The sequence below is a fragment of the Thalassospira permensis NBRC 106175 genome (assembly GCF_000714555.1).
Classification (GTDB): domain Bacteria; phylum Pseudomonadota; class Alphaproteobacteria; order Rhodospirillales; family Thalassospiraceae; genus Thalassospira; species Thalassospira xiamenensis.
Window position 1 is genome coordinate 1 of record NZ_AUNC01000056.1, and the last position, 57,671, is coordinate 57,671.

Consider the following 57,671-nt stretch of genomic DNA (forward strand, 5'->3'; position numbering starts at 1 on the left):
GAAGAGCGCGGTGATGCGCCGCCTAAGCTTTTCTAAGGTATTCCCTGAATGTGAAGGCAAAAAAATGCTGCCGGTTTGATTTCGGGGGGCCGACAGCAAGTTGGTGCTATCGCTTCGTCGGAAGTGAACGATATTAAGCCATCAACTGCGCCATCAGGCGGTTGTCGAACGGTGTTGGGCCGTTGCTGGTCGTGGTGGCTGCGTCGTTGCTTGTGCTGCTGACCGACGCGGTTCCGTTGGCCGGGGAGGCGGCCATTATTTCGGCAAGGCTGACAATACCGTCTTCGTTGGTATCAAGCGGATCGTAACTTTCGGTATCGGATGTTGCGGCACTGTCACCGTCCGATGAACTGCCCGTGCTCTCGTCCGCAGTTGCCGTGGTCGTAGTGGCACCGGGTGGTGGTGCCATGCTTGTCAGGTAATCGTCTTCGGAAATGCTTTCAGCATCACTTCCCGCCATCATCGACCACAGGTTTTCGGCCATTTCATCGCTGACATCATCGGGTTTTCCTGCCAGGAACTCATCCTTGGTCAGGGAGCCGTCATCATCGGTATCAAGGTCGTCGAACAGTTGCTGCGCATCGAAACCGCCATCGGTGGCCGATGTGTCGGTGCTTTCCTGCATTTCGAGCAGCATGGCTTTGATCTGATCGGAAAGCTGGTCAACGCTGCCCTGTCCGTTGGCAGCAATTTCCGAAACCGCGTCGACCGCCTGTGTCGAGGCCGTGCTTTGCGCACTGGCGAGCGCAAATCCGCCAATGCCTTCTACGCCGCTACTGCTTTCGGTAGACTGGCTGCTACCGGTCGACTGTGTTTGGCTAAATATTTGCGCAAGACTGGCACTGAGACTGTTGATGCCGCTCATCAGGGGCTCCTTGCGTGGTGATTGTCGTTATGACTGTTCACGCGAGGCGCAGGAAAAACTGGCGCAGAAAAGCAGGCGGAAAAATATTTTCAGGGAAAAAATTGGTCGACGTTCCTGATTTGTTGCACAATAAGCAACCCGATATCGCCACTTGATTGAATGCCAATACTGGCCCCGTTTGCAGAGCATGTTATATATCCCGACATGATGGATGATCCCTTTGAAATCGATGAATTCGCCGCAAGCCCGGAAATGCGCCTTCAGGACGCACCCGCACCGGATTACCTTGCCAATCTGAATGCCGAGCAACGCGAAGCAGTCGAAGCGCTTGATGGCCCGTTGCTGGTGCTGGCAGGTGCCGGGACGGGGAAAACGCGCGTTCTGACGACCCGCCTTGCCCATCTGCTGGAAACCAAGGGACAGACGGAGCGCCTGCATCCGCAGCAAATCCTTGCCGTTACCTTTACCAATCGTGCGGCCAAGGAAATGCAGGAACGTGTTGCCCATGCGCTGGGCCGTCCGGTTGAAGGATGGTGGCTGGGGACTTTCCACTCGCTGGCCGCCCGCCTGTTGCGCCGTCATGCCGAACTGGTCGGGTTGCAATCAAACTTCACGATCCTTGATAGCGACGATCAGGTCCGCCTGCTCAAGCAGATCATGGATGCCGAACAGATCGATCAGAAAAAATGGCCGGCCAAGCAGTTGATGGGTATCATCCAGCGCTGGAAGGACAAGGGGCTTTCACCCGAACGGGTCAATGAAAGTGTCGAGTTCGCCAATGGCGGGGCCAAATACCTTTATAAGATCTATCAGGAACGCCTTGCGGTTCTGAATGCGGCCGATTTCGGCGATCTTTTGCTGCATTGCCTGACCCTGTTTCAGAAACATCCGGAAATCCTGCGCCGTTATCAGGAAACCTTCCGCTATGTCCTGGTCGATGAATATCAGGATACCAACGTGGCGCAATATCTTTGGCTGCGTGCGCTGGCGATGGTTCATCGCAATATATGCTGTGTCGGCGATGATGATCAGGCGATCTATAGCTGGCGCGGGGCCGAGGTCGGCAACATTCTGCGTTTCGAGTCCGATTTCCCTGGCGCCAAGGTCGTCCGGCTGGAACAGAATTATCGTTCCACGCCCCATATTCTGGCGGCGGCGTCCAAGCTGATCACCTTTAACGATGGGCGTCTGGGCAAGGAGCTTTGGACCGAACTTGATACCGGCGAAAAGGTCTTTGTCAAAGGTGTCTGGGATGGCGAGGCCGAGGCGCGGCTGGTTGGCGAGGATATCGAAGCCCTGCAAAGCTGTGGCATCGGTGCATCCCAGATGGCGATCCTTGTTCGCGCCGGGTTCCAGACCCGCGAGTTCGAGGAACGGCTGATTACATTGGGCATCCCGTACCGGGTTGTCGGCGGACCGCGTTTCTATGAACGTCAGGAAATCCGCGATGCGCTGGCTTATATCCGCATGGTCGCCCAACCCGATGACAGCCTTGCGTTTGAACGCATCGTCAATGTGCCCAAGCGCGGGGTGGGGAAGGCCACCTTGCAAACCCTGCATCAATATTCGCGTGATCAGGCCGTGTCGCTTCCGGCGGCGGCCCTTGATCTGATCGGGACCGAGGAACTCAAACCCAAAATGCGTCAGGCGATTGGCGGATTGCTGGGCGATTTCAAACGCTGGCGCGAGATGCTTGAAACCACGTCGCATGTGGCGGTGCTTGAAACGGTGCTGGATGAAAGCGGCTATACCGATATGTGGCGGACGTCGAAGGAAATCGATGCGCCCGGCCGTCTGGAGAACCTCAAAGAACTGGTATCCGCAATTGGCGAGTTTGAAAACCTGACCAGCTTCCTTGAGCATGTGTCGCTGGTGATGGAAAACGAACAGAATGCCGATCAGGAAAAAGTCACCATCATGACCCTGCATGCGGCCAAGGGGTTGGAATTTGACTATGTCTTCCTGCCCGGCTGGGAAGAAGGCGTTTTCCCCCATCAGCGCGCCATGGATGAAAGCGGCGTCAAGGGCCTTGAGGAAGAACGCCGTCTGGCCTATGTCGGCATCACGCGTGCGCGCAAACGCGCCACCGTTTCCTATGCCGCCAACCGGCGGATTTATAACCAGTGGCAATCGGCCCTGCCGTCACGCTTTGTCGATGAATTGCCTGACGAGCATGTCGAACGCATCAGCGATACCGGCCTTGGCAATCATCGCGGCAATGTATCGCCGGGTGCATGGGGGGCCGATGACTGGATGAAAATGCCAAGCTGGGCGGATAACAAACCGGCGGAAAGCTATAATCCCTATGGCGGTACCGGCGAACGCCGGTTTGCCAGCGCGGGATGGCAGGACCGGGTGCGCAAAAACGTGATTGATGTAAAGCCGGACGGTGAAACCAGCTACACCACCAGTTCGAAATCATCGAAATACAAGGTTGGTGATGCGGTACGTCATCGCAAATTCGGCCCCGGCACCGTCAAGGCGGTCGATGGCAACAAGCTTGAAATTCATTTCGAAGGTGTCGGCACAAAGAAAGTGGTCGACAGTTTCATCCTGCCGGGTTAAGCCGCCCGGACATTATTTCTGGTGCGGTCAAATGGCCGCCGCAATCTTGCGAGAAGCGATATGACCGAAACCGTTCGTTGCTATAATTTCACCTTCGAGGTCGATGGCAAATATGTCGCCGCCTTTGCCGAGGCGTTGTATGAGCATTGCGATGCCCTGTCGCATTTCGAACGGCCGGGCGATCCGACCGCGCCCTGGAAGGTCGAGGGTTTTTCGGGCGATCATCTTGACAAGACTGCGGTTGAAACCGCCGTATCATTGATGGCATCGGCCGTTGGTGTTGACGTGCCGGTCGTCGAATTTGGCACCTACGAACCCAAAGACTGGGTCAGTGACAATCTGCGCAGCTTCAAGCCGATTTCGGTCGGCCGGTTCTATGTCCATGGCTCGCACTGGGAAGACGGCGTGCCGGTGGCCAAAACCGGTTTGCAGGTCGATGCCGGTCTGGCATTCGGATCTGGTGAACATCAAACGACCAAGGGCTGCCTTGCGGCAATCGATTGGATCGCCAAACATTCACATCGTCACAATGCGCTTGATATGGGCTGCGGGTCCGGCATTCTGGGCATGGCATGTGCCAAAACATGGCGCTGCCCGGTGATGATGGCCGACATTGACCCCGCATCGGTGCGCGTTGCCCGTGAAAATGCCCGGATCAACAAGATCACCGATCTGGTCACCGCAATTCATTCCAACGGCTTTAGCGACGTTCGCATTCGCAATGCCGGTTATTACGACATTGTCTGCGCCAATATCCTTGCCCGTCCGTTGCGTCATATGGCGCGCGACCTGCGCGGGACGCTGGCCGATGGTGGTTATGTGGTTCTGTCGGGGCTTCTGTCCCATCAGGAACAGTTTGTTCTGTCGGCCTACCGCGATGTCGGCCTGTCATTGGTCAAACGTTTCCCGGTCGAAGAATGGACGACGCTGGTGGTTGGCTAAGCCAGATTTACCGTCCGCCCGATATATCGATTAGCGCACCAGTGACATAGGACGCGTCATCTGACAGTAGCCAATAAATCAGATTGGCGACTTCGTTTGCCTTGCCCGCACGCCCAAGCGGGCAGTTGGGGCCAAGTTCGGCAACCCGTTCCGGGCGGCCTACACTGCCATGAATGTCGGTATCTATAATGCCCGGTCGCACCGCATTGACCCGAATGCCTTTGGGACCAAGTTCCTTCGAAAGGCCAATGGTCAGGGTGTCAATCGCACCTTTGGACCCGGCATAATCGACATATTCGCCCGGTGATCCGAGTTTGGAGGCCATCGACGATACATTGACGATTGAACCGCCCCTGTTTGACATAGCACGTGCGGCCTCGCGGGCAACGATATAGGCCCCCAGAACATTGGTATCAAACACCGATTTCATCCGTTCGATGCTCATATCCGCCAGATCGCTTTTGGGGGCAACGATCCCTGCATTATTGACAACCGCATCAATTGTGCCGAAGCGGTCAAGCGTTGCCTGAAACAGGTCAACAACGTCCTGTTCATATTTCACGTCGCATTTCAGGGCGAAAACATTGCCGGTTCGTCCTGCCCGTTCACACAGCGCGCAGGTTTCATCGGCACTTTCCCTGTTGCCGACATAGCTGATGGCGACGTTCCAGTCGTTTTGCGCGCACAGAATGGCGGTGGCACGGCCAATCCCGCGGGAGCCGCCGGTGATCAGGACGGTTTTTGTCATGGATGTTTCCCCGAAAATCAATGTCGGGCGACACTATGGCGCGGGTTTTATGCCGGGGTCAAAAAGAAACGGCCCTGCTGTGGAGTAGCAGGGCCGTCTCAGAGGGAAAGACAAAAAAAAGACCTCAAGGATCGCGAACCTTCGATCCTGCGTGGCGTCCTATGGCATCAAAGACCTAGGCGGGCGGGATTGATCCCTATTCCCTGCCCATTGCTGCTACCGAAAGGGTCTGACCCCGATGGTGGCTTTCAGCGTCGTCTGACAGATTGGCGGGGCCTGTATCAAGGCCGAGCGCGGCTCTTTCCGCAAGGGTGAGGCGCTCAAGACCGTCATAGGCCGTCTGACGACGACGCGATTGAACAACGTTTTGGGCAGTAATTGGAAAACGGATCACCGTTTTGGTCTCCTGCAAATTGACGTCCCGACGGGTCATCTTTTTGTCACCGGGATGTCATAGTTTAAACTTTCCTTAATTTGCATTGCGAAGCTTGCAGGGCTTTCATACCCATGATGCATGTGGTGGTATAGGACCAGAACAGGTGTAGTTTATTGCGGACCTGATCTGACGCGCAGGAAGGCGTTTTATGGCATTCCATCTTGCAAGTGATCAGCGAAAACCCTTAGATAGCTTTGGTCGGATGCTGCCCCACGCATAGAAACGAGGATTTTGATGACCCTTCCCGGCGATACCCAACTTGCTGCCATGCTTGAACGTGACGGCGTTAACAAGGACGTTACTGCCATTGTCGATCTGATTGACGGTGTGATTGCCAGTGCCAATGGCGATACGCGAACCGATTGGCTTGATCTGGTCGGTGGCAAGCTTGGCGATGATCTGAAATCGGCCCTGTTGGCATTGCGTGATGAACGTAAATCCGAATTTCTGTATGCCAAGGATGGCTATGATGCCGCTGGTCGGGTTGATGCCCTTCGCAAATATCTTGCGGCCAAGGGTGTCGATGGCTTCGTCGTGCCGCGATCAGATGAACATCAGGGTGAATATGTCCCGGCCTGTGCCGAACGTCTGGCGTGGCTGACCGGCTTTACCGGGTCTGCCGGGGCTGCGGTGGTGCTGGCAGACAAGGCTGCCGTGTTTGTCGATGGCCGATACACCATTCAGGTCCGCCAGCAGGTCAACCGTGACATTTACGAATACCGCCATCTGGTCGACGAGCCGGTTGTCGGCTGGATCCACGACAATCTGAAATCGGGCCAGAAACTGGCCTACGATCCGCATCTGCATACTGTCCAGCAGGCCGAGCATCTGCGTGGTGCGTGCAAGGATGTCGGTGCCGAACTGGTCGCAATCGGACCCAATCCGATTGATGTTTTGTGGCATAAACAGCCCGCCATGCCGATAGCGCCCGTGCGCCCGCATCTTCTGGAACATGCCGGTAAATCAAACGCGGAAAAACGCAAACAGATTGCCGAAATGCTCGAAAAGCTGGAATGCGACAGTGCGGTGATTTCCGCGCCTGACAGCATCGCGTGGCTTTTGAATATCCGGGGGGGCGATGTACCCCATATTCCGCTGCCGTTGGGATATGCCATCATTCATGGCGATGCATCGGTTGATCTGTTTATGGATGAACGCAAGTTTGCGGCTGAAACCGTCAAATGGCTTGAAAACGATGCGACCCTCCGCCAACCCGGCGAACTCGAAGAAGCCCTTGGCGCGTTGGGCAATCAGTCGGTCCGTCTGGACGAGGCAACCGCGTCCGACTGGCTGCGCATGAAGCTTGCCGATGCCGGGGCAACCATGCGGATCGGCCGTGATCCGGTGGCATTGCCCAAGGCCTGCAAGAACGAGGTCGAGCTTGAAGGATCGCGCAAGGCGCACAAACGCGACGGCGAAAAGATCATTCGTTATTTCGCGTGGCTCGACGAAGCTGCTGCCGATGGCAGCATTGATGAACGCATGGCTGCGGACAAACTTCTCGCACTGCGTGCCGAAGATCCGTTATTCCGCGATACCAGTTTCGAAACCATCCCGGGCAGCGGCCCGAACGGTGCGCTTTGCCATTATCGCAACACGCCCGAAACCAATCGCAAACTTTCGCCGGGCGAAATTTTCCTGATCGATAGTGGCGGGCAGTATCTGGACGGGACCACCGATATCACCCGTACAACCGTGATCGGGCAGCCGACCCAGGAACATCGGGATCGTTTCACCCGTGTGCTGAAGGGGCATATCGCACTTGCGCGCGCGATTTTCCCGGTCGGCACCACCGGCCAGCAGTTGGATACCCTTGCCCGTGCGCCGCTTTGGGAAGCCGGGCTTGATTTCGACCACGGTACCGGGCATGGCGTTGGCAGTTACCTTGGTGTTCACGAAGGTCCGCAGCGGATTTCCAAAGCCCCGAACAAGATCGCGCTTAAACCGGGTATGATCCTGTCGAACGAGCCGGGTTTCTATAAGGAAGGCGAATACGGCATTCGGATTGAAAACCTGATTGCGGTGATCGAGATTGATGGTCCGGTCGGGGCGGATCGCCCGATGCTGGGCTTTGAAACGCTGACCTTCTCGCCGATTGAACGCAAACTGATTGATCCGGAACTGATGACCAAGGACGAATTGCAGTGGCTGAACGATTACCACGCGCAGGTCTATGCGATGTATGCCGACGATCTTGACGAAGATCTTCTTGAATGGCTGCAAAAGGCAACGGCACCGATCAAGAAACGTGCGGCGTAAGTTCCCCCTATCAAGTCAAGGCATATCACAAAACCGTCCCGACATATCGGGGCGGTTTTTTCGTTTTAACACGCCTGACAGCGTGGTCTTTTTGCCTTATGAATAAAACATTGGATCGATTCAATTGTGGGCATGGCCCCAAAGAAAATAATCAGGAGGAAGACATGGCGTCAGTGGAAGAAGGCTGGAATGCCAATCCCGCGCGATACGACAATGCAACCTATAACCGTTCGGGCAAAAGCGGCCTGATGCTGCCGCAGATCACGCTTGGCCTTTGGCAGAATTTTGGTGGTGTTGACGTTTTTGAAACGCAGCGTGCCATGATCCGGCGTGCCTTTGATCGCGGTGTCATCCATTTCGATCTTGCAAACAACTATGGCCCGCCCCCCGGATCGGCCGAAGAAAATTTTGGCAAGGTGCTGGCAAAGGATCTGAAATCCCATCGCGACGAACTGGTGATTTCGACCAAGGCGGGTTACCGCATGTGGCCGGGGCCGTACGGCGAATGGGGTTCGCGCAAATATCTGATTTCAAGTCTGGATCAAAGCCTGTCGCGCATGGGTCTTGATTACGTGGATATTTTCTATTCGCACCGTGTTGATCCGAACACGCCGCTTGCCGAAACCATGGGCGCACTCGATCAGATCGTGCGTTCGGGCAAGGCGCTTTATGTCGGCATTTCGTCCTATTCCGCCGAAATGGCCCGCAAGGCGCAGGCGATCCTTACTGATCTGGGCACGCCCTGCGTCATTCATCAGCCATCCTATTCGATGCTGAACCGCTGGGTCGAAACCGAAGGTCTGCTTGATACCCTGTCCGAACTTGGCATTGGCTGCATTGCATTCTCGCCGCTTGCGCAAGGGCTTCTGACCAACAAATACCTGAATGGTGTGCCGGAAAATTCCCGTGCAGCCCTTGAAGGATCGTTCCAGCCCGGCATGCTGTCCGAAGACAACCTGAACCGTGTGCGCGCCCTGAACGAAATCGCCAAACGCCGCGGCCAGACATTGGCACAGATGGCGATTGCATGGGTGCTACGTCGCCCGGAAATCACATCGGCCCTGATTGGGGCGCGTCATGTCGAACAGCTTGATAACAGCCTTGATGCCCTGAACAATCTTGAATTCAGTGCCGAGGAACTGGCTGAGATCGATAAATATGCGACCGATGGCGGCCTGAACCTGTGGCAGAAATCATCTAATTCCGAAGCCCCGGTCTGATCGGTCCAAAGTCTTTCCATCAAACCCCGGTACGTTTGTCGTGCCGGGGTTTTCTTTTCAGTTATCAGCCATCGGCATGGTGCCGGCCAGATCGCGCAGGGTATCAAGCACGGCCTTGGCCCCGGTACTTAGCGGGCGATCCTGAAGCCACGACAACATCACCTTGCGCGATAGCTGCGGGTTGACGATCCGCCGTGCCTTAAGCCGACCGGTCGAAAGTTCCATCACAAGCGAGCTTCGTGGCAAAACCGTATGGCCCAGATCGCGATGCACCAGATCGACCAGAACCCGCAACGCATCGGCTTCGACCACCGGGGTCAGGGGACGACCGGCACGGAATGCTGCTTCCTGCATCTTGGCGCGCAACCCGTGTTTTGGCGTTGGCATGATAAGCGGTAGGGCCAATACATCTTCATAGGCAATTTCGGTTTCGCCTTCGCCAACGCGCGACGGATGGGAAATCAGAAACAGGTCTTCACGCCACAATGGTTCGGCATGCAGGCTTCGCGAAATCATGCCGTCATGCAGGATGCCGATATCAAGACGACCCGATAGCAATCCTTCCTGCACGTCACCTGTCAGATCCTCGGCAATCGAGATATTCAGATCTGGATAGCGTTCACGCAATGCTTCGACCAGTGCGCCGGTAATGACGATCCCCGCACTGGGCGGCACACCGACATGAACATGACCGGTCACCTTGCTGCGTCGCGCCGAAAGATCGGCCTCCAGCCTTGCGAGATCACCCAGAATAACCCGTGCCCGTTCCGCCAGCATCTGACCGGCTTCGGTCAGTTTGACCCCACGTCCGGTCCGTTCCAGCAGGCGGGTATCAAGTGCCTCTTCCAGAAGGTTAAGCTGTCGGCTCAGGGCTGGTTGCGACAGGTTCAGCCGGTCGGCCGCACGCGACAGGCTGCCAAGTTCGGCAATGTGAACAAAACTTCGAAGCTGTTTGATGTCCATTTATCTGCAATCCAAAACACATATGAACCGGCTGATATGTCGTTAGATATAGCAAATCCTGATATCTGATAACATTTAATTCGAATTGAATAATGGCTAGGCGCGGCAGATAGTTAAGGCCAAGAGAGACCGGAGACAATAATGACAAAACCATCCGCGCCATTTGCGGCCAACACCACGGCAAAGCCGTCGGGGTCGGCGCTGACCCTTGTATTGCTATCCACCGTGGCATTCGCAATGAAGGGGCTTTTGGCGAAATACGTTTATGCCACAGGCATGACGGTTGATGGTTTGTTGCTGCTGCGCTTTTTGATCGCGATGCCGTTTTTCTGGATCGGTGTTTATCTGTTTGGCAAACACCGGCCGGGCGAACGCACGATGAAGCCGGTCGATATCCTTTGGGGTGCGCTTTATGGCGGGCTGTTCTTTGCTGCTGCACTGTTTGATTTTACCGCCGTGTCGGTGATTGATGTCACCGTCTCGCGGATCGTGCTTTTTACATTCCCGGCCATCGTTCTGATCCTTGAATGCCTGCATAAGTGGCGGCTTCCTCCCTTGCGCCAGTTTGTCTGCTTTGTCGTCACTTATATCGGGTTGGTACTGGTTCTCGCCCCCAACGGGATCGGTGCTGTTTCAGATCAGCTTTGGCTGGGGGCTTCTTTGGCGTTTGCCTCGGCCCTGACTTATGCCTGTTACCTTTATTTCGGGCAGCGGATGATTTCGGTCATTGGATCAATGCATTTTGCCGCCATGGTCAATACCATGGCAGGTGTATCAATGATCATCTATGAACTGATCGTCACCAAGCCGCTGAATCTGAATGTCGATGGGGTTTTGTGGACCGCGGGTATTTCGATCTTCTGCACCGTGATCCCGTTCTTTCTGCTGTTTGAAGGTATTCGGCGGATCGGGGCGACACAGGCAGCACTGATTTCGCTTTCGGGCCCTGCCATGACATTCTTTGCTGCCTGGCTACTACTGGGCGAAGTTCTGACCACGGCACAAGCCCTTGGCTTTGCTATCGTCATTGTTGGTGTGGCATCGATCAAGAATGGTGTGACACTGGCCGGTCTTGGTCGGTTACTGGCCCGTCCGTTCTTTTCGGCAACCGGTCGTGGTTCGGGGGATGCCAACGCGACAGACACAGACGGCGAACCGGCAGCTGGTGCGCCGGGCAAAGGCGCGTGACAGTGGCCTTTATTCGTCACGTTGCCAGCGGCGGACTTCGGTTTGATGTTCCGGCAACCTTTCTCCGCGTCGCCACAGCAGCGGGTCGATGAACTGTCCGGCCCATGCCCCTGAACGGCTCTGGCGTGCGCTGTTTTCAGCCGTAGCATAAGATGGCATTTCGTCGGTCCGTGCCACGGCCATGCCGCGTGCAATCATGCTTTGGCCGATATCAATCCCGTTGGCATTGCGACAGATCGCCATGTTGCGATGGTACCGGTTCTTGCCCTGCACCTTGCAGGTGATTGGCCCGGCTGCAATCAAATTGGTAACGACCTGCCATGCATCTGCACCGCATGCCGTGGTTTGACCATTCACGATGCATCGCTGAAACCGTTCAAGCGCGTCCGCCCCCCAAAGATCAACGCGTTTGAAACCAAACTCCAGCGTGTCGCCGTCAACCGCACGCGCCTTGCCAACCAGTTCACCGAAATCGGGGTCGGCTAGTGCCGGACTCGCGACGAACAAGGCCGTAACCGTTCCCAGAACAAGCATGGTTTTGAAGAAATGCATCGGGCTCATGGTTTATCTGACTGTGTGATCGGCCAAGTATCTATGGTGTCCTGTCTGTCGGCATAAATCAAAGAAAGTGTTGGTTCAGGCGGCAGTTGAGTACGAACCTTAAGTGACTGATCGTCAATTCGAAGTCATGTGCCCAGTCAACCATTACTTGACATGGACACATTAGATTCCGTAGAGATATGTACTATATTAAAGTATAGAATAACTCTTGACCCGTGCCTAGCACGATCCAATTCACAGACCGGGACGCTAAAGGAAGTCGCGATCAACAGCGACACATACAATGAAGTTGCATCGTTAGGGGTCCTTGGATGAATAGAACAGTCCCGAAAGAGTTGCTCGCCAGTATTCAGAAATCCGGCCTTCATAAACCTGACCATTGCGCGTTCGTTCTTGATTTTACAAGTGTGCCGACAACACGAAGCCGGACGGTTTTTTGTTCTTTTGTCCGCTACTTTCAATATGGCTGTCTGCAAAACCTGACGCCGCGCATTTTATCAGACCACACATTCGTCCTGACGATGCCCAACGACCAGCGCAGCCGAATGGAAGAACTGGTCGAAAATGTAAGAACATTTTTGCTGGCACGCCGATATGGCGGCCTTGACTGCAAGGTCTTCGATCTTAGTGAGGAAGCATCTGCTTTTGCGCTCTGCTGTGTCGGTCATATGCGGGCCATCACACGCGAAAATGCCGAAGACTTCCTTGATTTCTATCTGGCACCGCCAAAAAACGTTACCCAGCTTGGGCAACTTGTCGAAATCGAGCGGATCATTGGCCAGGCCGACATCTCGATGCATATTCGCAGCCAACTGATCTGGGAATTGCTGCCGGAAAGCACGCCTGCGCTTGCCGGTGAGGAGTTCTGGGTTTCTATTGCCGCGATGGAAGAAATCTCGGGCAAGGAAATCCTCAACGATGAATGGATGTTCGCGCGTTTTACAGAGCTTCTGGATAACCGGGTTCTATCCTACGTCACCAAGGAAAACTATACGGGTGATGTCGCGCGGTTTCTGAACCTGAATCCTGTGGCTGTTGTCAGCGCCAATTTTCAGCGAATGATCAAAACCATTCCATCCCGTCAGCTTCGCAAGTTAACGGTGGAAATCCCGTTGCTGATGTGGCGAAACAATCCCAAAGTCCGTCAGGGAATTCTGTCACGTTTTCAAAGGCATGGCATTCGACTGGCCTTTGATCGTGTTCCGCTGTCGCGGTTGACACAGCTTCTGGCCAAGGAAACTGAAATCGCCGACTTCATCAAACTGCATGTGGCGGATTGCGAACCCGATGAAATCAGGCAGACACTCGACCAATGTTCGCCCGATCTGATCAATAAAATAGTTTTCTGCCGCTGTGAGACAGTGGCGCAGATCGAAGCCGGTGTGCAGGCAGGCGTTTCATACTTTCAAGGGTATGGATTGGCAGGTTTTCTTGATGCGCCCGTTGAAATTGAACGGGTACTGGGCAAAGCCACAGCGAAAGATCTGCCCCGTGCGCGTCTGGCCCCGGGGCGTACGCGCGCCTAATAAAGATCGCTGTATCGGATCTCGTCAAGCTGGGCAAAAACGATTTTCCATGTCTCGTCCTGTTTGAGCAGGGCAAAGGCATAATCACAATCAAAGATCAGATTGTTTTCCGAATTGCCGAACCGGAACGACACGATCGCGCGCGATCCGCCGGGCAGGGCGGAATGCTGTTCGACCAGCATCGATTTCGCCATCGCCAGATCGGCATTTTTCAATTCATCAAAAAACGACTGATTGTATGTATGCAGATCCTCCACCGAGCCGATGGCATGAACCCCCATCAGGTCATTGATCAGGCACGGGAAGTGATAAAACGCATCAAGGGCATCTGCTTCGAATTTAAGATGTGCATCGGCATAGCGGCGAAAAAAGCTGCCAAGGTCTTCCATAGGATACGTTTTCCTTCCGCTTTGCCCGCGCTGATCAATCGGCGATCAGATCAAGCCATTCTTGTTCATCCAGAACATTAACACCTAATTCTTCTGCTTTCTTTAATTTGGAGCCCGCACCCGGTCCTGCAACCAGAAAATCGGTTTTTGCCGATACCGAACCGGCTACTTTCGCACCAAGGCTTTCGGCTTTGACCTTTGCCTCGTTACGCGAAAACAGTTCCAGCTTGCCGGTAAAGACAACCGTTTTGCCGCTGACGGGGCTGTCGGTAACCTGCGGGGCTTCGACATCTTCGATGGTCAGAACGGCCTGAAGGTCATCAAGAACATCGCGGTTATGTTCTTCGGCCATGAATTCAATCAGGTCATGGGCCACACTGGGGCCGATCTGATCGATATTGATCAGATCGCGTAACGCGTCACTATCGGGCGTTCCGGCATCATTCATCGCTGCGCGCCATTCCGTGATCGATCCGTAATGCCGCGCCAGAAGCTTTGCAGTCGCCTGACCGATCTGGCGGATACCAAGGGCATAGATAAACCTGTCCAGCGGCACGGTGCGCCGTTCATTGATGCTGGCAAACAGCTTTTCGGCCGATTTATCGCCCCAGCCTTCAAGCTTTCGAAGGGCGTCCCCGTGCTTTTCCTCGATCCGGAAAATATCGGCAGGTGATTTGACCCAGCCGAGGTCAAAGAACGCCTCGATATGCTTTCCGCCCATGCCTTCGATATCGAACGCATTGCGCGACACAAAATGTTTCAGTCGTTCAACCGCCTGTGCCGGACAGATCAGCCCGCCGCTGCATCGTGTGACAGCTTCGCCTTCTTCGCGCATGGCGTGGCTGCCGCATTTCGGGCAGGTTTCCGGGAAGTCATAGGGCACGGCGTCATCGGGCCGTTCATCAGTAATGACCTCGACCACCTGCGGGATCACATCACCAGCCCGCTGAATGACGACAAGGTCATTGACCCTTACGCCGAGCCGTTCGATTTCGTCGCGGTTATGAAGGGTCGCGTTCGAGACCACAACGCCGCCAACCGTGACGGGTTCAAGCCGCGCAACCGGGGTCAGTGCGCCAGTGCGCCCAACCTGGATATCAATCGCCTTAACGCGGGTGCGGGCCTGTTCGGCCGGGAATTTATGGGCAATTGCCCAGCGCGGTGACCGGCTGACAAAGCCAAGCCGCAACTGCAATTCGAAGTCGTTGACCTTATAGACAATGCCGTCAATATCGTAATCAAGTTCGGCCCGTTGATTGCCGAGTTCCTCGTAAAACGCCATGATCTCGTCGGTATTGTGCAAAAGCGTCGTGTGGGGATTGGTGACAAAGCCCCAACCCTTGATCTTGCTGATGAAATCCCAATGCGTCTGCGCAAGACTTTCGGACAGTTCGCCAAAGCTGTAGGCAAAGAAACGCAGCGGGCGTTTGGCACTGATGGTCGGGTCAAGCTGGCGAAGCGACCCGGCGGCGGCATTGCGCGGATTGGCAAATGTTTTACCACCTGTTTCGGACTGCGTTTCATTCAGCTTCTGGAAGGCCGAACGCGCCATGTAAACCTCGCCACGGATTTCAACGACGTCGGCCGGTGCATCTTCGGGCAGGATTTTGGGGATGTCGGTGATATGGGCGACATTGGCGGTGACGTCTTCGCCCTCTGTCCCGTCGCCACGCGTTGCAGCACTGACCAGTTCACGGTTTTCATAGCGCAGCGATAGTGACAAACCATCGATCTTGGGTTCGCCAACGATTTCGACCGGGCTGTGCGCCGTCAGGTTCAGGAAACGGCGAATACGGGCCAGAAAATCAACAATGTCCTCGCGCGAAAATGCGTTGGCAAGCGACAGCATCGGACGCGCATGTTTGATCTTGGCAAAACCATCGGCCGGGGCGGCACCAACTTCCTGCGTCGGGCTGTTTTTCTTGAGCGTCGGATAGCGTGCTTCAAGTTCGATCAGTCGATTGAACAGTGCATCATATTCCGCATCGGGAACCAGCGGTTCATCATTGATATAATACGCTTCGTTAAAGCCGCGAATACGGTCGGAAATTTCGGCATGCTGCTGGCCTGCCTCGGTCCGGGTTTCGGGCATGTCGGGGACAATGGACGAGGTTGACCCTTGTTCGGCGCTCATATTTCTTTTTATCCGTATTCAAGCGGCTGGAACGGGCAGGGAAAATACCCTGTCAAACGTTCTAGCGGGGTTGGTCTAACAGGCTGTCTGCCGCAGCACGGGCTTCGGCGGTGATCGAATGTCCGGCCAGCATCCTTGCGATTTCTTCGCGTCGGGCACCATCGACCAGCTCGTTCACACGCGTTACCATGCTGCCGTCATTTTCGCTTTTGGCAATATTGAAGTGGGTGCGTCCACGTGCTGCGACCTGTGGGCTGTGCGTAATCACAAGAATCTGGCGTTCCCCGGCCAGCAAATGCAACCGTTCGCCAATCGCAGCCGCCGTTGCGCCGCCAACACCACTGTCGACTTCATCAAACACAAGGCTCGGCACCGCGGAAACCCGCGCCAGAACCACCTTGAGAGCAAGCAGGAAGCGCGAAAGCTCGCCACCGGACGCGATTTTGTTCAGCGGTCCCGCCGGGCTGCCGGGGTTGGTGGCAACCATGAACTGGACGCGATCAATCCCGTCGATACCCCATTCGTTTTCTTCCAGTTCGGCAATGTCGGTAACGAACCGCGCCTTTTCCATACGAAGTGGCGGCAGTTCGGCATTGATCGCGGTATCAAGGGTTTCGGCCGCGGCTTTGCGTGCGCCATGAAGCTTTTGCGCGGCATCGATAAAGGCGGCCCGATGTTCGGCAACGGCAGCCGTCAGGCGCGACAATTCCTTTTCGCCGAATTCAAGCTGATCGATCTGACTGCGGTATTCCTTCATCAGGCCATTCAGCCCATCAACCGGTACATTGTATTTGCGCGCGGCCGCGCGCAGCGCAAACAGCCGTTCCTCAACCGTTTCCTGCTGCCCGGTATCGACATTCAGATCAGCAAGGGTAACCGATATCGCACGCGATGCTTCTTCAAGTTCGATGGCGGCACGGTCCAGTGCCTCGATGATTGGTTCAAATCGGCCTTCGGCCTTTTGCAATTCGCGTTCAAGATGGCGCTGCGCACTGCGAAGCGCACTTTCGGCACCCTTGCCGCGCGAAAGCTCACCCGCGGCATCATTCAGGGCTGCAACAAGCTTTTCCCCATGCATCAGGAACTGGCGTTCCTCGGCAAGGCGTTCTTCCTCGCCTTCCTCGGGGCCAAGTTTTTCAAGTTCGTCAACCGCGTGGCGCAGCCATTCTTCTTCTTCGCGCGCCTTGTTGATGCGGTTGGTCGCCGCGGTCAGTTCCTTTTGCGTATCGCGCCATGCGCGCCACTGATCGCGCACCGTAAGTGCCAGACTGCCAAGATTGCCGTGCGCATCAAGGGTCGCGCGATGTGTTGTCGGATCCAGCAATCCGTGCTGGTCAAACTGCCCCTGAATTTCGACACAGTAATTGCCGACATCGCGCAAAAGGCCGACCGATACCGACTGATCATTGACATAGGCGCGCGACCGCCCGTCGGAGGTGACAACACGACGCACCACCAACTCGTCGTCCTCAACCTCGATATCCTGTTCGGCCAGAAGCCTGTAAACCGGATGACCGGCGGGCAGGGTGAAGGTTGCGGTAACGCTGCATTTGTCCGTGCCATGTCGGACAAGGCCGCTATCGGCGCGTGCGCCAAGTGCCAGCCCCAACGAGTCAAGCAGGATCGATTTCCCGGCACCGGTTTCCCCGGTAAGCACACTAAGCCCGTCGCGGAAATCAAGGTCCAGCTTGTCGATCAGAACAACATTTCGGATGCTAAGCCGTCGGAGCATTGCGGGATACTGACATTGTTAAAACAGGTGCGATCGTGCCGGTCAGGCAGCGTCGCGACAAGCAGAGTGCCCAATCACAGCGCGCCTTGCAAGCTTTGGCAGAACGCAAAATCTGCCGCATCCCTGTGTGCCGCAGGAAAGAGCGAAAAATGTTGAAAAACAACTGACAAGAAATCGGTGTTCCTGATGCGTTCTCGTGTCGAAAGTCACGCGACGCGGCAAGAATCAGAACCAGTCACCAAGGGCGGTGGTGGTCGAATGCCACCAGCTTTCTCCCTCGCGGGTGTTTAAGCCATCACCAACCAGAAGATCGTATGATTCCTCATACCACGGACTGCCCGGGAAGTTATGACCCAGCACCGACGCGGTGCGTTTGGCTTCGCCTTCAAGACCAAGTGCCAGATAGCTTTCGGTCAGGCGCGCTAGTGCTTCGGGGACATGCGTGGTGGTCTGGTATTTGTCGAGGACCATTTTAAACCGGTTGATCGCAGCCAGATATTCACCGCGATCCTGATAATAACGGCCAACACTCATTTCCTTGCCAGCAAGGTGGTCAACCGTCAGATCCTTTTTCAGTTTCGCGTCACGCGCATACTGGCTGTCGGGGAAACGGCGGATAACGTCATCAAGCGAATCCATCGCATGCTGTGTCATCTGCTGATCGCGGCCGACGTCGGAAATCTGTTCGTAATAGGACAATGCCTTCAGGTAATAGGCGTATGGCACATCCGGGTTTGCCGGATGAAGCGAGATAAAGCGATCAAGGGCTGTGATCGCGTCGTCATACTTGTTGTCCTGATAATAGGCATAGGCCGACATCAGGGTCGCCTTGGTCGCCCACACAGAATAGGGGTGCTGGCGTTCAACCTCGTCAAAGGCCTCGGCTGACTTCTGGTATTCCTTGGCGTCCAGAAGGTCCTGCGCGCTGTTATAAAGTTCGGAAACCGGGCGTTCGACATATGCCGGTTTGTCGTCGCTGGAGCAGGCTGCAAGAAGCAGGGCCAGACCACAAGCAGCAATAACATTCTTGGCGGAAGCCTTACGAAGCACTGTGACGTTTCCTTAAGCTTTGTGACGCGTTCAGGCGAAATTTGCCAGACTATACCATGCCTGTACGGGCATAGGGCAAGGGGTTGTGTTACCCCGCAGGCACTTTTCTGCATCCCGGTCGGAAACCGGATCGCGGTTTCACAAGCGGTGGTTGGGCAACGCAATAAAAAAGCGGCCCCCAGGGACCGCTTTTTGCAAACGAGATCATATCAAAAAAGCTTCTCAAGCCGTTGCGAGCGCAGGGGCTTCAACCGCATGAAGGGCCGATTTGCGCATTGGCACAACGCGCCACGCACTTGCATCGGCAAACAGCGCCTTCAAAAGCAGGTTGTTGACATGGTGACCGGATTTATATGCCGTCACTTTGCCCTGCAACTGCTTGCCGGCGGTGTAAAGATCGCCAAGCGCGTCAAGAATCTTGTGACGGACGAATTCGTCATCATAACGAAGACCTTCCTCGTTCATGACTTCGTCGCCCGAAAGGACAACGGCGTTATCAAGCGAACCGCCCCGTGCAAGGCCCATCGACCGCATGGCTTCGACTTCGTGCAGGAAGCCGAAAGTCCGGGCACGGGCGATATTGGCAACAAACACGCCATCGTCGAATTTGACCGACATGCGCTGATTGTTGATTGCCTTGCTGGCGAAATCGATTTCGAAATCGACCTCAAAGCCATGCCCCGGTTCGATCCGCGCGGTGCAGCCCTTGTATTCGACTTCAACCGGTTTCAGAACCTCGATCACCTGACGCGGTGCATCCTGTTCCTCAATCCCGACGCAATCGATCAGGAAGTTGAACGGTGCCGAACTGCCATCCATAACCGGCACTTCGTCGGCATCAATGTCGATCAGAACGTTGTCGATGCGTTGCCCCGCAAGGGCAGCCATCAGATGTTCGATGGTACCAATCTTGATCCCGGCATCCCTGTCGCCAAGGCAGGTGCAAAGCTGCGTATCGATCACACCATCGTAACGTGCCGGAAACAGCGGTTGGCCATCCAGATCAGTACGGCGGAATACGATACCGTGATTTTCAGGTGCAGGGTGAAGGGTGATGCGGATTTTATGACCTGAATGAAGCCCGACACCGGCACAGCCGATGGATGCTTTAAGGGTCCGCTGACGCACGACATCATGATCAGATGCGCCCGAATGCGAAAGGGCAGCGCTGAGGTCTGCAATTTTGTTCACGGGAACCCCCAAAAGTCAGGTCAGTCAAGTTTGTCAATGAATGCGCCCTATCGGCGCTTGGGGTATGAACCCCATTTCTTAGTTTCAGACCCTACAGGCGCTGTGACAAGAGAACAAATCACTCTTTGTTACGCTTTGTAAACGGGATAAGTAACTGATAAATAAAGAAACAATGTGGAAAATCTGATCGAATATCATTTCAGGTTACGCAGAGGCAGATGTTTGGATGACCGGGCCGCATTAAAAAACTTGGACCGCATTAAAAAAGGGGAAGGCCAAAGCCTTCCCCTTCTTCGCGCGGAGAATGTCGTCAGTTGGCCTGACGACGCAGGAAGGCCGGAATTTCCAGAAGGTCGTCAGACGCATTCGACGTCTTGACGCGGGAAGCTGGATCCGCCTTCAAGGACTGGTTTGCATTCTCGCCAAGCGACATTTCGGTCTGGCGCGGTGCCGGAGCCTGCGGCTGCGGGTGTGCCTGACGCGGTGCCGCGTGGTGAGACTGTTCTGAATGGTCTTCGTGACCGCCCTTGTTTTTACCAAACAGGGTCCGCAGGCCAAAGCGCGGCGGGGTTGCGTTCTGGGCATCTGCTGCTTCGAACACATCCGGGCTGTGATTTTGTTCTGCGTCGCTCGGACGGGCCGGGCGCGGCGGGATAAAGGCCATGTCACCGTTTTCTTTCGGCTTTTCGGCCGGGGTGAAATGCTGTGCCGGACGCGAAACCGGCTTCGGTTTCAGAACGGTCTGACCCAGTTCAATCGAACCGGTATTGTTGCCAGCAGGCTGATTGCTCAGTTCCGGCTGCTGGGCGCTGCCGGTTGCGGCAAAACGTTCTGCCGGAATTTCGTCGATTGATGCATCGCCCTGATAACCATCATGCCCATTTGCAATGGCGGCGTCCGCGGCGCTGGCGACGGCGGCTGCCGCACCATGCTGACCAAAGGATGGGGTTGCCGGTTTTGCGGCCTGCTCGGCCGGTTTGACCGGGGCAACCGAAACGGTGGTCGGCTGCGGACGACGGACTTCCTCGGCATCAATACCGGTGGCAACCACGGAAACGCGCAGTGCGCCTTCGATGGTCGGGTCGAACGTCGAACCAAAGATGATGTTGGCTTCCGAAGCAACTTCCTCGCGAATACGGTTCGCGGCTTCGTCGACTTCGTAAAGGGCCATATCCATGCCGCCGGTGATGTTGATCAGGACCGCACGCGCGCCCTTCATCGAAGCATCTTCCAGAAGCGGATTTGCAATTGCGGCCTCGGCGGCCTCAAGGGCACGTTTTTCACCCGTGGCTTCACCGGTGCCCATCATGGCTTTGCCCATTTCGCTCATGACGGTGCGAATGTCGGCAAAGTCAAGGTTCACAAGGCCCGGGACCATCATCAAATCGGTGATGGAGCGCACGCCGTTGCGCAGAACGTCATCTGCCATCTGGAAGGCATCTGCGAATGTGGTTTTTTCATTCGCGACCCGGAACAGATTCTGGTTCGGAATGATGATCAGCGTATCAACATATTGCTGAAGCTGTTCGATCCCCTGTTCGGCCGTGCGCATACGGCGCGTGCCTTCGAAATGGAACGGTTTGGTAACGACCCCAACCGTCAGAATGCCTGCTTCCTTGGCAGCACGTGCAATGACCGGGGCCGCACCGGTACCGGTACCGCCGCCCATGCCCGCGGTGATGAACACCATGTGGCTGCCTTCAAGCTGGGCCTGAATGTCTTCGATGGATTCTTCCGCGGCCGCACTGCCCGCATCAGGACGTGCGCCAGCACCCAGACCCTGGGTGATTTTGCGACCAAGCTGCATCTTGCGTGCGGCTTTGCTCTGGCTCAGGGCCTGTGAGTCGGTGTTGGCAACAACAAAATCACAACCTTCAAGTTCGGATGCGATCATGTTGTTAACGGCGTTTCCGCCAGCGCCACCGACGCCGATAACGGTAATCTTCGGTTTCAGGTTTTCTTCCGTTTCAGGAACGGAAAAATTGATCGTGCTCATTGTTTGCTCTTCCTCTCCGCGCTTTAGAGCTTAAGATCGGCGCGGCCTTCCCGTTGCCACGCTAAGTCTCAGGTGTCCCCCGGACATTAGACCTTGGCATTCGTTTTAGCGGGCAAAGAGTTATTGCCGTATTAATAACAATGGAAGATTTCGAAAATTATCGCGTTTTTTTCGCGAAATAATTTTCGCGTTGCGTAAAACGCCTTTCCTGCCGGATCAGGCAGGCCGCGAAAAGCCTTGGAACGGACAGGGAAACTAGAAGTTTTCCTTGAACCATGCGCCAAGTCGACCCCAACGCCCACCCGATTGACGAATTTGAGCCATTGCTTCGCTAAGCGGATCGTTCTGCTGCTGAAGGGCGCGCAACAATAAACCTGCACAGGCCGAAAATGCCGGGCCGGCCGTGGCTTCGGCAAGACCTGATACCCCGTGCGGTGTGGCAATGGTGGCTGGGCGTTCGAACATCTGGCTTGCCAGATCGGCAATCGCGTTAAGCTGGCTGGCGCCGCCCGTCAGAACGATGGAGCGGCCGCCGATCTGTGACAGGCCATGTTCGTCCAACTGATCGCGAATCAACTCAAACGTTTCTTCAAGACGCGGTTTGATGATGTTGATCAGCATCGAGCGCGGCACATGATTGACGTTGTTTTCATCTTCATCGCCGATCACAGGGACCGCCAGGATTTCCTGATCGTCGGATGGCGATGTCAGCGCACTGCCATGCAGTGTTTTCATGCGTTCAGCATGATTAAGCGATGTATTGAGCCCATAGGCGATATCGCGCGTCACATGCGCCCCGCCGACCGGTACGGTCGCGGTATAGATCACCTGACCGCCGTGGAAGACGGCAACGCTTGTGGTGCCGGCCCCCATATCGATGACAGTCGCGCCAAGGTCGCGTTGATCGGCAGTCAAAGCCGACAGGCCCGATGCCAGCGGGGTGACCACCGTTTCCTCGATCCTCAGATGGCAACGCCCCAGAAGGGTTTCCAGATTGCGAAGCGGGGCGGTCTGGGTGCGCACAAAATGCAGATCAAGGCCGACGACAGAACCGTACATGCCGCGCGGATCACGAAGACCTGTGGCGGCATCGACCCTGAAGCCCAGCGGCACGGTATGGATCAACTCGTCACCCGCCTGGCGCAGAACGGCGTCCTTCTGATCGTTCAGTTTGCGGATTTCAAGATTGCCGATCGGACGTGATCCCAGCGGCAGTTCAACCGTGTGGGTTTCTGATTCCGGGCTGCCGCCAGACAGATTGACGATGACGGAATCAATCGTGTGGCCTGCCATTTTCTCGGCCGCATTCACCGCCGCAAGGACAACTTCCTGTGCAGCATCAAGATTGGCAATTGATCCGCTTTGCAGCCCCTTGGACATGTTATGTCCGATGCCGATGACTTTCGGGGCTTCGCCCTTTTCACGTCGGGCAATAAAGCAACAGACCTTGGACGTGCCGATGTCCAAGGCCGCGATCAAGCCTGATCTGGTTTTGCTGCGTGCCAATTGAATGCTCTGAACTTTTTTAAAAATTATGATCTGATTTCTGTCCGCCAGATCTTATGCCGGTTTTCGCCCATAAGCTGTTGCAAATTGGTTAAGGCAGGGCCGCGTTATTCGGTATTTTCCAAAGCTGTGCGTCTGTCTGAGGCTGTGCTGGCGTTCCCTTGGTCTGGCCGGACCGGGTTTTACCTTATCTGGATGGCACGATCGATTGGGCTGCTTCAACTACAAGCGGGGCAATTTCTGCTTCCGCGCGTTCGATTGTCCAGCGGATCGACGGCAAAGAACAGTGGATGGCGCCAACCGGTATTCCGTCAATGCTGCAGATCGGGGCGGCAACGTTGACTTCATCGGGTAAAACCTGCCCCTGTGTGGTGCAATATCCCTTTTCGCGTGCCATCAGGATATTGTCGAGTATGGCATCGCGATCCATCGTTGTCCGGGGGGTGTATTGCCGGATTGGCCAATTATTCACTGCGTCACGAATGGCCTGATCTGACTGGCGGCTCAGGATAATGCGCCCGGACGAGGCAACCAGTGCTGGCACCCGTCGGCCAATCGCAGAAGCCCCGAAATTGGTGCGGTGGTTGGGCATGCGCACGACATAAATAATATCGGTTCCGATGGGCTCGGCCATGTTGATGGTTTGGGATGTCTGGCGGCTCAGGTCGATCAGGCGGGGCATTGCCAACTGCGCTAGATAATCAGCCCACAGATAGCTGTACGCCATTTCCAGATATTTGACGGATGGCCGAAACCGGCGAGTCTCCGGATTCTTTTCCAGATAGCCAAGCTCGTAAAGCGTGTTGGCATATCGTTGTGCCGCACTCTTCTCGAGGCCGGTAACCTTTACAAGATCGGCCAGCCCAAGTTCGGTTTTGTCTTCTGAAAAAGCTTCGAGTATCCGCATGCCTTTTTCAAGGGATGTGACAAAAAGGGTGTCCTGCTGCCGGGCTTTGGCATTCGCCATGGTCGCGTTTCCTCGGTTTTTTATGGCAAACGTGCTGGTTGACATGCAGCTTCCAGTTGCCTTATCGTAGTTTTATACAGTACGCTGTATTGCAATATAATACAAGATGTTTTAAATGCATCTAATGTGTCTTGCCGCGAACACCGTGAAGTAAGGCACGCATATCAGGAGGCTATAATGAAACAGATCCTTAAGGGGGCTGGAATCTTTGCCCTCGTCATGGCCGCTGCTGGAACAGCCGCTGCCAACAAAGCAGACGATACCCTCAATGTCGCATTCTCCAAAGAGCTTGAAAATGTCGACAGTTATTTCAACTCGGCGCGTGAAGGCGTTATTCTGCAACGCTCCATCTGGGATGGGCTGGTGTATCGCGATCCTTATACCGGCGAGTATAAGGGAAATCTGGCGACGGACTGGAAATGGGTTGATGACAAAACCCTTGAATTCAATCTTCGCCAGGGTGTGACGTTCCACAATGGCGAGCCTTTCGACGCCGACGATGTGGTCGCGACCGTGAACTGGGTTGCGGATGAAAAGAACGGGGTGAAAACCCAGCGCAACGTCAACTGGATGGAAAGTGCCGAGAAGATTGACCAGTTCAAGGTCCGCATTCATCTGAAAGCACCATTCCCCGCAGCAATCGAATATCTTGCCGGACCTGTATCGATTTATCCCAACGAATATTACGCCGAAGCTGGTCCGACCGGCATGGGACTTAATCCGGTAGGGACTGGTCCTTACAAGGTTGTTTCAGTCGAGCCGGGCAAGCATTTCGTGCTGGAGAAGTACGAAAATTATCACAAGGACAGCCCGAAGGGGCAGGCCAATATCGGTCGTCTGGATATCCGTACCATTCCCGATTTCAACACGCAGGCTGCCGAACTGTTCAGTGGCGGTCTGGACTGGATCTGGCAGGTGCCGCCAGATCAGGCCGAAAGCCTTGGCGCGATGGGTGAATTTACCGTCGCCAACGAAAGCACCATGCGCATCGGTTATCTGCAATTTGATGCCGCCGGTCGCAGCGGTGAAAGCAACCCGTTCACCAACAAGCTTGTGCGCCAGGCCATTTCGCATGCCATTGACCGCGAAGCCATCGTTGCATCGATGCTCAAAGGTAAATCACGTGTCGTCAATTCGGCCTGCTTCCCGTCGCAGTTCGGCTGTGCACAGGACGTCGCTGTCTATGACTATGATCCAGAAAAAGCCAAGCAGCTTCTTGCCGAGGCTGGTTATCCGGACGGGCTGGAAATTGACTTCTATGCCTATCGTGATCGCGAATATGCCGAAGCGATGCTGGGCTATCTCGAAGCGGTCGGTATCAAAAGCAATTTCAAGCTTTTGCAATACTCCGCCCTGCGTGAACTGAGCATGAAGGGCGAAGTACCGATGTCGTTCCAGACATGGGGATCCTATTCGATCAATGATGCGTCGGCGATCGTCAGCCAGTATTTCAAGCTTGGCAGTCTTGACAGTGCGCAAGACGAGCAGGTCAAGGAATGGCTGGATGTTGCCGACAGTTCCGTGGATTCCGAGGAGCGCAAGGAATACTACGCCAAAGCCCTGAAGCGTATTGCGGAAGAAGCCTATTGGTTGCCGTTGTTCTCCTATAACTCGAACTACGTGTTCACCAAGGATCTGGAATATGCACCGACCACGGATGCAATTCCGCGCTTCTTCCAGATGAACTGGAAATAATCCTCCGGATCAGGGGTTCAGAACGGTGTTGGTATATACGTTAAAAAGGCTTGGATTGGCCTTGCTGGTGACGCTTGCCGTCTCCATGCTTAGCTTCGCGCTTCTCTATCTTTCGGGGGATCCTGCGGCGGCTATTGCGGGTGAAACGGCAAATGCCGAGGATATCGAGGCTGTAAGGGTTTATTACGGTTTTGATCGACCATGGGTCGTTCAGTATGGCGAATGGATGTTCAACGCGATCAGGGGCGATTTCGGCGAAAGTTACTATTTCAAACTGCCGGTGTCGCAATTGGTTGCCGAGCGTCTGTCCGTCACGATGTTGCTTGGCGTATGCGGAATCTCGTTTGCGCTTTTGACGGCGGTGCCGTTGGGCGTTGCCGCCGCCGTTCGCCCCAACAGTCTTATTGACCGGATTGCGCTATTCCTTTCGGTCATGGGGCAGGCCATGCCCAGTTTCTGGTTTGGCCTGGTCCTGATTGTCCTGTTCAGTATCAAGCTTCGCATCCTGCCGCCTTCCGGTTCGGACAGTTGGCAGAACTTTGTGATGCCGACCATCGTGCTGGGTTATTACGCGATGCCTGCCATCATGCGCCTAACCCGTGCCGGAATGCTTGATGTGCTGGGGGCGGATTATGTCCGCACCGCACGCGCCAAGGGGGCGGGTGAATTCCGGGTCATGTTCAAGCATGCCCTTCGCAACGCCATCATCCCGGTTGTCAGTCTGGCCGCCGTTCAGATGGGCTTCATGCTAGGCGGGTCGATTGTCGTTGAATCGATCTTTGCCCTGCATGGGGCGGGCTATCTGGCGTGGGAATCCATTGGTCGCAACGATCTGCCAACCGTACAGGCCCTGATTCTGGTGTTTTCGATGTTCTATATCGTCTTCACCTTCCTGTCGGATTTGTTGAATGCGTGGCTTGACCCGCGCATGAGGGTGGGCTGACATGACCAACACGACCGAAACCATCAACACAGTGGCACCCAAGGTTGAAGCTGAAGTCCTGAGCGGCCCGACGCCGCGACAGGTTCTGCTGACCAAAATCCTTGGTCACAAGGGACTGATGTTTGGTGCCATTGTGCTTCTGACCATCTTCCTGATGGCGCTTTTCGCACCTCTTCTGGCACCTTATGATCCCTATCATCAGGATTTGATGCATCGAATGATCCCGCCCGTCTGGGATGCCAAAGGCAGCTGGGAGAACATCCTTGGTACCGATCATCTGGGGCGGGATTATCTTTCACGGTTGCTTTATGGCGCACGCATTTCATTGGCCATCGGGGCGATTGCGGCCCTGATTTCCGGCATTATCGGCACAAGCATGGGCGTTGCCGCCGGTTATTTCGGCGGCCGTGTCGATGCCTGTGTCACCTTTTTGATCAATGTGCGCCTTGCGATGCCCGTGGTTCTGGTGGCGTTGGCGGTGGTCGCACTGTTTGGCGGATCACTTCAGGTGGTGATCACGGTTCTTGGCCTTTTGCTTTGGGATCGGTTCGCGGTCGTGATGCGATCTGCCACCCTGCAATTGCGATCCATGGAATATGTCACGGCGGCCAAGGCCATCGGCTGTTCGACCAAACGCATCCTGTTTAGCGAAATCATGCCGAACATCGCCAACAGTCTGATCGTGATTGTGACGCTTGAAATGGCGCATGCCATCCTGCTTGAAGCGGCCCTGTCGTTCCTGGGCCTCGGGGTGCAACCGCCAACACCGTCCTGGGGCTTGATGGTGTCGGAAGGCAAACAGATGCTTCTGTTCCAGCCGTGGATGATTGCCATCCCGGGCGTCGCGCTGTTCATCCTTGTTCTGGCGATCAATTTGCTGGGTGACGGTCTTCGTGACGTTTCCGCACCTGAAAACCGCAACTAGGGGCATCAGTATGGAAAACATTCTTTCTGTTCGCGGCCTGACGGTTGATATCCCGCTGGCAGCAGGAACGCTGCATGCCGTGCGCGGCATTGATTTCGATGTGAAGCGCGGTGAAACCCTGTGTGTGGTGGGTGAATCAGGTAGTGGCAAGTCCCTGACATCGCTTGCGATCATGGGGCTTCTGCCCAAGCAGGCGAAACGTTCGGCGCAGGTTCTGGATTTTGAAGGTGTCGATCTGCAAACCGCATCCAATCGGGATATGCGCAAACTGCGCGGCAACCGGATTTCGATGATCTTTCAGGAACCGATGACCTCGCTTAATCCGGCATACACGATTGGCGATCAACTGATGGAAGCCCTTTTGCTTCATCGCAAGGTCCCCAAGACGGTAGCGCGTGACCGTGCCATCGAACTTCTGGAAAAGGTCGGGATCACGGCGGCGGCCAACCGTATGAAACAATATCCCCACCAGCTTTCAGGCGGTCTGCGCCAACGCGTTATGATTGCCATGGCCCTGATGGGCGAACCTGATCTGATCATTGCGGATGAACCGACAACCGCCCTTGATGTCACCATTCAGGCCCAGATATTACGCCTGCTTAAGGATCTTCAGCGTGAATTGAACATGGCGATGATCCTGATTACCCACGATCTTGGCGTGGTGGCCCGCGTCGCGGACAAGGTCGCCATCATGTATGCCGGTGAAATGGTCGAAGCCGGTAGTGCCACCGAAGTCTTTACCGCGCCAAAGCACCCTTATACCCGCGGGTTGCTTAATTGCATTCCGGTGCCGGGCAAAACCGCAGTTGGCGAACATCTGGGCTCGATCCCCGGTATTGTGCCGTCTCTTATCGGTGATGTTGCTGGTTGTGCTTTCCGAAGCCGCTGTGACGAGGCAACAGCGCAATGTGCGTCCGATATACCGGCCCGGATTTCACCCGCCGGGCATCTTTATCGCTGTGTTCACGATTATGACAGGTCTGCATCCCTGTCGATGAACCAGCCAAAATCGGGGGAAGCATAATGTCCGTTCCGGTTCTTGAACTTGAAAATGTGTCGAAGATTTTTTCGATCAAGCAGGGCATCTTTGGCAAACGCAAGGATCTACGCGCGGTCGATGAACTGACCCTGAAACTGCAAAAGGGAGAGGTCCTTGGCCTTGTCGGGGAATCCGGCTGTGGCAAAAGTACCCTTGCACGTATTTTGCTGGGACTGGAAACGCCGACACAGGGCCGGGTTCTGGTCGATGGCGAAGACATTACCAGCCATGACAGATCCTATCTGGCGCGGCGTATCCAACCGATTTTCCAGGATCCCTATTCATCGCTGAACCCGCGCAAGACGATTGGAGATATCATCTCGCTGCCGCTGCGGGTGCACAAGGTCGGCGATCCGCGTGACTGGGATAAGCAGACCGCCGATATTCTTGATGTTGTCGGTTTGCCCAAACGGGTTTTGCGCAGTTATCCCAGCCAGCTTTCGGGCGGGCAACGTCAGCGTGTCGCCATTGCGCGCGCCCTGATCATGCGCCCGGAAATCGTGATCTGCGATGAACCGACATCGGCGCTTGATGTGTCGGTACAGTCGCAAATTCTTAATCTGCTGTCGGATTTGCGCAATGAATTCGGGCTGACCTACCTGTTCATCAGCCACAATCTTGCGGTGGTCGAACATCTCGCAACAAGGGTGGCGGTCATGTATCTGGGGCGCATTGTCGAAGAAGCAGAAGCATCTTCGCTGTTTGCCGGTCCGGATCATCCTTATACCAATGCGTTGCTGGAATCCGTTCTGACGCCGGACCCGTCCCTTGGCGTGCCCGACACGCAATTGGGTGCCGTATTCCCCAATCCGATCAACCCGCCCAGTGGATGTCATTTCCATCCGCGCTGCCCGCGCGCGATTGATATCTGTTCGACCAAGGCACCGGTGGCGACCCTGCATCAGGGCAAGCGGGTTGAATGTCATCTGGTCGAAGGGGCGGTTCAATGATCCGCGACAATTTTTCCAACATGCAGTCGGTCCGTAAAAACGTCGTCACCGTCGAAAATGGTGGGGTGGTCGCAGCCCAGCATAAGCTAGGCGCCCAGGTCGGGGCTGACATTCTTGCCGCCGGTGGCGATGCCATTGATGCCGCGATTGCCACATCCTTTGCCATGGGGGTGGTCGAGCCCTGGATGAGTGGCCCGGCCGGTGGCGGTGCGATGATGATCTATCGTGCCGATGAAGACCGGACCTATAGCATTACCTTCGGGATGCGGTCCCCCGCCGGGCTTGATATCGCCGATTATCCGTTATCGGGCGAAGGCGTTGCAGGTGACCTGTTCCCGTGGGCGCGGGTCGTCGGGGATCGTAACCAGATTGGCGCAACCGCGATTGCGGTACCCGGCACGGTTGCCGGTATGGAGCTTGCCTTTGACCGGTTTGGCACGATGCCATGGCGTGATCTTGTTTCGCCGGCGGCAAAGCTTGCGTCGGGTGGGCTATCGGTTGATTGGTATGCCGCCCTTATCATCGCGTCTAGTACCCGCGAACTTGCCAAAAACCCGACCGCAGCGGAAACCTTTCTGGAAGACGGACAGTGGCCGACTATTGCCGGATGGACGGCCCTTTCGGACAAGCGGATCAATCTTGACCAGATGGCGGCCACCCTGCAACGCATCGCCGATAAAGGCGCGCGTGAATTTTACGAAGGCGATCTTGCGGCGGAAATCGTTGCCGATGTCAGGGCTGCCGGGGGATGTTTGTCGCTTGATGACATGAAGTCCTATCAGGCTGTTTTGTCTGATCCGCTGACAGCATCCTATCGCGGGGGGACGGTCTATACACCGCCTGCGATGACGGCGGGTGAAAACCTTGCGGAATGTCTGGAAATCCTGTCGCATCAGAATTTTGAGGGGACGTCACCGGGGGCGGATGCCTATGGGGCGTATGTCGATGCGCTTAAGACGACCTATAAACGCCGGTTGCGCGATATGGGGGACGTTGATGACAGTCGCGCCCCCGCCTGCACCACGCATTTCAGTGTGACGGATCGACATGGCAACATGGTCGCGGTGACCCAGACATTGCTGTCCATTTTCGGATCCAAGGTCGTGCTGCCCGGAAGCGGGCTTTTGATGAATAACGGGATCCTGTGGTTCGATCCCGAACCGGGACGGCCAAACTCGTTAGCACCCGACAAACGATGCCTGATGAATGTCTGCCCGGCAATCGGGCAGCAAAAGGACCGGCGGTTTGCCATCGGGGCATCGGGCGGGCGCAAGATTTTGCCAGCCATCCTGCAACTGACATCCTGCCTGCTGGATTTCGATATGACCCTCGAAGACGCCTTCCATCAGGCGCGGGTTGATTTTAGCGGCGGCGATACGGTGATCATCGATCAAAGTCTTTCGCCCGATATCATTGCGGCTCTGGGGGAAGGGCATCGTTGCGTGACCACGCGCCGGACCGCTTTCCCCTATGCCTTTGCCTGCCCGGCGGGGGTTCTTCGGCAGGGAAACATCAATCAGGGCATGACCGAAATCATGTCGCCCTGGGGCGATGCGGTGGCGGAAAACCGGGATGGTTCGTGAAACACAAAATGCTCCGTCGTTCCTTTGGGAATTGGATGGCTTATCGGAAAGAACAAGGATCAATCAATGTCAACGCGTGCTGATGCTATCGAAAATGTAACCCGGTATTTTGAAGATGGGCAGTTCATCGACGAACTGCGTCGAATGGTCGAACAGAAAACCGAAAGCCAGAAACCCGATAATCTCGAAGCGCTTTATGGCTATCTTACCGATGTGATTGTTCCGATGGTGCGCGATATGGGGTTTGAAACCCGCATCATCGATAATCCCAAGCCCGGTTTCGGACCGTTCCTGTTTGCCGAACGACACGAAGGTGATGACCTGCAGACCGTCCTGACATACGGGCATGGCGATGTGATCCTCGCACAGGAAGGCGAATGGCGCGAAGGCCTTGAGCCTTTCAAGCTGGTGATCGAAGGTGATCGGGTTTACGGGCGCGGTACGGCGGATAACAAAGTGCAGCATTGCATCAATCTGGCGGCCCTGCGGTCGGTCATTAAGACACGTGGTGCATTGGGCTTTAACTGCAAGGTCATCATTGAGATGGGCGAAGAGGCGGGGTCGCCCGGCCTTGCCGAACTGTTTACCAATTATCGCGATCTGTTTGCCGCCGATGTTCTGATTGCATCGGACGGTCCGCGCCTGAGTGCCGAACGACCGACCATGTTCATGGGGTCACGCGGGGCGATCAATTTTGCGCTGTCGCTTAAATATCGCGAAGGCGGCCACCATTCCGGGAACTGGGGCGGTTTGCTGAAAGACCCGATGATTGTTCTTTCGCATGCGATTGCATCCATCGTTGATCGTCGAGGGCAGATTCAGGTGCCGGAATGGCGTCCTGACAGCCTGAATGACGAAGTCCGGGAAGCCCTGAAGGATTGCGCAATCACCCAACCCGAAACCGGGCCGACAATCAACCCTGACTGGGGCGAGGAAAGCCTGTCACTGGCGGAAAAGGTTTATGGCTGGAACAGCTTTGCGGTACTTGCGGCAAAGGCCGGAAACCCGGAAAAACCGGTCAATGCCATCGCGCCTGAAGCCATTGCGCATTGCCAGTTGCGTTATGTGGTCGGCACGGATGCGGATGACATTCTGCCGGCTTTGCGCCGCCACCTTGATAAACATGGCTTTACGGACGTTGAAATCATTCCCTCGGCCAAGGGGTTCTTCCGGGCAACCCGGCTTGACCCGTCCCATCCGTGGGTCACGCGTGTACGCGATTCAATCATCAAGACCACCGGAACCAAACCGGCAATCCTGCCCAATCTTGGCGGGTCGCTGCCCAATGATACATTTGCCTATATCCTTGATCTGCCAACCGTCTGGGTGCCGCATTCCTATGCGTCATGCTCTCAGCATGCGCCCAACGAACACATCCTGCAAAGCCTCAGCCGACAGGCCCTGCAAATGATGGCCGGTGTGTTTTGGGATATCGGCGACGCCGCCTGACCATAGCAAGCCATCCGAAAATTCGGGCGCCAGAAACCATGACAGGATCATGGCTGGCGCCCTTTTATATGGGGCGGAGTCTTCCGCGTTCCAGTTTCCGGCAATAACGAATGCACTATTTTGCGACGCAATAACGCAGTCTGATCAATCACAGGTTTTGCGCCTGTTGGCGGCTTTGCTGTACTGCAACGTTACAGGAGGCGCTTGACTCCGACCTGTAACGTTGCAGTAATCAACTGCCAAATCAAAAAAGCCAACAGGGAGGAAACAGCATGTTTCTTGGCAAAATGACATGTGCCGGGATCGGTATGATCGCGGCATTCGGGCTTTCAACCAGCATCGCATCGGCACAGCAAAGTGTGGAAGTCCTGCATTGGTGGACGGCGGGCGGCGAAGCGAAGGCGCTTCAGGTTCTTAAAAAGGATCTCGAAGATCAGGGTGTTTCATGGAACGACATGCCGGTTGCTGGTGGTGGTGGCGAACAGGCCATGACCGTGCTGCGCGCACGCGTTACATCGGGCAATGCACCGACCGCGGTTCAGATGCTTGGTTTTGATATCAAGGATTGGGCGGGCGAGGGTGTTCTGGGCAATCTTGACGACCTTGCCGCAAAGGAAGGCTGGGAAGATGTTGTTCCCGATGCCTTGAAAGAGTTTTCGAAATATGACGGTCACTGGATCGCGGCCCCGGTCAACGTCCATTCGACCAACTGGGTCTGGGCCAACAAGGCGATCTTTGATGAACTGGGCCTGAAGCAGCCGACCAACTGGGACGAATTGATTGCGGCGCTCGATAAAATCAAGGATGCCGGTTACACAGCGGTCGCCCACGGTGGTCAGGCATGGCAGGACGCCACGATCTTTGATGCGGTCGTCATGGCAACCGGCGGGCCGGAATTCTATCAGGCATCCATGATCGATACCGATCCGGACGCGCTGGGGTCGGACACGATGAAAACCGTGTTTGATCGCATGGCGCAACTGCGCACCTATGTTGATGACAATTTCTCGGGCCGGGACTGGAACCTTGCGACCGCGATGGTGATCAACAAGGAAGCCGGGGTGCAGTTCATGGGCGACTGGGCCAAGGGCGAGTTTCTGAATGCCGGCAAGGTGCCCGACACTGATTTCATGTGCTTCCGTTTCCCCGGAACACAGGATGCAGTGACGTTCAACTCTGACCAGTTCGTGATGTTCCAGGTTGGCGAAGACCGTCAGGACGCGCAGATGAAACTGGCATCAGCCGTGATGTCGCCAAGCTTCCAGTCGGCATTCAACGTGGTCAAGGGATCGGTCCCGGCGCGCACCGATGTGCCCAATGACGACTTTGATGCCTGTGGCAAAAAAGGCATGGCCGAACTTGCTGCTGCCAATGAAAAGGGCACGCTGTTCGGGTCGATGGCGCATGGCCATTCGGTTCCGGCCGGGGTCAAAAACGCGATGTATGACGTGATTACCGCGCATTTTAACGGCGAATATGACAGTGCAACCGCTGTCGAGGAACTCGTCAACGCGGTTGAATCCGCTCAATAAGACCAAAAACGAAACCGGCGGCCGGATAGCATCCCGGCCGCCGGACAAAGTGCGGAGCATCACCCATGCAATCATCCTTGCCCGGCAAGGCACAGGCAACCCTGCGGGAGGTTCTGCCCCGTCTGGTGCTGAGCCCCAGCCTGTTTCTGATCCTTTTATTCGTTTACGGATTTATCATTTACACCGGCTATCTGTCGCTGACCGACAGCCGGATGCTGCCCTCCTACGAGCTTGAGGGATTTGGCAACTATGCCAATCTGTGGGGGCAGCGAAACTGGCTGATTGCCCTGCAAAACCTTGCGATTTTCGGTATTCTTTACATTGCGATCTGTTCGGTGCTGGGGCTGGTTCTGGCGATCCTGCTGGATCAGAAAATTCGCGGCGAAGGCATTTTGCGCCCGATCTATCTGTATCCGATGGCGCTGTCCTTCATTGTCACCGGCACGGCATGGAAATGGTTTCTTGATCCGGGGCTTGGTCTTGAAAACACCATGCATCTTTGGGGGTGGGAAAGCTTTACCTTCAACTGGATCAAGGATCGCGACATGGCGATCTATACTGTGGTGATTGCGGCGGTCTGGCAATCGTCGGGTTTTGTCATGGCGATGTTTCTGGCGGGTTTGCGCGGGATTGACACTGAAATCCTCAAGGCCGCGCAGATGGATGGTGCCAGCCGCTGGAGCCTTTATACCCGCATCGTCATTCCGCAATTGCGCCCGGTGTTCCTGTCGGCCTTTGTGGTTCTGGCCCATCTGGCGATCAAGGCCTATGACCTTGTCATTGCGCTGACCAATGGCGGGCCGGGTCGGGCCACCGAACTGCCCGCGACCTTCATGTATTCCTATACCTTCACGCGAAACCAGATGGGGGTCGGGGCATCGTCGGCGGTGATCATGCTGGCGATGATTGCCTCGATCATTGTGCCCTATCTTTATTCCGAACTTCGGGAGCGCCGCTGATGTCGCGTTCAACACAATCCTCCTTTGGCACCGGAAAACTTTTGCGCGCAGCCCTTTATGCGGTCCTGATCCTGTTTGCGGTTTATTACCTACTGCCGCTGTTTGTCATGCTGGTCAATTCGGTCAAGACGCTTGATGAAATCCGGGGCGGAAACATGATGTCGTTCCCCGAAGTGTTTACCTTCGAGCCGTGGCTGACCGCGTGGTCCGAGGCCCAGATCGGGGTCGAGCCGACGGGACTTAAACCCTATTTCATCAACAGCATCATGATGGTGGTGCCAGCGGTCGCCATCTCGACCGGGCTTGGGGCGCTGAATGGGTATGTTCTGACCAAATGGCGGTTTCCGGGCGACAAGATCATTTTCGGTCTGATGCTGTTTGCCTGTTTTATCCCGTTCCAGATCGTGCTGATCCCGATGGCACGCGTGCTGGGCATGATTGGTCTGGCAGGCACGACCGGCGGGCTGGTTCTGGTGCATGTGGTGTACGGGCTTGGCTTTACCACGCTGTTTTTCCGCAATTATTATGCGGCATTCCCCGACGAGCTGATCAAGGCGGCAAAGATGGACGGGGCCGGGTTCTGGCGGACTTTTACCCGTATTCTTCTGCCCAGTTCGGGGCCGATCATTGTGGTGACCGTGATCTGGCAATTTACCAATATCTGGAATGATTTCCTGTTCGGGGCGTCATTTGCCGACTTTGATTCGATGCCGATGACGGTCGCGCTCAACAACCTCGTTTCGTCCTCGACCGGGGTCAAGGAATACAATGTGCACTTTGCCGGTGCGGTTCTTGCCGCCCTTCCGACACTGATCGTTTACATCGTTTCCGGGCGCTATTTCGTGCGCGGACTGATGGCCGGTGCGGTCAAGGGTTAGCTCATAAAAAGACTTACAGGGAAGTTATCATGTCCTTTCTGCAAATCGACAAGGTGTGCAAAAGTTTCGGTCCGATCAAGGTTCTGCGCGATATTACGCTTGATGTTGAAGAAGGCGGTTTTCTGGTGCTTGTCGGGCCGTCGGGCTGTGGCAAATCGACCTTGCTCAATACCATTGCCGGGCTGGAAAAGCTGACAACCGGGGAAATCCGCATTGCTGGCAATGTCATTGATGATCTGCCGCCGTCGGAGCGCAATATCGCGATGGTGTTTCAAAGCTATGCGCTTTATCCCAACATGAATGTCGGGCAGAACATCGCATTCGGCCTTGAAATGCGCGGCATGCCAAAGGATGAACGCGATGCCAAGGTCGCCGAGGTCGCCAAGACGCTTCAGATTGAACATCTTCTGGATCGCAAACCCGGCCAGCTTTCGGGCGGGCAGCGCCAGCGCGTTGCGATGGGCCGGGCCCTTGTGCGTAATCCGCAATTGTTCCTGTTTGATGAACCGTTATCAAACCTTGATGCCAAGCTGCGCGTGGATATGCGTACCGAAATCAAACGCATGCATCAGACATTCGGCACCACGATTGTCTATGTCACCCATGACCAGATCGAAGCCATGACGCTGGGCACGCGCATTGCGGTCCTGAAGGACGGTATTGTTCAGCAATATGGCACCCCGGCGGAGATTTATAACGATCCGGCCAATCTGTTTGTCGCCGATTTCATGGGATCGCCCGCGATGAACCTGATCCCGGCGACGGTGCGGGGCAATGCTGTTGAAATGGCGCGGGCGGGCGAAGAGCCGCTGGTGCTTGAATTTCTACAACTGCCTGCGGATGTCCGGGCGCGTGACGGGCAGGAGGTCATTATCGGCATCCGGCCCGAGGCGATTACCGATGCCGATAACCGGGCACTGGTGCGCGATGGGCAGCAGGCGGTCAGTGCGTCGTGCCGGATCGATGTGGTTGAACCGGCCGGGGCGGATATTTTTGCCATCACGTCGCTGGGCGGCAAGGAGGTGGTGACCCGCCTGCATCAGGACTGGGACGGGCAGGCCAACAGCCACGCCGAACTGGTGTTCAACCTTGAAAAAGTTGTGTTTTTTGACCACGAAAGCGGCGTAAGACTGCGTTAGGTCCTGACCCTGGAATACCCCACGGAGGCTTTGACAACTGTCTGATCACGATCTTGCCGGGAATGCGGGGCGGCCTGCCGCCCAAACCCGGCCGACCCTTAAAACCATTGCGGAAATGACCGGCCTTGGTGTGACGACGGTGTCGCGCGCGCTTAAGGATGCGCATGATATCAGTGCGAAAACCAAGCTGCGCGTGCGCAAGGTGGCAGATGCCATCGGCTATCACCCGGACCGGGCCGGGGTGCGTTTGCGGACGGGAAAAACCAATGTTATCAGCCTGATCCTTGATCAGACCGACAAGGTGCCGGAATTTGCCAGACGGCTGATTGTCGGCATTTCCGATGTCATTCGTGGTACGCCCTATCACCTTGTCGTCACACCACAATCACGTGCCGATGACCCGATGGACCCGGTGCGATATGTGTTAAATACCCGTGCCGCTGACGGGGTGATCATTACCCATATCAGGCCCGATGATGAACGGGTGCAGGCCCTGAGCCAAAGCGGGCTGCCGTTTGTGGCGCATGGGCGTTGCCTTTCGGCACCGGGTCATGCCTATCACGATTTTGATAACCGGGCGTTTTGCGAGATGGCGGCGAAGCGCCTGATTGCGCGGGGGCGCAGGCGGCTGGCATTGCTTTCGCCGCCGTCGGAGTTTTCATATTATCAGGAAACGCTGGCCGGGCTTGCGGCGGTGGCGGAGGCAGAAGCTGTGCCTTTTCAGGTGCTTGGCGGGATCGACCTTGACAGCAGCAGCGAGGTTTTGCGCCAGGCCGGCATGGCATTGCGTCATCAGGATTATGTGCCCGACGGGGTGATTTGCGGCAGCGAGCTGTGCGCGATGGCGCTGATTGACGGCATGATCCAGTCGGGGATGGATGTCGGGCGGGACATCGATGTGATCGCCAAGGAAACGTCGGATTTGCTGAACTTTACCCGGCCCCGGATCGACAGCCTGCGCGAGGATCTGATCGTGGCCGGGCAGCAATTGGCGACCCATCTGCTGGACGTGATCGAGGGGCGGGAAGGGGCAAATCTGCAATCGCTAAGCGCGCCAATCCCGGTCTGGCGCAACGATATTTAAGCAGCCGGTTTCCCAGATTTATTATTCATTTAAAGTGAAAAATAAGATCGATTATTCATTTTTGATTGTTAATCGATTTTCGAGCGTGAATCATCGGCCCGGCGAAGTGCGAAAATAGCGTTTTTATTTGTATGATGAATAGATTTTCAAAACCGGCATTTCAGGCAGGTTTTGAGTCCCAGACTGCCAGATGAATCCCGGAAATCTGCCATTAATGTTATTTGTATGAGGATTTATCAGGGGGCTTTGCGGGCAAGGCATGTTGCGTCGGGCAGCGTTACCTTTTTGGGTGGCTTGGGGGTGGGCGGCCGCCCCGGGGTCAGGTGGACAAAGATGGGGGCGAGCGGGCGGGGGCGACAAGTGTGTTGCGCACCTGTGAATGCTGTTCAACGCGTTCAAGTGCGAAATTGGTCTGCATCTTTGCCCGAGATAGATCGCGGCAGCGAGTGCGGGCAAGGTTATCGAGGTGTCTTGCCCGCCCCGGTGATCCGCGCGGCGATAGGGGCGCGCGGACGAATAGGTCAGCCGTCAGCCGAAATCCAGTTGTACTTTCATGGATTGGCTGCGATCCGCGGCAAGGTCGAAGGCGGTTTTGGCATCCCGGAAGGGCAGCACCGAACTGATGATCGGTGAAACATCAATGACCTTGCGGTCAATCAGTTCTGCTGCCTGGGCAAATTCCGCATCAAAGCGGAAGCTTCCGATCATTCTGACTTCTTTGGTGACGGCGAGACTGAGCGGGAGTTCGCCATTGCCGCCAAGGCCGACCGTGATGATGGTGCCGCCCGGTTTGACCGCGTCGAATGCATTGGCAAGCGCCTGCGGACTGCCGGAGCATTCAAAGACCACATCCTGCGTGCCCTTGTTCATGCCGAGCGTTCTGAAGTCATCGGCATTGCGGGCAACATCGATGCCGCTATTGGCACCTGCCTTTGCGGCAATATCCAAGGCGGCCTTTGACAGGTCGGTCGCGGTAATCCAGTGTGCCCCGGAATGGGCGGCGGCCAGAATGGTCAGGCAGCCGATGGGACCGCAACCGGAAACGAGGACTTTTTTCCCCGACAGTGCCCCGGCCTGACGCACCGCATGCAGGCAGACGGCCAAGGGTTCGCTGCAAGCGGCGTGTTCCATATTGATATCTGGGGACAGTTTGACCAACTGTTCCGCGGGCAGGTTGATCTGCTGTCGGAACAGGCCCTGTTGATGGGGAAAGCGCATTGCGCTGCCAAAGAAACGCATGTCGGTGCATTGGTTGCGCATGTTCGCGCGGCAATACTGGCATTGGTTGCATGGCATGGAGGGATTGACCGCGACCTTGTCATTAACGGCAAGGCCGGTCACGTTTTGGCCAACGGCAATGATCGTACCGGCAACTTCATGCCCGAGAACCATCGGTTCGCGGATTTTAACCGTGCCAAAACCGCCGTTATGGTAGTAGTGCAGGTCCGAGCCGCAGATGCCGCCCTTGTCGATCTGAACGGTAATCGTGCCCGGTTCCGGTGCGCCGGGCTGGTCGATCTGATCGACACGCAGGTCGTGGGGTGAATGTATGACAACAGAATACATGCAAGATTACCTTAAAGAACGGAAATCATGCCGCCATCGGCATAGATGATCTGACCGTTCACATAGTTGGACGCATCCGAGCAGAGATAAATCGCCGTGCCGATCAGTTCGTCAGGCCTGCCCCAGCGCCGTGCGGGGGTGCGTGCCTTGACCCAGGCGTCAAATTCCGGGTTGGATGTGAGCGCGGCGTTCATGTCGGTAAGCATGTAACCCGGACCAATCGCATTGGCCTGAAGGCCGTGTTCGCCCCATTCGGCTGCCATCGCCTTGGTCAGCATTTTGATGCCGCCCTTGGCGACGGTGTAGGGGGCGACGGTGGCGCGCGCCAGTTCGCTTGTCAGCGAGCCGATATTGACGATTTTGCCATGCCCGCGTTTGACCATGCGTTTTGCGGCTTCGCGGCCAATCATGAAGGCGGATGTCAGATTGGTATCAATCACGCGCTGCCAGTCGGCGGTGTCGAGTTCCAGCATGGGTTTGCGGAACTGGATACCGGCATTATTGATCAAGATGTCGATCTGCATACCGGCGGCATCAAAGCGGTCAAAGGCGGCCTTGATTGCGGCTTCGTCGGTGACGTCAAACAGGGACATATCGACTTTCATACCCGCATCAGACATTTCCTTGCAGGCCTGCGAAAGGCGTTCGGAATTGGTGCCGTTCAGGATGACGGTGGCCCCGGCGGCAGCCAGACCTTCGGCAAAGGCGCGACCAAGACCGCGGGAAGAGCCGGTTATGAGGGCTGTTTTACCGGCGAGCGAGAAAAGTTCGAGAGACATGTTTCCTCCAACGGGCTTTTATTTTCAGGCTTTGCTTTCGCGGACGGTCAGGTCGCTGCGATCAAAGAAGGATTTCTGCAATTCGACACCAAGGCCGGGGCCTTCCATCGGATAGACATAACCGTTTTCGATTTTCGGAACAGCGGTGACCAGTTCATTGTACCAACCCTTGTAGAAGGCGCGGACACTTTCCTGGATGAGGGTGTTTGGCTGGCTGAACGACATGTGAATGGCGGCGGCAAAACCAACCGGGCCGATGCAGTCATGCGGGGCAAACGGGCGATGCCATGTTTCGGCCAGTGCTGCGATTTTCTTGCCTTCGGTAAGGCCGCCGGTCCAGCACAGGTCCACCATGACCACATGGGTTGCATCGCGGTCGAGCATATCCTTGTAGGGCCAGCGTGATCCCAGTGTTTCACTGGCACAGGTCCAGACATCGGTGGATGCGGCAAATTCTGCCAAAGCCTGCGGCGAGTTCATGCGGATCGGGTCTTCGTACCAGGTCGGGCTGAACTGTTCGAGTTCGCGGGCGATCTTCTTGGCGGTTGGCAGGTTCCATTGGGAATGGAATTCCACCATGATTTCCATTCTGTCGCCCACGGCCTTGCGGATTTCTTCGAAGGGACGGATCGCCTTTTTCATCTGTTCGGCGGTGATGTACTGACCGCGTGTTTCGGCCGCCATCGGATCAAATGGCCAGATTTTCATGGCGGTGATGCCGGATTCCAGAAGGTTTTCGGCCAGTTGGGCGGGGCGGTTCATGAAGCCGTCCAGATCCTCGTAGGGGCCTTCCGGTTCGCCCAGGTTCCAGTTCGATACGGGTTTGATATTGTTGGTACGGACATAGCGATATCCGGCACAGGTGTTGTAAATCCGGATTTTATCCCAGCACAAACCGCCCAGCATCTGATGGACGGGCTGGTCGCAGACCTTGCCAAAGATGTCCCAAAGGGCAATGTCGATGGCGGATGCCGCGCGATATTCCGCGCCCGTCGATGATTGTGCCATCGGCAGGTTGACCATTTCCTTGTGCAGGGCTTCGATGTGAAGGGGGGTCTGCCCGATCAGGCGTCCTGCCAGTGTATCGTGAATGTGTGCTTCGACCGCACCGGCACCATAGAAGGTTTCGCCAAGGCCGGTAATGCCCGCATCCGTTTCGACATGGACCCACAGGACATTGGCAAATTCGTCTACGCGGTAGGTTTTGATTGCTGTGATCTTCATTTTCTTATCCGAATTCAGATTAATTGAGTATTTCCGGGAGCCATAGCGCGATGGACGGGAAGGTGAGCATCAGCGCCAGGAAGGCGATCTGAATGAGCATGAAAGGCCAGAGAGACGCGAAAATCGTCTGAAGGGTGATTTCCGGCGGGGCGACGCTTTTGAGATAGAAAGCGGCCGGGCCAAAAGGCGGTGAGAGGAAAGCCACCTGCATGGTCAGCGAGAAAAGCACCCCGAACCATACCGGGTCATAGCCAAGCTGGGTGACGATGGGCACAAAGATCGGAATGGTCAGAAGCAGGATGCCAATCCAGTCCATGAACAGCCCAAGGACGATGAAAATCGCCATCATCAGCATGATCGTGACAACAGGCGCGATATCCAGACCGGTAATCATGCCGGTGACAAAACGCTGGCCGCCGGAAAGATTGTAAATGGCAATCAGCGATGCCGCGCCAAACGTCACCCACAGGATAATCCCGCAGGATTGCAGGGTGCGTGTCAGGGCCTGCCACAGCATGGTTATGTTCAGTTCGGATCGCAGGGCGATGATGAGGATGGAGACGCCAACCGCGATGCCCGCGGCCTCGGTAATGGAGGTCACCCCACCGTAGATGCAGCCAAAAACGATGCCGATCAGAACAAGCAGTGGCAGAACGCCGCGCAAGAAATCCTGTTTTGTGAAGGGCTCGGTCTTTTCCGGTGCCTTTGGGGTCAGGGCCGGATTAAGCGTGCAGCGAATATAGATGTAGGCGAAATACGCAAAGGCGAGCGCGAAGCCCGGTACGAAGGACGCCAGAAAGAGCTTTTGCACCGAGACGTCGGCGGTCAGGCCGTAAATGATCAGGACAATCGAGGGCGGCACCATTGTGCCGAGTGACCCGCCCGCGCAGATGATGCCGATGGAGAGTTTCCGGTCATATTGCAGGCGCATCATCTGTGGCAGGGCAATCAGACCAAGCAGAACGATTTCGCCGCCGATGATGCCGCTTATGGCGGCCATGAAAACGGAAATGATCAGGGTTACGGTCGCAACGCCGCCCTTCAGATTCCCGAAAACCTTGAACAGGGCATCGTAAAGATCCTGCGCCAGCCTGGAGCGTTCCAGCAGGGTTGCCATCAGAATGAAAAGCGGTACGGATAACAGCGAATATTCGGTCGCAAGCCCGTAAACCGTTTTATGGGCAAGTGCGATGACCGCCGGACCGAATTTAAGATAGCTGACAAGGACGGCAAGCGACCCGGCGGCGAAAGCCAGCGGAACACCCAGCGCCATCAGGGCAAAGACACCACCGACGAGGATAATGGAAATGAGTTCAATCGACACGGTTGTCCTCCGTGACTGATTCTGCGGTGTCGGCGGGGATGCCACGGAACCTTTTGACGCAGTTGATGATCCCGTAGAGCGCCATCAAACCGGTTGTCACGACGATAAGGGGCTTTACCGTTGCCGGGATCGGCGGGTTCCATGCCGTGCCAAACGGCTCCCAATTCATCAGGGATTGCCACGAACTGGGCGCGCCGAACCATGCAATGCCCAGACAGAATGTCAGGCAGCAGGCCAGCGTGATGAGATCGAATATGCGCTGAAGCCATGCGGGGCTTGCGTCATAGAGGACGGTAATTCTGAGATGCTGGTCTCTTTGCATGGCATAGAGGCCCGCAGCCAGAAACAGGATTGCCGAGAGCCACAAGGCCAGTTCATTGGCCCAGATTGTCGGGGTTCTGAATATGTAGCGTGCGATGACTTCGTAAAAAGTCACCCCGACAATGATCAAAAGAAGTAGGGAAAATAGTGCGACGACGAATTGAAAACTGCGCACGCGTTTCGGGGTTGCCTGCATCGCGGACCTCCAGAAAAGCCCCCGGGGGAAACCCCCGAGGATCAGAATGACGGACTTGCTGGTTAGTCGAGGATGCCGTTTTTCTTCATGTAGGCGATATGTGCGTCATAGGCCGCCTTGGCTTCGGGGCTCCGCGTTGCCCAGTCGGCCCATACGTCCTGTGCTGCCTTGCGGAATGCCAGACGGTCTTCGTTGCTCCAGTCTTCGAGGGTGACGCCGGCTTCGGTCAGTTCCTTGGCAGCTTCCTGATCAAGCTTGTTTGATTCTGCGATGACTTCCGGGGCAATCGTTGCGATGGCGTCCTGCATGGCCTTTTGCTGGGTGTCGTTCAGCGCATTCCATTTTTCCAGATTGATCGCGATATGTTCGATTGGCATGGAATGGAAGCCTGGATAGGTCGCATATTTTGCGATGTCATAGAGGCCGAGTTTCTTGTTCACGGCGAGTGTGGAGGCATCCGCCCCCGAAACCGTGCCGGTGGACATGGCGGTGAACACCTCGCCAAACGGCATCACAACCGGGCCCGCGCCAAGTTTCTGGAAAATTTCGGATTCCATGCCCGGAGGCGAGCGGAATTTCCAGCCCTTAAGATCATTGATCCCGGCAAGCGGGGTGGTTGAGCTTAGTGATTCGGGGGTTGCGATGAACACACCAACAAGATGCATGTTAAATTTGTGATACAGCTCGTTTGCGAGGTCGAGACCGCCATCCTTGTACCAGCCAAGAAGCTGTTCCGGGGTGCTGTAGCCGCCCATGATGTCGCCATAGAACTGGAAGGCAGGGTTTTTGCCGGTGATATAGCCCGCACCGGTTGCGTCACCGTCAATGATGCCCATACTGGATGCTTCGAAGGCTTCGTTCGAATTGACGACCGACGAGCTGGTGTGCATTTCGATCTGCACCGTGCCATCGGAATATTCTTTGACAAGGTCGGCAAACCGCAACAGTGCCTTGCCCTGCAATGAGGAGGCGTTGTGATGTGTCTGGAATTGCAGCGGGGTCGGGTCGGCCGCGAAGGCCTGTGATGTGGTGAAAGTCAGAAAGCCGGTGGCGGCCAAGGCGGTTAATGTTTTTGTTAGTTTTTTCATGTCGTTGGTTCCTCCCTTATGTGACATGTTGTGATATTTCACGAAACATCAGTAGCATGTATCAAGCGGGAACTTCAACAGGTTTTACTTTTCCATCCATGGGAATGTGTATATATGGTATTGAATAAAAACAAATATATTGTGACTTTTTATGAAATTACAGAGAGAGATAATGGCGTCGAAACAGAAAGATAGGGCCATTTCGGGCGATTCTTCCGAGCCGGGAAAAACAGGATCGGGCGGGGGCAAAAACCTGAACGAGCTTGCCTATAACAAGCTTGAAGAACTTATCGTGACCTGTGAATTGAAGCCGGGCAGTTATCTGCGCATACAGGATTTGCAAACCGCAACCGGTATCAGCCGCACGCCGGTTCATCAGGCGGTTACGCGCCTGTCAGCCGATACCCTTATGATCATTCAGCCCCGCCAGGGCATCCAGATTGCGCCGATTGACCTGACACGCACCCATTTGCTGTTGCGGCTGCGCCGCGATATGGAAAGGTTCGTCGTGTCGCTGGCGAGTGCGCGGGCGAGTACGTCGCACAGAAGTCAGATGCGCCATCTGATCGGGCTTTTGACAACGCATCGCGACAAGATGACGATTGTCGAGTTCAACGAATTTGATCGCCGGATTGATCAGATGATGCTGGCGGCCTGCGGCGAGCCGTTTCTTGAATATACCTTGCGCCCCTTGCATACTATTTTCCGCCGTCTGGGATGGATTTATCATACGCAGACGGTTGATGGGGTATCGCTTGATGTGACCATCGACAGCCATCTGGATGTTCTGAATGCGGTTGTCGAGGGCAAAAAGGATGAGGCACTGGTTGCGTCGGACAAGCTGATCGAGTTTGTGGATGCGATGTTCCCGGTTCTTGAAAGCAGTATCGCGCCGAGCATTTTTGACGTGACGCAGGACTTTGATCCATTTTGAGATTGGGGCGTGAAGGCCAATAGGCTTTTGCAATTTTCCGGTTGAAATTTTGTGAAATATCAGAAAATATCAAGACGAAAAATAATAACCATATATGGGAGGATTTCGTGAAGGTCGTGTTCCATGGGGCGAATGCCTCGACTTTTCATCCCGGTTTTGCCGAATTGCTTGATGCGGCGCATGAGCTTGTTCTGTTGCCCGATCATCTTGGCAGTGAGGCGGATCGCGAAGCCTATGCCACGGCGGATGTCATTATCGGCATCAGGTTTGATGACAGTTTTCCAACGCCGCGTAACCTGAAACTTTATCAGGTGCCGGGGGCGGGCTATGACGGTATTCGAGTTTCGGACCTGCCGGTGGATGCCGATCTTTGCAATTGTTTCGGGCATGAAATTGCGATTGCGGAATATGCGATGTGTGCGTTGCTGTCCCGTCATGTTCCGCTTGGCGATGCCGATGCGCGTTTGCGCAAAGGGGATTGGAAATATTGGGCGGGTGGCCCGTCCGGCATGAGAACGGAGCTTGGCAGTACCACAATCGGTATTCTTGGTTACGGGCATATCGGCAAGGCGATTGCCCAACGCGCCAAGGCGTTTGGCATGAGGGTACATGTTGCCAACCGTTCCCGCCCCGAGGATCAGAGCCAGATCGATGCGTTTCATGCGATTGATGATTTCAGGGAAATGCTGGCGCATGTGGATGTTGTCGTGAATACGCTGCCGCTGGCGGCCAACACGACCGGCCTTGTTGATGGCAAGGCGTTTGCCAGCATGAAGCCGACTGCGGTTTTCATGAATGTCGGCCGTGGCGGTGTGGTTGATGAAGAGGCGCTGTTTGGGGCGTTAAAAGACGGCCTGATCGAACATGCCTTTATTGATACATGGTACCAGTATCCGAGCGGACCGGACGCGGTGACCTATCCCTCCCGCCTGCCGTTTCATGAACTCGGCAACATTACAATGACGCCCCACATGTCGGGCTGGACCCATGGCACGATTGAACGGCGCAGAAATGTCATGGCAGATAACGTCAACCGTATCTGTCAGGGATTGGCACCAGTCAATCGGATTGCAAAATAAGGTCGTTTGACCGCATCGCCCACCGGCCGGACGGTTGATTTTCGACCGACCGGCTATCCCCGGAGCAGAAGTCGCCCTTTTGCTCCGGGTCTTTTTTTTAGAGAAAGCGTTACGCGGCCCTAGGCCGCGTTACCTTTTTTTGGCGGGTTGCGGCGTTGTTCGGCAGCGCCCGGTGTCAGGCGCACGAAGGTGCGATCAGGCAGGCGCAGATCGACGATCAGCACGTCGCGTGACAGGATGTGGTGTTCCTGATCAAGCTGATCGAGGCGGGCCCAGGCCTTGTCGATGTTGTCCTCGGGCAGGCGGATGAACATGCCGTTGGCAAGCTGGATGTTCCAGCGGCGGTTGCCGATGCGCTGTGCGCCGCTGACCATGTCAAACAGGCGCGGGATGGATTTGAGCGTGGTCAGCATTTCGCTGGCATGTTCGGGGGCGTCCGCCCCAACCACGACCGGCAGGTCAAGATAGTCGCCCAGTTCATAATTCTGAAGCTGCGCCCCGTCGGCATCAATCACCACATGGCCGGTATCGGTCTGCCACAGGGCGACGGGCTGGCGTTCGGTGATCGAGACGATAAGGCGATTGGGCAGGCGGCGTTCGACAATCGCATCGCGCACCCAGGAAAGCTGTTCAATGCGTTCACGCGCGGCATCGACATCAAAGGTGACAATCGGGGTGCCGGGCTTCTGGCCGATGGCGGCCAGAAGGGCTTCGGGGTCGGTTTTTTCACGCCCGCGGACTTCGATGTTTTTGACCGTCATGCCAAATTCGGCGGAAAGGCGGATCGCCTCCACCTCGGCGACCGCATACCATTTTTCGGCCTTGCCGGTATACCATAGCGCAAAGGGCCCGGCGATCAGCAGGGCCGTGAGGCTTGACCACCAGAAAACACGCACCAGTTTTTTCAGGTTGGCACCAACGCCGTGCTGCTGTTGAAGCTTCTCGCGGCGTTCGCGGGCCTGTTCTTCGAGGGTTCCTAACGCTCGCATGAGGCGTCCTCGACCATCCAGGCGACAATGTCGGCGAAGCTTAGACCGTCATGACGGGCGGCATCGGGGACAAGCGATGTCGGCGTCATGCCGGGCTGGGTGTTGATTTCAAGGATCGCAACGCGGTCCTCGGCCGGGTCATAGCGGAAATCGGCGCGTGCAATCCCGCGACAGCCGAGCGCACGATAGGCCTTTTCGGCGCAATCCTGAATTTTGGCGCGAAGGTCGCCGGGGATATCGGCCGGGATGATATGTTCGGACCCACCCGCGACATATTTTGATTCAAAATCATAAAAGGCATGATTGCCGGTCATGATTTCGATGATTTCCATCGCCTTGCCATCCTTGACCGCGACGGTCATTTCACGTCCGGGAATGAATTCTTCCTGCATCACGCCATCGCCATGCATCCATTCGCGCGCCAGCATGTTCTGTTCTTCCTCGGCCGTCAGGATGATTTCCACTCCGACGGATGACCCTTCGTTATTGGGTTTCAGGACATAGGGCGGGGGCAGGGCATTACCCGCAGCGATTTCATCGCGCGAGACCCAGACGTGACGGGCGCAGGGGATGTCATATTCCATGAACATTGCCTTGGCCGACATTTTATCCATAGCGATGGAGGATGCGCGCACGCCCGAATGGGTATAGGGAATGCCCATGATTTCAAGCAACCCTTGCACGCAGCCATCCTCGCCCCAGCGGCCATGCAGGGCGTTGAATACGACATCGGGTTTGGGATCAATCGCGGCAAGCTGTGCGGCCAGATCGCGACCGGCATCAATTTCGGTGACGCGATAGCCCTTTTCACGCAGCGCCTTGATGCATTCCGAGCCCGAGGACAGGGAAACTTCGCGTTCTGCGGACCAGCCGCCATAAATGACGGCGACATGCTTGCTCATGCGTCTTTTCCTATGATCGAGTGTCCCAGTCGGTCGCCGATGCGCCGGATTTCCCAGCGCAGATCGACGCCACAATGTTTTTTCACGCGCTCGCGCACGGTTTCGCCGAGTTCTTCGAGATCAAGGGCGGTGGCAGTGCCCAGATTGATCATGAAATTGCAGTGTTGTGGCGACATCTGTGCGCCGCCAATCGTCAGCCCCCGGCACCCGGCGGCATCAATGACTTCCCATGCGCGGTCCGGCAGGGGATTGGCGAAGGTCGATCCGCCGGTGCGTGATTTGATCGGCTGTGATCCGGCGCGCGCTTCGTGTATTTCATCCATGCGTTTGGTGATCTCGGCCGGGTCGCCGGGCTTGCCACGCAGGATGGCGGATGTGAAAATCCAGTCTTCGGGAAGGCCGCAATGGCGATATGTCATATCCATCGCCTTGGCGGTGACGGTATGCAGATCGCCATTGCCGTCAATCGCATTGGCACTGACCAGCACATCCTTGATTTCGGCACCATAGGCCCCGGCATTCATGCGAAGTGCGCCGCCAATGGTGCCCGGAATGCCAGATAGAAACTCAAGTCCGGCAATCCCGGCATCGCGTGCGATTTGGGCAACGTTCAGGTCAAGCGCACCGGCGCCGGCGTGAATTTCGCCGTCCTTGATGATGGCATCGGTAAAGGGCCGACCCAGGCGGACGACCACGCCGCGAATGCCGCCATCACGGACCAGCAGGTTTGAGCCGACCCCGATCACGGTGACCGGCAGGTTTTCGGGCCGGTTTTTCAGGAAGTCGGCAAGGTCCATTTCATCAGCGGGTCGGAACATCACATCGGCCGGGCCGCCGACCTGAAACCAGGTGACCTTGGACAATTGTGCGCCTTCGCGCAGCTTGCCGCGTACCTTTGGCAGGCGATCAATAAGCGGTGTGTGATGTCCCGGCGTGCTCATGACAAACTCGTCAAATCCGTTTCAGGTTTCGGTTTCAGTTCTTAAGCGCTTCAAGCTGTGCGGGCAGGGCGTTGGCCCATGCGCTGATCGATCCGGCACCCAGGCAGACGACCAGATCGCCCGGTTTGGCTTCCTTGGCAATCATGCTTGCCAGTGCTTCGGGGCCTTCAAGGGCCGATACATGGCGGTGGCCGCGATTGCGAAGCCCTTCGACCAGCGCGTCGCGTGATGCGCCTTCAATCGGGCTTTCGCCAGCTTCGTAAACATCGGCGACGATCACGCTGTCGGCGTCGTTAAAGCAGGTGCAGAATTCCTCGAACAGGTCATGCAGGCGCGAATAGCGGTGCGGCTGAACCACGGCGATGACGTTGTTGCCGGTTGCCTTGCGGGCGGCCTTCAGCACCGCCTTGATTTCGACCGGGTGGTGGCCGTAATCATCGATGATGGTCACACCATCAACCTCGCCGGTTTTGGTAAAGCGGCGTTTGACGCCGGTGAAACCGTCAAAGGCGGAGACGATTTTATCGTCAGGAATGCCAAGTTCGAGAGCGACCGTGATCGCGGCCAGCGAGTTTGACACGTTATGATCGCCAACCATCGGCAGGCGGACATCCCTGATCACGCGTTCGGCGCTATCGACCCGTTCGCGAATGACGACGTCAAAGGTGCTTTGGCCGATTTCGGTGCGGACATTGACCGCGCGGACATCGGCCTGTGGGGAGAAGCCAAAGGTAAAGATGCGGCGATCCGTGACCTTGCCGATCAGGGCCTGGACTTCGGGATGGTCGATGCACAGAACCGCAAAGCCATAGAACGGGATGTTCTGAACGAAGTTCTTGAAGGCCTCGCGCAGCTGATCAAAGTTTTTCCAGTGATCAAGATGTTCCGGGTCGATATTGGTCACGACCGAAATGGTCGAGGGGACCTTGACGAACGTGCCATCGGACTCATCGGCCTCGACCACCATCCAGTCACCATCGCCAAGACGCGCATTGGTGCCATATGAATTGATGATGCCGCCATTGATCACGGTCGGGTCAAGCCCGGCCGCGTCCAGCATGGTGGCAACCAGCGAGGTCGTGGTGGTTTTGCCGTGCGTGCCGCCCACCGCAATCGCGGCCTTGAGCCGCATCAGTTCGGCCAGCATTTCAGAGCGGCGCACCACCGGGATCATATCGGCACGTGCGGCGACGACTTCGGGGTTATCAGGCTTCACGGCGGTGGAGATCACCACCACCTTGGCGTCTTCGACATTGGCGGCCTGATGGCCGACGAAAACCCTGATCCCCAGATCGCGCAGGCGCTGCACATTGGCATTGTCGGAAATATCGGACCCCTGCACGGTGTAACCAAGGTTGTGCAGGATTTCGGCAATGCCGGACATGCCGATGCCACCAATACCGACAAAATGGATGGTGCCGATGTTGAGCGGCAGGGTGTTCATGGAATGTCTCCTCATACCTTCTGGGGGTCTTTCTGTGTCATGTTATCGTGATCGGGGCTACCGGCCGGGTTCAGCCCCAGCAGATCCAGCACCATGTCGGCCAGCCGTTCGGCGGCATTGGGGCGGCCGGTTGCCTTGGCAGCCTTGGCGGCACGGGTGAGTGCGGCCGGGTTTTGCAGAAGCTTGGTCAAACGTTCGCTTAAAATCTCTGTTGTAAATCGGTCCTGTGGCAACAGCCACGCGCCCCCTGCTTCTTCGACCTGCTGGGCGTTGAAACGCTGGTGATCGTCAATCGCACTTGGCAGCGGCACCAGAAGGGCCGGACGACCGGCTGCGGTCAGTTCGGCCACGGTGGATGCCCCCGAGCGGGCAATCACCAGATGGCAGTCGCGCAGACGTTCGGGGATATCCTCGATAAAGGATGCCAGCGTCACATCAATGCCCGAACCCTCATAGGTCTTGCGTACTGCTTCAAGGTCCTCAGATCGTGCCTGCTGGGTCACGATCAGACGGTTGCGCAAATCACGGGGCAGGGCGACCAGTGCGGCGGGCAGAATTTCGGACAGAACGCGCGCACCCTGCGACCCGCCGGTAATCAGCAGGCGGACGGGGCCCTCGGATGTCGGGGCGTCATATTCGGTGCTGGCGAGGGCGGCGACCTCGTGGCGGATCGGGTTGCCGGTCCAGATGACCTTGGCCGCGTCATTGGGCGCGATCAGTTTGACCGTCGGGAAGGATGTCGCGATGCGATGTGCCGCCCCCGCAACCATCCTGTTGGCCCGGCCCAGAACCGCGTTCTGTTCATGAATGGCAAAGGGAATGCCAAGCCATTTGGCCGAAAGCGTTGCCGGGATCGAGGCATAACCGCCAAAGCCGATGACGGCAGCGGGACGGGATTTTTTCAAAAGCGCGCGCGCCTTCATCGTGCCAAGGCCAAGGCGGAGCGCGCCGGTAATGCGGCCCTTAAGACCCTTTCCGGCAATGCCGCCCGCCGGCAGGATGATGGTTTCAACCCCCTCGACCCCCTCGGTATAGCGCGAAGCCCGGGCATCGGTGAAAAACAGCACGTGCGCGCCACGCCGGACAAGGGCGCGCGCCAGTGCAACCGCCGGAAACATATGGCCGCCGGTGCCGCCCGATGTCAGGGCGATCACCTGTCCTGCCAACGGGTGTTCCATCGGGGAAACTTCAATATTCTGGATGTCGGTCATCAGATCCACATATGCAACGACGGTTTGCCCCTATCAGAACCCGAGAAAGGTTAACATCCCTTCAAGCGGGCCGGTTATAGCGGCGGATTTTGTCGTTTTAATGCAGAAGTTTTTGCGGGATTGTTCGGATATTGAGAACGGACTTAAGAAATAAATCTGTCCCCTTTTTTACTTTTTTTAGTGCGGATCATACGCATGTAATGCGAATGTCGATTACCTTTTGGGCACTGCCGCTCCATCAACAAATGAATCTGTCCCCGTTTCCTATGGTTTTCATCTAAAAGGGGACTGCGCCCATTTTCCAAAATCAAAGAATTATTTCATCGAGAATCCTTTGTAACTTCTCAGGGTCGGCAGCATTTCCAAAATAATACTCCTTCCCGCCATCTTCTCTGAAATCTTCGGGGGTTTTATTTCATACAATACATCGTATTTATCTGACAATAATTCCTCTAAAGCATCAGCATCATTCCAAGTTGAAACCCTGATGTAAGGCCCAGAATTATCGTCAATTAATACGAAAATGCGTTTTCCCGTTTTTGAATCAATCATATTTTTCACCAATCAATACTATCAAACCAATCAAGTTATTCTTTAGTAGGCGCTCTCTTTATCACTTTCTTATCTAAAGCATCCTCAAAACGTTTAGGATGATGCCGATCTGTCCTATATGGATTAATTTCCGTTTATTTAACCCGATTTCGAGTCATATCAAATTCAGTACCATCTTTATAAGTGATCTTTACACCTGGCTCTCCCGGTTCACCTCCCAGACGAGTTTTATTTTTGGTAGTACGAGTAGTGATTGTTCCAATTTCATCTAGTTTTTTCGAACGCCGAACTTTCGCTAGAAAGTTAACCCCAGAATAAAAGGGGGCTGTCCCGTTTTATCCGGCAGAAGATTTGCGGGAGCGTTGTATCGATCTTCTAGATGAAGTTGGATTCGACAGCGATTACAAAATGACTGAGCTAGGATTAATCTTAGATGTTCTGATCGATAAGCTGTTTGTTGGTTAAAGTTAGACGGATTTAAAATTTTTCAAAAAAATTCTCTGATTAACTTCGGGTATCTAAATATAAAGAGCGATAACATATATGTGGTGTTGTGTTTAAATACGATATCATAAATGATAAAGATTCGATATTCTGTTTTGTTTGTAATGAATTGATGGGCGTGAAAGTAAATAAATGAAAGAGAAAGTTATCAATTTTGATTTCGTATGGATACCTATGTCAGTTGGAGGGGTGTCTTTTTCTCCATTTGTAAATATGAGAACTTCTATCCGGTGGCAAAAATACTATGAATATTTTTTGTCATGTTCTCACGACATTCAGTGGGAGGAAGTGGAATTCAATGAAAATACATATCAAGGGAAAGCGTTAGGTCGTTTTAACTCGGATGCATCTCTCCCTATTTATTTTTTAGAAGATGGAGAGCCGCTTGAATTTTTAAGTGGATATAAAGTGTTGGCTGTTGGAATTTTGAGAAAATTATAGTTTTTATCTTGCTTGGGGTGTTATGGCGTTTGGGTTTGTGGAATAAAAAGAAAAAACTGCCCCATTTTACTGCCTGATTTATCTCGAAATTTGGTTGATGGTATCTAAAGTATTTTTCCAATGAAGGTAAATTCTCGGCATGGTTTATTTTTTATTGAGTATATTGGCTATGGAGATTTTTAGCGTTGTCCATTTTGTGTTTTGAGGGGCCTGGCGATTGTGGCTGCAGGCAGCCTCATTTTGGTTCGGCTGGTGAGGGATGATAGTGGAGCCGAGTTCTGAGATGAAGATTAAAGAAATAGTGTTGGAACAAATAAAGGCCAGACTGAGTGTTTTGTGTGGATGCGAATTTTCATCTTTAGGTGTTGTCGATGAAACGTATTCCACAAGGGTGTATATAAAAGAAAGGAGTATCGCTATTGAGTTTGAAATAGATTGGCGTGAGTGCACCGTTTTTACGTTGATTGTAAGGATGAAGAATGGCGAGTTTCCTGAAGGGTACTATGGTTGTGATGGCAAGGTAGTTCGGTATCATTTGCAGGAAATAGTCAAGAGGCTTGGGTGGGATGATAGTCGTACGTTACCCAGTATAAATATGACAGGTGAGAAAGAAGCATATTGTGTGGTTTGTGAGGAAAATATTTTAAGTAATTTTTCCAGCCAATCTAAGTTGGTGGATGAGTTTTGGGGGAGGATAGTCAGGGAGCAGGATTCGATATTTTCTTGAAGGTTATTGTTTCCGAAAGGATTAAATGTTGTCTCCTGATGGCACTCTACATCTTCAATTCTTCCAGAATTGATTTTATCGACCCTTCCGTGAGATGTACCTTTTCCAGAATGGTGCGAACCGTTTCCGTTTCTTTTTTTGAACCGCCTCATCAAATTCATCCATCAAGCCGCTCAAATAAAGACGTTCATTCACTGTCATACTAGCGTATTTGTTTTCCATTGGAGAGACCTGCGGCTTGCGTATTTTTCTATTCGGTGATGTTGGTGCGATGAGTGCCTAACTGCTTTAGGTGGTTTGCGACGCAATTTTAAACCGCATCAATCTTATGCAATATCTTTTGGAAAATTTTCAAATAGAAATGATACTCGGTTTCTTGAATTTTCAGTCGAGAGTTAGATCAATTTCAGAAGAAATGATCTCCAATTCCCCCCAGTCTCCGCCAACTTTATATACATTTTCCGCTGATAAATTAAGATAGTCAATGTTGCCACAATCCAGTTCTCCTTTAGCATCTTCAAAATTTTTCTTTGATTTTCTTATCCATTTTATAGATGAAACTCCTAAGAAAATTATCTTACCAGTATGGTAACAGTATTTTTCGTTAAACAGTGGATGTGTGTATAGCGGATGTCTCTCCGTTAAGACAAATTCCATATTGAATGTCAGGGTATCTTTATATTCAATTATATTAGTCACATAGCTGTCTTCCAGATATAAATCTGAGAATTTATTCCATTCAAAATATTCATTCATAATTTTACCTTGAATGTGAAAAAGTAGGTGGTATTGAAGCAAATTTCATCAAACCACGGTCATTCTATCGCGAATAAGAGGAAGAAACGGGAAATAAGGGGGCAGTTCTCTTTCGGGGGGTGATTATTCCCGTGTAGGCGAGAACCTATTGCACCAGATGTTGGGCCGTTTTGATACCTATATTTTATGCCGTATCAATCTTATACAGCACCGAATCAACCCGTTTCGCCAGCCGATCATAGAGGCGCTGGGCGCCGTGGTTGTCGCTGGCGGTGAGCCAGTAGAGGCGGAGCCAGTTGTTTTGTTTTGCCTGTTCTTGCAGGGCATCCATCATCAGGCCGCCGATGCCGCGGCTTCTGTGATCGGGGGATACCCAGAAATCTTCGAGATAGGCGACATTGCGCAGCGTGAAGGTGTGCGGATGGATGATCAGGTGTGCCAGTCCGATGACGGATTGGTCATCATCATCTTGGTCAGCATCCAGTGCCAGCCAAGCCTGCATCGGGTGGCCGGGGTCAAGGATGCGCTGCCAGAGGCCATCAATCACATCATCGGTCATATCGGGTGCGCCGAACTGGATGATGTTTTGCCGCCAGAGACGTTCCCATCCGGTGCGGTGGCGGGGGTTGGCGTGCTGGATATCGATCATGGTGGGGCCTTGGGTTGGGGCGAACAGGTACGGGTACTGTATCGCTAAAAGTCAATCAAGGCTGGTGTTTTTGAGGAAGGGGCAGGCTGGACTCCCGCTTTCGCGGGAGGGGCGGTTAGGGTGGAAGCGCGGAGGCTTAGACCAGTTCGAGCTTGAGCGTGCGGCCGACGGCCTTGGCGCCGCGCTGGATCGTGTCGAGCTGCACCTTGTCGTTGGTGTCATCAAGCAGGCGTTCAAGCTGGGTGCGGCTTGTTTTCATCAGGCGGGCCATTTCGGCCTTGCTCAGATTCTGCTTTTCCATTTCCTGACGCAGTTGCCACGCCAGAACCCGCTTGATGGCCACGGTTTCGACTTCTTCGCGAATGCCTTCTTCTTCGAGGAAGTCGTCAAAAGAAGAGCCAGTATGGTTGGTCATTGTTCCAGTTCCTTCTTGCGCGTCAGAGCAAGGTCAAAGTCGGTTTGGGGCGTTTTTTGCGTTTTGTTGATGAAGGCATGAAGCAAAAGCATTTGTCCGTCGGCGATGCAGAAAACAACCCTGACAATCCTTTTGTCGGAAATGTTGCTGCGGACTTCCCAAAGACCTTTGCCGAGTGACCGGCAGGCTGGCATGCCGACAGGCCAGCCATATTCCACGGTGGCGATGTCCATGCCGAGCGTTTTGCGGTCTTGCGGCGCAAGTTCCTTGAGAAATTCCCGGACAGGTTCAATCCCGCCAAGGGTCCGGAAGAAACGTGCTTCAAGTTTCTTCATATGATCCTGATCTGTACCGTGTAAGGTGCATGATCCGCTTTATTGACGGTGGCGTCAATGCCAAAAAGGCCGGATGCGGACGTGAAGAACATTTGGCGAGATGGACTCCCGCTTTGCGGGAGGGGCGGTGGGGTTTGTGGGGTGTGGGGCCGGGCGGTGGCGGGCGTCATTCGCCCGGACGTTTGCGCGTTAAGGCCAGAACGAAGCCCATGCCGATTGCGATGCCGACGGTGGCGGAGCCGCCGTATGAGATAAACGGCAGGGTCATGCCCTTTGGCGGGACGAGTTGCAGGGTGGAGGCCATGTTGATTACCGCCTGCAGGCCGAACTGGACCAGAATGCCGGTGACGGCAAGGACGACAAACAGGTTGCGTTCGCCCATCAGGCGCGAGAGGCCGCGCATGATGACGAAGCTGAAGACGCCCACCACAAGCACGCAGAACAGAAGGCCGAATTCTTCGCCCGCGACCGCAAAGATGAAGTCGGAATGGGCGTCGGGCAGGAAGTTTTTCACCGATCCCTCGCCGGGGCCCTGACCCATCAGGCCGCCATTCATGAAGGCCTCCATCGAGCGGTCGATCTGATAGTTGTCGCCCGATGCCGGATCAAGGAAGCGGTCCACACGCGACTGCACGTGCGGCAGGATCAGATAGGCACCGACCGCCAGGCCAACCACACCCATGCCAAGACCAAAGACCAGCACCATCGGCAGGCCCGCGAGGAAAATCTGCGTCGACCAGATGGCGGTGACCACGACGGTCTGGCCAAAATCGGGCTGGATCATGAGTAAGATGATGCAGGTCGCAAGCAGCATGCAGGAGACGATATAGCCGGGGAAGTTCGGGTTAAGCCGGCCTTCGGAGAGCATCCATGCAATGAC

At 55.2% G+C, this 57,671-nt stretch carries 52 protein-coding genes (1 of these 52 running past the window's edge); 22 read left to right on the forward strand and 30 right to left on the reverse strand.

The annotated features are described in order from the left end of the window. Nucleotides 1-133: 133 nt before the first annotated feature. Complete coding sequence (locus SMB34_RS17725; RefSeq protein WP_037992107.1) at nucleotides 134-865, reverse strand: EF-hand domain-containing protein; 732 nt, start codon at nucleotides 863-865, stop codon at nucleotides 134-136. A 207-nt stretch (nucleotides 866-1,072) separates the two neighbouring features. Here SMB34_RS17725 and SMB34_RS17730 point away from each other — a divergent pair, with 207 nt between their 5' ends. Both SMB34_RS17730 and SMB34_RS17735 read left to right on the forward strand, forming a co-directional pair. Further along, nucleotides 1,073-3,430 carry an ATP-dependent helicase gene (locus SMB34_RS17730; protein WP_037992256.1) on the forward strand — a complete coding sequence of 786 codons (2,358 nt, stop codon included), beginning with the start codon at nucleotides 1,073-1,075 and terminating at the stop codon, nucleotides 3,428-3,430. A gap of 60 nt (nucleotides 3,431-3,490) precedes the next feature. Next, the gene (locus tag SMB34_RS17735; RefSeq protein WP_037992257.1) at nucleotides 3,491-4,372 is read left to right on the forward strand and encodes a 50S ribosomal protein L11 methyltransferase; all 882 of its coding nucleotides are present in this window, start codon (nucleotides 3,491-3,493) and stop codon (nucleotides 4,370-4,372) included. Between the two features lie 7 nt (nucleotides 4,373-4,379). Here the strand turns inward: SMB34_RS17735 and SMB34_RS17740 are convergent, their stop codons facing one another. After that, nucleotides 4,380-5,120 carry an SDR family oxidoreductase gene (locus SMB34_RS17740; RefSeq protein WP_037992108.1) on the reverse strand — a complete coding sequence of 247 codons (741 nt, stop codon included), beginning with the start codon at nucleotides 5,118-5,120 and terminating at the stop codon, nucleotides 4,380-4,382. Nucleotides 5,121-5,316: 196 nt separating this feature from the next. Then, nucleotides 5,317-5,553 (reverse strand): hypothetical protein, encoded by a 237-nt coding sequence (locus SMB34_RS17745; protein ID WP_037992111.1) that lies wholly within the window; start codon nucleotides 5,551-5,553, stop codon nucleotides 5,317-5,319. 237 nt (nucleotides 5,554-5,790) lie between these two features. Between SMB34_RS17745 and SMB34_RS17750 the strand changes: the two genes are divergently transcribed. Next, nucleotides 5,791-7,815 carry an aminopeptidase P family protein gene (locus SMB34_RS17750; RefSeq protein ID WP_037992112.1) on the forward strand — a complete coding sequence of 675 codons (2,025 nt, stop codon included), beginning with the start codon at nucleotides 5,791-5,793 and terminating at the stop codon, nucleotides 7,813-7,815. A gap of 164 nt (nucleotides 7,816-7,979) precedes the next feature. Then, nucleotides 7,980-9,035 (forward strand): L-glyceraldehyde 3-phosphate reductase, encoded by a 1,056-nt coding sequence (mgrA, locus tag SMB34_RS17755; RefSeq protein ID WP_037992258.1) that lies wholly within the window; start codon nucleotides 7,980-7,982, stop codon nucleotides 9,033-9,035. A gap of 57 nt (nucleotides 9,036-9,092) precedes the next feature. Here the strand turns inward: mgrA and SMB34_RS17760 are convergent, their stop codons facing one another. Further along, nucleotides 9,093-9,998 (reverse strand): LysR family transcriptional regulator, encoded by a 906-nt coding sequence (locus SMB34_RS17760; protein ID WP_037992114.1) that lies wholly within the window; start codon nucleotides 9,996-9,998, stop codon nucleotides 9,093-9,095. A gap of 141 nt (nucleotides 9,999-10,139) precedes the next feature. Here SMB34_RS17760 and SMB34_RS17765 point away from each other — a divergent pair, with 141 nt between their 5' ends. Next, complete coding sequence (locus SMB34_RS17765) at nucleotides 10,140-11,186, forward strand: DMT family transporter (protein ID WP_037992115.1); 1,047 nt, start codon at nucleotides 10,140-10,142, stop codon at nucleotides 11,184-11,186. 9 nt (nucleotides 11,187-11,195) lie between these two features. Here SMB34_RS17765 and SMB34_RS17770 read toward each other — a convergent pair whose 3' ends face one another. Beyond that, on the reverse strand, nucleotides 11,196-11,747 hold the full coding sequence (locus tag SMB34_RS17770) for a thermonuclease family protein (protein ID WP_037992116.1): 552 nt from the start codon (nucleotides 11,745-11,747) through the stop codon (nucleotides 11,196-11,198). A gap of 311 nt (nucleotides 11,748-12,058) precedes the next feature. On the opposite strand from SMB34_RS17770, the gene SMB34_RS17775 reads away from it, so the two are divergent. Further along, nucleotides 12,059-13,273: an EAL domain-containing protein gene (locus SMB34_RS17775; protein WP_156962706.1), complete on the forward strand. Its 1,215-nt coding sequence runs from the start codon at nucleotides 12,059-12,061 to the stop codon at nucleotides 13,271-13,273. Here SMB34_RS17775 and SMB34_RS17780 read toward each other — a convergent pair. The 8 genes from SMB34_RS17780 to SMB34_RS17815 form a co-directional block, all read right to left on the reverse strand. Continuing rightward, nucleotides 13,270-13,662 (reverse strand): hypothetical protein, encoded by a 393-nt coding sequence (locus SMB34_RS17780; RefSeq protein WP_037992120.1) that lies wholly within the window; start codon nucleotides 13,660-13,662, stop codon nucleotides 13,270-13,272. The genes SMB34_RS17775 and SMB34_RS17780 overlap by 4 nt on opposite strands. A gap of 34 nt (nucleotides 13,663-13,696) precedes the next feature. After that, nucleotides 13,697-15,766 carry an NAD-dependent DNA ligase LigA gene (gene ligA, locus SMB34_RS17785; protein WP_037992260.1) on the reverse strand — a complete coding sequence of 690 codons (2,070 nt, stop codon included), beginning with the start codon at nucleotides 15,764-15,766 and terminating at the stop codon, nucleotides 13,697-13,699. Nucleotides 15,767-15,857: 91 nt separating this feature from the next. Next, nucleotides 15,858-17,528, reverse strand: a complete 1,671-nt coding sequence (gene recN, locus SMB34_RS17790) for a DNA repair protein RecN (RefSeq protein ID WP_037992121.1) — start codon at nucleotides 17,526-17,528, stop codon at nucleotides 15,858-15,860. A 225-nt stretch (nucleotides 17,529-17,753) separates the two neighbouring features. Further along, nucleotides 17,754-18,578, reverse strand: a complete 825-nt coding sequence (locus SMB34_RS17795; RefSeq protein WP_037992124.1) for an outer membrane protein assembly factor BamD — start codon at nucleotides 18,576-18,578, stop codon at nucleotides 17,754-17,756. Nucleotides 18,579-18,800: 222 nt separating this feature from the next. Continuing rightward, nucleotides 18,801-19,769, reverse strand: a complete 969-nt coding sequence (gene lpxC / locus SMB34_RS17800; RefSeq protein WP_007089767.1) for a UDP-3-O-acyl-N-acetylglucosamine deacetylase — start codon at nucleotides 19,767-19,769, stop codon at nucleotides 18,801-18,803. A 310-nt stretch (nucleotides 19,770-20,079) separates the two neighbouring features. Then, on the reverse strand, nucleotides 20,080-21,765 hold the full coding sequence (gene ftsZ / locus SMB34_RS17805; RefSeq protein ID WP_037992125.1) for a cell division protein FtsZ: 1,686 nt from the start codon (nucleotides 21,763-21,765) through the stop codon (nucleotides 20,080-20,082). A 255-nt stretch (nucleotides 21,766-22,020) separates the two neighbouring features. After that, nucleotides 22,021-23,271 (reverse strand): cell division protein FtsA, encoded by a 1,251-nt coding sequence (gene ftsA, locus SMB34_RS17810; protein WP_007089765.1) that lies wholly within the window; start codon nucleotides 23,269-23,271, stop codon nucleotides 22,021-22,023. Nucleotides 23,272-23,458: 187 nt separating this feature from the next. Then, entirely contained in the window at nucleotides 23,459-24,238 is a 780-nt protein-coding gene (locus tag SMB34_RS17815; protein ID WP_037992128.1) for an IclR family transcriptional regulator, read from the reverse strand. 177 nt (nucleotides 24,239-24,415) lie between these two features. Between SMB34_RS17815 and SMB34_RS17820 the strand changes: the two genes are divergently transcribed. From SMB34_RS17820 to SMB34_RS17875, 12 genes are all read left to right on the forward strand, one after another. Continuing rightward, nucleotides 24,416-25,933 carry an ABC transporter substrate-binding protein gene (locus SMB34_RS17820; protein ID WP_037992130.1) on the forward strand — a complete coding sequence of 506 codons (1,518 nt, stop codon included), beginning with the start codon at nucleotides 24,416-24,418 and terminating at the stop codon, nucleotides 25,931-25,933. A gap of 25 nt (nucleotides 25,934-25,958) precedes the next feature. Further along, nucleotides 25,959-26,876 carry an ABC transporter permease gene (locus SMB34_RS17825; RefSeq protein ID WP_007089762.1) on the forward strand — a complete coding sequence of 306 codons (918 nt, stop codon included), beginning with the start codon at nucleotides 25,959-25,961 and terminating at the stop codon, nucleotides 26,874-26,876. 1 nt (nucleotide 26,877) lies between these two features. After that, nucleotides 26,878-27,801, forward strand: a complete 924-nt coding sequence (locus tag SMB34_RS17830) for an ABC transporter permease (protein WP_037992132.1) — start codon at nucleotides 26,878-26,880, stop codon at nucleotides 27,799-27,801. Between the two features lie 10 nt (nucleotides 27,802-27,811). Then, nucleotides 27,812-28,825, forward strand: coding sequence for an ABC transporter ATP-binding protein (locus tag SMB34_RS17835; protein ID WP_037992133.1), 1,014 nt, complete (start codon nucleotides 27,812-27,814; stop codon nucleotides 28,823-28,825). Then, entirely contained in the window at nucleotides 28,825-29,790 is a 966-nt protein-coding gene (locus SMB34_RS17840; protein ID WP_007089759.1) for an ABC transporter ATP-binding protein, read from the forward strand. The genes SMB34_RS17835 and SMB34_RS17840 overlap by 1 nt, the downstream gene beginning before the upstream one ends. After that, nucleotides 29,787-31,373, forward strand: a complete 1,587-nt coding sequence (locus SMB34_RS17845) for a gamma-glutamyltransferase (protein WP_051682402.1) — start codon at nucleotides 29,787-29,789, stop codon at nucleotides 31,371-31,373. The genes SMB34_RS17840 and SMB34_RS17845 overlap by 4 nt, the downstream gene beginning before the upstream one ends. A gap of 66 nt (nucleotides 31,374-31,439) precedes the next feature. Further along, a complete protein-coding gene (locus SMB34_RS17850; RefSeq protein WP_037992135.1) occupies nucleotides 31,440-32,822 on the forward strand; it encodes a M20 family metallopeptidase in 1,383 nt (460 codons plus the stop codon). A 272-nt stretch (nucleotides 32,823-33,094) separates the two neighbouring features. Continuing rightward, entirely contained in the window at nucleotides 33,095-34,354 is a 1,260-nt protein-coding gene (locus SMB34_RS17855) for an ABC transporter substrate-binding protein (RefSeq protein WP_156962708.1), read from the forward strand. A 65-nt stretch (nucleotides 34,355-34,419) separates the two neighbouring features. After that, entirely contained in the window at nucleotides 34,420-35,313 is an 894-nt protein-coding gene (locus SMB34_RS17860; RefSeq protein ID WP_007089755.1) for a carbohydrate ABC transporter permease, read from the forward strand. Next, nucleotides 35,313-36,191 carry a carbohydrate ABC transporter permease gene (locus SMB34_RS17865; RefSeq protein ID WP_037992137.1) on the forward strand — a complete coding sequence of 293 codons (879 nt, stop codon included), beginning with the start codon at nucleotides 35,313-35,315 and terminating at the stop codon, nucleotides 36,189-36,191. The genes SMB34_RS17860 and SMB34_RS17865 overlap by 1 nt, the downstream gene beginning before the upstream one ends. Nucleotides 36,192-36,220: 29 nt before the next feature. After that, nucleotides 36,221-37,330 carry an ABC transporter ATP-binding protein gene (locus SMB34_RS17870; RefSeq protein ID WP_037992139.1) on the forward strand — a complete coding sequence of 370 codons (1,110 nt, stop codon included), beginning with the start codon at nucleotides 36,221-36,223 and terminating at the stop codon, nucleotides 37,328-37,330. A gap of 106 nt (nucleotides 37,331-37,436) precedes the next feature. Then, nucleotides 37,437-38,414: a LacI family DNA-binding transcriptional regulator gene (locus SMB34_RS17875; RefSeq protein WP_276202150.1), complete on the forward strand. Its 978-nt coding sequence runs from the start codon at nucleotides 37,437-37,439 to the stop codon at nucleotides 38,412-38,414. 528 nt (nucleotides 38,415-38,942) lie between these two features. Here SMB34_RS17875 and SMB34_RS17880 read toward each other — a convergent pair. The 6 genes from SMB34_RS17880 to SMB34_RS17905 form a co-directional block, all read right to left on the reverse strand. After that, nucleotides 38,943-39,980 (reverse strand): L-idonate 5-dehydrogenase, encoded by a 1,038-nt coding sequence (locus SMB34_RS17880; protein WP_037992142.1) that lies wholly within the window; start codon nucleotides 39,978-39,980, stop codon nucleotides 38,943-38,945. A gap of 11 nt (nucleotides 39,981-39,991) precedes the next feature. Continuing rightward, the gene (locus SMB34_RS17885) at nucleotides 39,992-40,759 is read right to left on the reverse strand and encodes an SDR family oxidoreductase (protein ID WP_037992143.1); all 768 of its coding nucleotides are present in this window, start codon (nucleotides 40,757-40,759) and stop codon (nucleotides 39,992-39,994) included. 24 nt (nucleotides 40,760-40,783) lie between these two features. Then, the gene (locus SMB34_RS17890) at nucleotides 40,784-41,983 is read right to left on the reverse strand and encodes a mandelate racemase/muconate lactonizing enzyme family protein (protein WP_037992144.1); all 1,200 of its coding nucleotides are present in this window, start codon (nucleotides 41,981-41,983) and stop codon (nucleotides 40,784-40,786) included. 19 nt (nucleotides 41,984-42,002) lie between these two features. Continuing rightward, complete coding sequence (locus tag SMB34_RS17895) at nucleotides 42,003-43,307, reverse strand: TRAP transporter large permease (protein ID WP_037992146.1); 1,305 nt, start codon at nucleotides 43,305-43,307, stop codon at nucleotides 42,003-42,005. Further along, nucleotides 43,297-43,824, reverse strand: coding sequence for a TRAP transporter small permease subunit (locus SMB34_RS17900; protein ID WP_051682404.1), 528 nt, complete (start codon nucleotides 43,822-43,824; stop codon nucleotides 43,297-43,299). Before SMB34_RS17900 ends, SMB34_RS17895 begins: the two co-directional genes overlap by 11 nt. Before the next feature lie 62 nt (nucleotides 43,825-43,886). Then, the gene (locus SMB34_RS17905) at nucleotides 43,887-44,912 is read right to left on the reverse strand and encodes a TRAP transporter substrate-binding protein (protein WP_037992147.1); all 1,026 of its coding nucleotides are present in this window, start codon (nucleotides 44,910-44,912) and stop codon (nucleotides 43,887-43,889) included. A gap of 172 nt (nucleotides 44,913-45,084) precedes the next feature. Here SMB34_RS17905 and SMB34_RS17910 point away from each other — a divergent pair, with 172 nt between their 5' ends. Then, nucleotides 45,085-45,846 carry a GntR family transcriptional regulator gene (locus SMB34_RS17910; RefSeq protein WP_037992148.1) on the forward strand — a complete coding sequence of 254 codons (762 nt, stop codon included), beginning with the start codon at nucleotides 45,085-45,087 and terminating at the stop codon, nucleotides 45,844-45,846. A gap of 107 nt (nucleotides 45,847-45,953) precedes the next feature. Then, nucleotides 45,954-46,925, forward strand: coding sequence for a 2-hydroxyacid dehydrogenase (locus tag SMB34_RS17915; protein WP_037992266.1), 972 nt, complete (start codon nucleotides 45,954-45,956; stop codon nucleotides 46,923-46,925). A 119-nt stretch (nucleotides 46,926-47,044) separates the two neighbouring features. Here SMB34_RS17915 and SMB34_RS17920 read toward each other — a convergent pair whose 3' ends face one another. The 6 genes from SMB34_RS17920 to SMB34_RS17945 form a co-directional block, all read right to left on the reverse strand. After that, nucleotides 47,045-47,914 carry a cell division protein FtsQ/DivIB gene (locus SMB34_RS17920; protein ID WP_037992150.1) on the reverse strand — a complete coding sequence of 290 codons (870 nt, stop codon included), beginning with the start codon at nucleotides 47,912-47,914 and terminating at the stop codon, nucleotides 47,045-47,047. Further along, complete coding sequence (locus tag SMB34_RS17925; RefSeq protein ID WP_037992151.1) at nucleotides 47,902-48,816, reverse strand: D-alanine--D-alanine ligase; 915 nt, start codon at nucleotides 48,814-48,816, stop codon at nucleotides 47,902-47,904. The genes SMB34_RS17920 and SMB34_RS17925 overlap by 13 nt, the downstream gene beginning before the upstream one ends. Next, the gene (gene murB / locus SMB34_RS17930; protein ID WP_037992152.1) at nucleotides 48,813-49,757 is read right to left on the reverse strand and encodes a UDP-N-acetylmuramate dehydrogenase; all 945 of its coding nucleotides are present in this window, start codon (nucleotides 49,755-49,757) and stop codon (nucleotides 48,813-48,815) included. The genes SMB34_RS17925 and murB overlap by 4 nt, the downstream gene beginning before the upstream one ends. Before the next feature lie 34 nt (nucleotides 49,758-49,791). Next, on the reverse strand, nucleotides 49,792-51,201 hold the full coding sequence (gene murC / locus SMB34_RS17935) for a UDP-N-acetylmuramate--L-alanine ligase (RefSeq protein ID WP_037992154.1): 1,410 nt from the start codon (nucleotides 51,199-51,201) through the stop codon (nucleotides 49,792-49,794). A gap of 11 nt (nucleotides 51,202-51,212) precedes the next feature. Next, on the reverse strand, nucleotides 51,213-52,412 hold the full coding sequence (gene murG, locus SMB34_RS17940) for an undecaprenyldiphospho-muramoylpentapeptide beta-N-acetylglucosaminyltransferase (RefSeq protein WP_051682415.1): 1,200 nt from the start codon (nucleotides 52,410-52,412) through the stop codon (nucleotides 51,213-51,215). Between the two features lie 315 nt (nucleotides 52,413-52,727). Beyond that, entirely contained in the window at nucleotides 52,728-52,964 is a 237-nt protein-coding gene (locus SMB34_RS17945) for a hypothetical protein (protein ID WP_205618067.1), read from the reverse strand. Between the two features lie 636 nt (nucleotides 52,965-53,600). On the opposite strand from SMB34_RS17945, the gene SMB34_RS21085 reads away from it, so the two are divergent. Both SMB34_RS21085 and SMB34_RS17950 read left to right on the forward strand, forming a co-directional pair. After that, on the forward strand, nucleotides 53,601-53,909 hold the full coding sequence (locus SMB34_RS21085; RefSeq protein ID WP_156962710.1) for a hypothetical protein: 309 nt from the start codon (nucleotides 53,601-53,603) through the stop codon (nucleotides 53,907-53,909). Nucleotides 53,910-54,192: 283 nt separating this feature from the next. Further along, nucleotides 54,193-54,636 carry a hypothetical protein gene (locus SMB34_RS17950; RefSeq protein ID WP_156962711.1) on the forward strand — a complete coding sequence of 148 codons (444 nt, stop codon included), beginning with the start codon at nucleotides 54,193-54,195 and terminating at the stop codon, nucleotides 54,634-54,636. 384 nt (nucleotides 54,637-55,020) lie between these two features. Here the strand turns inward: SMB34_RS17950 and SMB34_RS17955 are convergent, their stop codons facing one another. The 5 genes from SMB34_RS17955 to ftsW form a co-directional block, all read right to left on the reverse strand. Then, nucleotides 55,021-55,392 carry a hypothetical protein gene (locus SMB34_RS17955; protein WP_037992157.1) on the reverse strand — a complete coding sequence of 124 codons (372 nt, stop codon included), beginning with the start codon at nucleotides 55,390-55,392 and terminating at the stop codon, nucleotides 55,021-55,023. Nucleotides 55,393-55,576: 184 nt separating this feature from the next. After that, nucleotides 55,577-56,041, reverse strand: coding sequence for a GNAT family N-acetyltransferase (locus tag SMB34_RS17960; RefSeq protein WP_037992158.1), 465 nt, complete (start codon nucleotides 56,039-56,041; stop codon nucleotides 55,577-55,579). A 136-nt stretch (nucleotides 56,042-56,177) separates the two neighbouring features. Continuing rightward, on the reverse strand, nucleotides 56,178-56,456 hold the full coding sequence (locus tag SMB34_RS17965; RefSeq protein WP_037992159.1) for a helix-turn-helix domain-containing protein: 279 nt from the start codon (nucleotides 56,454-56,456) through the stop codon (nucleotides 56,178-56,180). After that, nucleotides 56,453-56,791 carry a type II toxin-antitoxin system RelE/ParE family toxin gene (locus SMB34_RS17970; RefSeq protein ID WP_037992161.1) on the reverse strand — a complete coding sequence of 113 codons (339 nt, stop codon included), beginning with the start codon at nucleotides 56,789-56,791 and terminating at the stop codon, nucleotides 56,453-56,455. Before SMB34_RS17970 ends, SMB34_RS17965 begins: the two co-directional genes overlap by 4 nt. A gap of 166 nt (nucleotides 56,792-56,957) precedes the next feature. Beyond that, nucleotides 56,958-57,671, reverse strand: partial view of a putative lipid II flippase FtsW gene (ftsW, locus tag SMB34_RS17975; protein WP_037992162.1) — the 3' portion only. Its footprint extends 429 nt past the window's final position; the window shows 714 of its 1,143 coding nt (coding positions 430-1,143); the start codon falls outside the window, past its right edge; its stop codon occupies nucleotides 56,958-56,960.

Excerpts from the sequence above, each read along its gene's own strand:
- SMB34_RS17760 (WP_037992114.1), bottom strand. The coding sequence starts at position 9,998 with ATGGACATCAAACAGCTTCGAAGTTTTGTTCACATTGCCGAACTTGGC.
- murB (WP_037992152.1), bottom strand. The coding sequence starts at position 49,757 with ATGAGCACGCCGGGACATCACACACCGCTTATTGATCGCCTGCCAAAG.
- murG (WP_051682415.1), bottom strand. The coding sequence starts at position 52,412 with ATGACCGACATCCAGAATATTGAAGTTTCCCCGATGGAACACCCGTTG.
- SMB34_RS17845 (WP_051682402.1), top strand. The coding sequence starts at position 29,787 with ATGATCCGCGACAATTTTTCCAACATGCAGTCGGTCCGTAAAAACGTC.
- SMB34_RS17885 (WP_037992143.1), bottom strand. The coding sequence starts at position 40,759 with ATGTCTCTCGAACTTTTCTCGCTCGCCGGTAAAACAGCCCTCATAACC.
- SMB34_RS17905 (WP_037992147.1), bottom strand. The coding sequence starts at position 44,912 with ATGAAAAAACTAACAAAAACATTAACCGCCTTGGCCGCCACCGGCTTT.
- SMB34_RS17925 (WP_037992151.1), bottom strand. The coding sequence starts at position 48,816 with ATGAGCAAGCATGTCGCCGTCATTTATGGCGGCTGGTCCGCAGAACGC.
- SMB34_RS17745 (WP_037992111.1), bottom strand. The coding sequence starts at position 5,553 with ATGACCCGTCGGGACGTCAATTTGCAGGAGACCAAAACGGTGATCCGT.
- SMB34_RS17860 (WP_007089755.1), top strand. The coding sequence starts at position 34,420 with ATGCAATCATCCTTGCCCGGCAAGGCACAGGCAACCCTGCGGGAGGTT.
- SMB34_RS17970 (WP_037992161.1), bottom strand. The coding sequence starts at position 56,791 with ATGAAGAAACTTGAAGCACGTTTCTTCCGGACCCTTGGCGGGATTGAA.
- SMB34_RS17820 (WP_037992130.1), top strand. The coding sequence starts at position 24,416 with ATGAAACAGATCCTTAAGGGGGCTGGAATCTTTGCCCTCGTCATGGCC.
- SMB34_RS17910 (WP_037992148.1), top strand. The coding sequence starts at position 45,085 with ATGGCGTCGAAACAGAAAGATAGGGCCATTTCGGGCGATTCTTCCGAG.
- SMB34_RS17890 (WP_037992144.1), bottom strand. The coding sequence starts at position 41,983 with ATGAAGATCACAGCAATCAAAACCTACCGCGTAGACGAATTTGCCAAT.
- mgrA (WP_037992258.1), top strand. The coding sequence starts at position 7,980 with ATGGCGTCAGTGGAAGAAGGCTGGAATGCCAATCCCGCGCGATACGAC.
- SMB34_RS17770 (WP_037992116.1), bottom strand. The coding sequence starts at position 11,747 with ATGAGCCCGATGCATTTCTTCAAAACCATGCTTGTTCTGGGAACGGTT.
- SMB34_RS17945 (WP_205618067.1), bottom strand. The coding sequence starts at position 52,964 with ATGATTGATTCAAAAACGGGAAAACGCATTTTCGTATTAATTGACGAT.
- SMB34_RS17725 (WP_037992107.1), bottom strand. The coding sequence starts at position 865 with ATGAGCGGCATCAACAGTCTCAGTGCCAGTCTTGCGCAAATATTTAGC.
- SMB34_RS17855 (WP_156962708.1), top strand. The coding sequence starts at position 33,095 with ATGTTTCTTGGCAAAATGACATGTGCCGGGATCGGTATGATCGCGGCA.
- SMB34_RS17765 (WP_037992115.1), top strand. The coding sequence starts at position 10,140 with ATGACAAAACCATCCGCGCCATTTGCGGCCAACACCACGGCAAAGCCG.
- SMB34_RS17780 (WP_037992120.1), bottom strand. The coding sequence starts at position 13,662 with ATGGAAGACCTTGGCAGCTTTTTTCGCCGCTATGCCGATGCACATCTT.
- SMB34_RS17815 (WP_037992128.1), bottom strand. The coding sequence starts at position 24,238 with ATGGCGAATGCCAAAGCCCGGCAGCAGGACACCCTTTTTGTCACATCC.
- SMB34_RS17730 (WP_037992256.1), top strand. The coding sequence starts at position 1,073 with ATGGATGATCCCTTTGAAATCGATGAATTCGCCGCAAGCCCGGAAATG.
- SMB34_RS17835 (WP_037992133.1), top strand. The coding sequence starts at position 27,812 with ATGGAAAACATTCTTTCTGTTCGCGGCCTGACGGTTGATATCCCGCTG.
- recN (WP_037992121.1), bottom strand. The coding sequence starts at position 17,528 with ATGCTCCGACGGCTTAGCATCCGAAATGTTGTTCTGATCGACAAGCTG.
- SMB34_RS17850 (WP_037992135.1), top strand. The coding sequence starts at position 31,440 with ATGTCAACGCGTGCTGATGCTATCGAAAATGTAACCCGGTATTTTGAA.
- SMB34_RS17750 (WP_037992112.1), top strand. The coding sequence starts at position 5,791 with ATGACCCTTCCCGGCGATACCCAACTTGCTGCCATGCTTGAACGTGAC.
- murC (WP_037992154.1), bottom strand. The coding sequence starts at position 51,201 with ATGAACACCCTGCCGCTCAACATCGGCACCATCCATTTTGTCGGTATT.
- SMB34_RS17840 (WP_007089759.1), top strand. The coding sequence starts at position 28,825 with ATGTCCGTTCCGGTTCTTGAACTTGAAAATGTGTCGAAGATTTTTTCG.
- SMB34_RS17870 (WP_037992139.1), top strand. The coding sequence starts at position 36,221 with ATGTCCTTTCTGCAAATCGACAAGGTGTGCAAAAGTTTCGGTCCGATC.
- SMB34_RS17955 (WP_037992157.1), bottom strand. The coding sequence starts at position 55,392 with ATGAATGAATATTTTGAATGGAATAAATTCTCAGATTTATATCTGGAA.
- SMB34_RS17880 (WP_037992142.1), bottom strand. The coding sequence starts at position 39,980 with ATGTATTCTGTTGTCATACATTCACCCCACGACCTGCGTGTCGATCAG.
- SMB34_RS17775 (WP_156962706.1), top strand. The coding sequence starts at position 12,059 with ATGAATAGAACAGTCCCGAAAGAGTTGCTCGCCAGTATTCAGAAATCC.
- SMB34_RS17900 (WP_051682404.1), bottom strand. The coding sequence starts at position 43,824 with ATGCAGGCAACCCCGAAACGCGTGCGCAGTTTTCAATTCGTCGTCGCA.
- SMB34_RS17740 (WP_037992108.1), bottom strand. The coding sequence starts at position 5,120 with ATGACAAAAACCGTCCTGATCACCGGCGGCTCCCGCGGGATTGGCCGT.
- ftsZ (WP_037992125.1), bottom strand. The coding sequence starts at position 21,765 with ATGAGCACGATCAATTTTTCCGTTCCTGAAACGGAAGAAAACCTGAAA.
- SMB34_RS17950 (WP_156962711.1), top strand. The coding sequence starts at position 54,193 with ATGAAGATTAAAGAAATAGTGTTGGAACAAATAAAGGCCAGACTGAGT.
- SMB34_RS21085 (WP_156962710.1), top strand. The coding sequence starts at position 53,601 with ATGAAAGAGAAAGTTATCAATTTTGATTTCGTATGGATACCTATGTCA.
- SMB34_RS17735 (WP_037992257.1), top strand. The coding sequence starts at position 3,491 with ATGACCGAAACCGTTCGTTGCTATAATTTCACCTTCGAGGTCGATGGC.
- SMB34_RS17830 (WP_037992132.1), top strand. The coding sequence starts at position 26,878 with ATGACCAACACGACCGAAACCATCAACACAGTGGCACCCAAGGTTGAA.
- SMB34_RS17960 (WP_037992158.1), bottom strand. The coding sequence starts at position 56,041 with ATGATCGATATCCAGCACGCCAACCCCCGCCACCGCACCGGATGGGAA.
- SMB34_RS17920 (WP_037992150.1), bottom strand. The coding sequence starts at position 47,914 with ATGCGAGCGTTAGGAACCCTCGAAGAACAGGCCCGCGAACGCCGCGAG.
- SMB34_RS17865 (WP_037992137.1), top strand. The coding sequence starts at position 35,313 with ATGTCGCGTTCAACACAATCCTCCTTTGGCACCGGAAAACTTTTGCGC.
- SMB34_RS17965 (WP_037992159.1), bottom strand. The coding sequence starts at position 56,456 with ATGACCAACCATACTGGCTCTTCTTTTGACGACTTCCTCGAAGAAGAA.